We start from the raw sequence: 57,671 nt of genomic DNA on the forward strand, positions 1-57,671 counted from the left end.
CGCGCCCCTCACACCCCCGCTCCGCACCCGCTGAGCAGGGCGTTCCGCGCGGGTAACAGCGGGGTTCCCCGGGAGTAACAGCGGCGGCGGACGCTGGACGCCGTCCGGTCCCGCGCCCTGGCGATCCGTCGCCACGCCGCCCGCTCCCTCGTGTTGGAGGCCCCGACATGGCCGCAGCCGCCGCCCCGCGCCCCTCTGCCGCAGCACCCCCCGATTCCGGCCCGGGGCACAGACCCGTCCTCGTCCTCATCGGGCACGGCATGGTCGGCCAGCGCTTCCTGGAGGAGCTGGCCGAGCGGGGCGTCACCGCACGGACCCGGGTCGTGGTGCTCGCCGAGGAGCCCCGCCCGGCGTACGACCGCGTCCAGCTGACCTCGTACTTCGCCGACCGCGGCGCCGGGGAACTCGCCCTGGGCGACCCGGAGTTCCTCGACCGGAACGGCATCGAACTGCGCCTGGGCGACCCGGTGACGGCGATCGACCGGCAGGCCCGCACCGTCACCGCCCGCTCCGGCCACACCGTCCGCTACGACACGTTGGTGCTGGCCACCGGCTCGTACCCGTTCGTGCCGCCGGTTCCCGGGCGGGACGCCACGGGCTGCTTCGTCTACCGCACCCTCGACGATCTCCTCGCCATCGAGGAGTACGCGGGCCGCTCCCGTACCGGCGCGGTGATCGGCGGCGGACTGCTGGGCCTGGAGGCGGCCGGGGCGCTGAAGGGCCTCGGACTGCGCACCCACATCGTGGAGTTCGCGCCCCGGCTGATGGCCCTCCAGGTCGACGAGGGCGGCGGGCGGGCACTGCGCCGTACGGTCGAGGAGCAGGGGCTGCGGGTGCACACCGGGGTCGCCGGCCGGGAGATCGTCACCGACGCGTCCGGTGCGGTCACCGCGCTTCAGCTGTCGGACGGCGCCCGGATCCCGGCGGGCCTCGTGGTGTTCTCGGCGGGCGTACGGCCGCGCGATCAGCTGGCGCGCGCGTGCGGGCTGCCGGTCGGGGAGCGCGGCGGGATCGTCGTGGACACCCGGTGCCGCACCGCCGATCCGGCGGTCTACGCGATCGGCGAGTGCGCGCAGACCGCCGACGGCCGGGTGTACGGCCTGGTGGCGCCCGGGTACGAGATGGCCCGCACCGCCGCGGCGGCGATCGCCGGACCGGACGCGCCCGCGTTCACCGGGGCGGATGTGTCCACCAAGCTGAAGCTGCTCGGGGTGGACGTGGCGTCGTTCGGCGACGCCCACGGCGACACGGACGGCAGCCTCGACATCGTCTACGCGGACGCCCGCGCCGGGATCTACAAGAAGCTGGTGGTGGGCGCGGACGGGACGCTGCTCGGCGGGGTACTGGTCGGCGACGCCGAGGCGTACGGCATGCTGCGGCCGCTCACCGGGTCGGTGCCGCCGGTGGCACCCGAGGAACTGGTGGTGCCCACCGGGGCGGGTGCCGCACCGCTCGGCCCGGGGACGCTGCCCGACGACGCGGTGCTGTGCAGCTGCCACAACGTCACCACCGGCGCCGTCCGCGCGGCCGTCACCACGCACTCCTGCGCCTCCGTGCCCGAGGTGAAGGCGTGCACCAAGGCCGGTACCGGCTGCGGAAGTTGCGTGCGGACACTCACCGCCGTCGTCAACGACACGCTGGCCGCGTCCGGCGCCGTCGTCGACCCCGGACTGTGCGACTGCTTCCCGCACACCCGCGCGCAGCTGTACGAGATCGTCCGGACACTGCGGCTGACCTCGTACGACGCGCTGCTGCGGTCGCACGGGCGGGAGGCGGCCCGGGGCGGCGAGGGGTGCGAGGTCTGCAAACCGGTGGTCGCCTCGATCCTGGCGTCGCTGGCGCCCTCGGTGGGCGCCGGCGGGTACGTCCTCGACGGCGAGCAGGCGGCGCTCCAGGACACCAACGACCACCATCTGGCCAACCTCCAGCGCAACGGCTCGTACTCGGTCGTGCCGCGGATCCCCGGTGGTGAGATCACCCCGGAGAAGCTGATCGTCATCGGGGAGGTGGCCCGCGAGTTCGGGCTCTACACGAAGATCACCGGCGGGCAGCGGATCGATCTGCTGGGCGCCCGCGTCGAGCAGCTGCCGCGGATCTGGGCGCGGCTGGTGGCCGCCGGTTTCGAGTCCGGGCACGCGTACGGCAAGGCGCTGCGGACGGTGAAGTCCTGCGTGGGACGGACCTGGTGCCGCTACGGCGTGCAGGACTCCGCGCGGATGGCGATCGCACTGGAGCTGCGCTACCGGGGGCTGCGCGCACCGCACAAGCTGAAGGCGGCGGTCTCCGGGTGCGCCCGCGAGTGCGCGGAGGCGCGCGGCAAGGACTTCGGCGTCATCGCCACCGCGAGCGGCTGGAACCTCTACGTGGGCGGCAACGGCGGCGCCACGCCCCGCCACGCCGACCTGCTGGCGCAGGACCTCTCCGACGCCGAACTGGTGCGGCTGACCGACCGGTTCCTGATGTTCTACATCCGCACCGCCGACCGCCTGGAGCGCACCGCGGCGTGGCTGGAGCGGATCGAGGGCGGGCTCGACCACGTACGGGATGTGGTGGTGCACGACTCCCTGGGGCTCTGCGCGGAGCTGGAGGCCCTGATGGCGACGCATGTCGCCCACTACGAGGACGAGTGGGCGCTCACCCTCGCCGACCCGGAGCGGCTGACCCGCTTCGCCTCCTTCGTCAACGCGCCGGGCGTACCGGACCCGTCCGTCCGCTTCGTGCCCGAACGCGACCAGATCAAGCCGGACCTCACCCTGCTGGCCGGCCCAGAACTGCCCGTACGCACACCGGAAGGGACCTTCGCGCGATGACCTCCACGATGACCTCCACGGAGACGGAAGCCGCCACGGGAGCCGGCGGAGGAGCTGTTACGGACGCGTCCCCCGGGGCGGCCACGGGGCGCGCCCCCGGCGTGCGGGCCGTTCCGGGCGCCGCCCCCGGCGCGACGGCGCCCGTCGTCGAGGTGCGCGGGCCCGGCGGCTGGTTCCCGGTCTGCCCGCTCACCGCGCTCACCCCCGGGCGCGGGGCCGCCGCACTGCTGCCCGACGGCGCTCAGGCGGCGCTCTTCCGCGACCGGACGGGAGCGGTCCACGCGATCGGCAACCGCGACCCGTTCACCGGCGCGCAGGTCCTCTCCCGCGGCCTGACCGGCTCCGCCGCAGGCCGCCCGTACGTCGCCTCCCCGCTGCTCAAACAGCGCTTCGACCTCTCCACGGGGGTCTGCCTGGACGATCCGGGGACGACCGTGCCGGTGTACCCGGTACGGGTCCGGGAGGCGTAGCGGGACGGGGCGCCGGGGCGGCGGTCAGGGCGCCGTCCCGGGGCGACCGGCCACCGGCCACCGGACAAGGGGCCGCCGGGGCCGGCGTACGTCCTCCGAGCTGCCCCGGGGCGGGCGCCCGGGGAGGAGCAGAGCCCGGGGAGAGGCTTCCCCGGGGGTGCCCGCCGCCCGAGAGGAGTCTCCGCCCGGGGCCGCCGCCGGCAGAGAGGCGAGCACCCGAGGGCAGAGCCCCCGCAGAAGGCCGGCCCAAGGGGAAACCCGGCCCGGGAAGAGGGGCAAACTCCCAGGCCAGGGACCCGGAAAGCAGAGAGGAAACAGGCGCCTCCCGCCCCGTCGCCGCACGCGGGCGCCTCCGCTCCCCCGCTCGCGCCCAGCCCCGTGCGCCCCCGGCGTACGCTGATGCGCGTCCCCGACGGATCCCGACGGAGGAGTCGCCGTGCCCCGGTGGAGCCCCAGCCACATCCCGGACCAGACCGGCCGCTGCGCCGTCGTCACCGGCGCCAACAGCGGTATCGGCTACGCCACCGCGCGCGAGCTGGCCCGGCGCGGCGCCCGGGTCGTGCTGGCCTGCCGCAACACGGCGCGCGGTGAGGCGGCCCTCGCCGAGCTGCGGCGCGAAGTGCCCGCCGCCGAGGCGGAGTTCCGCCGCCTGGACCTGGCCGACCTCGCCTCCGTCCGCGCCTTCGCCGACGGGCTGGACAGCTTCGACGCCGTCCGCCTCGACCTGCTCATCAACAACGCGGGCGTGATGGCGCTCCCCCGGGGCACCACCGCCGACGGTTTCGAGCGGCAGATCGGCGTCAACCACCTGGGGCACTTCGCCCTCACCGGACTGCTGCTGCCCCGGCTGCTCGCCACCCCGGGCGCCCGCGTCGTCACCCTCTCCAGCTTCCTCCACGCCCTCGGCGGCGGCATCGACCCCGACGACCTCAACAGCGCCCGCTCCTACCGGCGTTGGCGCGCCTACGCCCGCTCCAAGAGCGCCAACCTCCTCTTCGTCCACGAGCTGGCGCGGCGGCTGGCGGCGGCCGGCTCCGGTGTCGTCGCGGCCGCCGCGCACCCCGGGTACGCCGCCACCAACCTGATGACCACGGCGCCCCGCATGGAGGGCCGCCGGTCCGCGGAGCGCCTGATGGAGCTGGGCAACCGGCTCTTCGGCCAGAGCCCCGAGGGCGGCGCGCTGCCCGTGCTGTGCGCCGCGACCGCGCCGCACCTGAAGCCGGACACCTTCGTCGGCCCCCGCGCCCTGCTCCGCGGCGCCCCGGCCCCCTCCCCCCGCGCACCCTGGGCCCGCGACGACGAGGCCGCCGCCCGCCTCTGGACCGTGTCGGAGGAACTCACCGGCGTGCACTACGACTTCACGGAGCGCGGCCCCCGGAAACCGGCCTGAGCCGGGCCCGCGCACCGCCCCGGGGCGGCCGTCCGGAGCGCCCCGGATGCCGACCGGCGCGCGGGTGCCCGGCGCACGCCCCCGGGGTAGAGTGACGGCGCATTCCCGGTGGACGAGACGAGGAGGTGGGACCCATCACCGCTGTATCCGGTGGGTGCTCTCACCCCGACACCGCGCGGTTCACCAGGCAGAGGTGACCGGAGAGCGCCCTTTTCGGCACCCCGAAAGGCCCTCATGTCCGACGCCGTACCCGCGTCTCCCGTCACCCCGCCGCCGCCCTTCCCCGGTCTCGTCGCCCGTCTGCGCGCCGCCGGCTGTGTCTTCGCCGAGGACGAGGCGGAACTGCTCCTCGCCACCGCCCGTACACCCGCCGAACTCGCCGCCATGGCGGACCGCCGCACGGCCGGTCTGCCGCTCGAACACGTCCTGGGCTGGGCCGGGTTCTGCGGCCTGCGGATGCGCGTCGGGCCGGGCGTCTTCGTCCCCCGGCGGCGCAGCGAATTCCTCGTCCACCGGGCCGCCCGGCTCACCCGGCCCGGTGCGGTCGTCGTCGACCTGTGCTGCGGCTCCGGGGCGCTGGGCGCGGCGCTGGCCGCCTGCGCCGGGCCGGTCGAACTGCACGCCGCCGACATCGACCCGGTGGCGGTGGACTGCGCCCGTACCAACACCGCCCCGGTGGGCGGCCGCGTCCACCGGGGCGACCTCTTCGCCGCGCTCCCCGAGGAGTTGCGCGGCCGGATCGGCGTCCTGCTGGCCAACGTCCCGTACGTACCGACCGAGGAGGTCGGGCTGCTGCCGCCGGAGGCGCGGGAGCACGAACCACGGGTGGCGCTGGACGGCGGCGCCGACGGCCTGGACGTGCTGCGCCGGGTCGCCGCGGAAGCCGGGCGCTGGCTCGCGCCCGGCGGCAGCCTGCTGAGCGAGACCGGCGAACGCCAGGCACCGGCGGCCCTCCGCGCCCTGACCGCCAACGGTCTGCGCGCCCGCAGCGAACACTGCCCGGAACGCTCCGCGACGGTCGTCATCGGCACCCGTCCGGCGAACGGCGCCTGACGCGCGCCCTGGGAGGACCGGCGCCCCCCGGGAAACCCTGAACACGGGCGCGCCCCGGGGAGCGCCGGCCCCTGCCCTTCCCAGGGGCCGTACCCTCCGCCCCGGGGCGCGGTGGGGCGCGCGGCTCACCCCCCCGCGCCCCGCCGCGCACCCCCGGCACGCCCCGCCCCGACCGCCACCCCGCCGCTCACCGTGCGGATTCGTCCAGTTGCCATGCGGTGGTCACACGCGTACGGCACAGTGGTCGGGCACCACGCGGTGATCGCCGATCACCGTCGGCAGGCAACGGGCAGCGGACACAGGGGGCGAGGCCATGACGGGCACCGGCACAGGCATCGGCAGGAGAGGGGTGCTGGCCGCCGCCGGCGGGCTCGCGCTCACCGGCGCACTGGCCGCCTGCGGCTCCAACACCGGCCGGGGCGGCGGTGGTTCGGGCCCGGGGATCAGCCAGTGGTACCACCAGTACGGCGAGCCCGGCGTCGAGCGGGCCGTCCGCCGCTACGCCGCGTCGTACAAGAAGGCGCAGGTCACCGTTGAATGGCGGCCCGGCGACTACGACCGGCAGACCGCCGCGGCGCTGCTGACCGACTCCGGCCCCGACGTCTTCGAGGCCAACGGCCCGACGCTGGATCAGATCCGCGGTGGCCAGATCGTCGACCTGACCGCCGAGATCGAGCCGGTCAAGGACGACTTCAACCAGGCGGTGCTGGCCCCCAAGATCTGGCAGGACCGCGTCTGGGGCATCCCGCAGACCATCGACACCCAGCTGCTCTACTACCGCAAGAGCCTGCTGAAGGACGCCGGCCTCGAACCGCCGCGCACCCTCGACGCGCTGGTCGACGCCGCGCGGAAGCTGACGACGAAGAAGACCAAGGGGCTCTTCCTCGGCAACGACGGCGGCGCGGGCGTCCTCGGCGGCACCCCGCTCTTCGCCGCCGGGCTGAGCCTGGTCACCGACGACGGCAAGGTCGGCTTCGACGACCCGGTGGCCGCCCGCACCCTCGGCAAGATCCGCAGCCTGTACGCCGACAAGTCCCTGCTGCTCGGCGCCCCCACGGACTGGTCCGACCCGGCCGCGTTCCTCCAGGAGCTGACCGCGATGCAGTGGTCCGGCCTGTGGGCGCTGCCGCAGGTCCAGCAGACCTTCGGCGACGACTTCGGTGTCCTGCCCTTCCCGGCGGACGGCCCGCACGGCGCACCGGCCGTCCCGGTGGGTGCCTACGCCTCGTCGGTCAGCGCGCGCAGCCCCCGTAAGGCGGAGGCCAAGGCATTCGCGTCCTGGCTGTGGATCGAACGCACCGATCTCCAGCAGGACTTCGCCCTGTCCTACGGCTTCCACATCCCGGCCCGTACGTCGCTGGCGAAGAAGGCGGCGCGGCTGCGGACCGGCGCCGCCGCCGACGCGGTGCGGTACGCCACCGACCACGGCCACGCCGAACCGCTGCGCTGGACGACGGCGTCGCGCACCGCCTACCAGGACGCGCTGAGCCGCATCATCAAGGACGGCGCCGCCCCGGAGAACGAACTGCGGACCGTCGTCCGCCAGGTCGGCGCCGAACTGGCCCGGGTCAGGAAGCGGTGACAGCGCGGACGGCGGAGGCGCCCCCGGGCGGGCAGGGGGCGCGCGGCACCGCGGAGCGCCGAGCGCGCACGCCCGGTGTGACGTTCTTCGGCCCGCAGCGCCGCTCCCTGTGGTTCTGGATCTTCGTCGGTCCGTTCGCGCTGGGCCTGGCGCTCTTCACGTACGTCCCGCTGGCGTGGAGCGTCTACCTCAGCTTCTTCGACGCGCACAACACCGTCACCCCGACCGACTTCGTGGGGCTCGGCAACTACGCGTCGATGCTGACGGACGGCGCGTTCCTCTCCAGCCTGGGCACCTTCGCGCTGTTCACCCTCTTCATCGTCCCGGCGACGTACGCGCTGTCGCTGGCGCTCGCCGTGATGGTCAACCGGCTCCGCGTCGCCCAGGCGTTCTTCCGGTCGGTCTTCTTCCTGCCGACGGCGTGCAGTTATGTGGTGGCGGCGCTGATCTGGAAGCTGTCGCTCTTCAACGGGGTCCGCTTCGGCCTCGCCAACACCGTGCTGGGCTGGTTCGGCGCGGACCAGACGGCGTGGCTGTCGACGACCGATCCGCCCTGGTACTGGCTGGTCATCGTGACCGTCCGGCTCTGGCTCCAGGCCGGCTTCTACATGATCCTCTTCCTCGCCGGGCTCCAGCGGATCTCCCCGCAGCTCTACGAGGCGGCGGCGGTGGACGGCGCGCGCCCCGGCTGGCAGACGTTCCGTCACATCACCTTCCCGCAGCTGCGCGCCACGTCCGTGGCGGTGGTGCTGCTGCTGGTGATCAACGCGTTCCAGGCGTTCGACGAGTTCTACAACCTGCTCAGCGACGCCCGCGGCTACCCGCCGTACGCGAGGCCGCCGCTGGTCTACCTCTACTACACGGCACTCGGCCGGGAGCAGAACCTCGGGCTGGGCAGCGCGGGCGCGGTGATCCTCGCACTGATCATCGCGGTGGCGACGGTCCTCCAGGCCCGCTGGCTCGGCCTCGGCCGCAAGGAGGACTGACCGCCGATGCACCACTCCTGGATCCGGGTGGGCCGCGCGCTGCGGGTGGCGCTGCTGTGCGCCCTGGCGCTGCTCTTCCTCATCCCCTTCTACCTGCTGGTCCGCAACGGCCTGGCCACCGAGGCGGACATCACCGCCCCGGACTGGACGTTCTTCCCGCGCCACCTCCAGTGGTCCCACCTCACCGAGGTCTTCGACGACCCGAACCTCCCGCTGGGCCGCGCGCTGCTGAACTCCACCCTGATCGCCGTCTCCACCACGCTCGGCACCGTCCTGCTGGCCTCCCTCGCCGGGTACGGGCTGGCCCGCATCCCGTACCGCGGCGCCGACGCCGTCTTCTACGCGATCCTGGGCACGCTGATGGTTCCGGCGGCCGTCACCTTCGTCCCGAGCTTCGTACTGGTCTCGTCGCTGGGCTGGATCTCCACGTTGCGCGGTCTGGTGATCCCCACGCTGTTCAGCGCGTTCGCCTGTTTCATCTTCCGGCAGTACTTCCTCGGCTTCCCCCGGGAGCTGGAGGACGCGGCGCGGGTCGACGGCCTCGGCTACTGGCGGACGTACTGGCGCATCGTCGTCCCCAACTCCCGCCCGGTGTTCGCCGCCGTCTCCACCATCGTCTTCATCGGCGCCTGGAACGCCTTCCTGTGGCCGCTGGTCATCGGCCAGGACCAGGAGGCGTGGACGGTCCAGGTGGCGCTGTCGACCTTCACCACCGCCCAGAGCATCAACCTCCACGAACTCTTCGTCGCCGCCGGGGTTTCCATCGCCCCGCTGATCGTCGTCTTCCTGCTCCTCCAGCGGTACATCGTCGCCGGGGTGGAACGCTCGGGCATCGACGACTGAGGGACCCGCCCGGGGCGGACGCGTGCCGCGGCACCTCGCCCCGAAGCTGATGCGTGCCCGGCGCCTCACCCCGGGCTGGCGCGTGCCCGGCGCCTCACCCCGGGCTGGCGCGTGCCCGGCGCCTCACCCCGGGCTGGCGCGTGCCCGGTGCCTGATGCGTATCCGCCGCTCCACCAGGGCGGATACGCATCAGCCGTCCCGGAGGGTGCCACGCGCGGACGGCCGGCCGCCGTTGCCGGACGCGCCGCCCGGAACCGCCCGCACCGGCCCCGCACCCGGGCGGCGCACCGGATAGAGGTCCGTCCCACAGCGCCGGGCCGGGTCTCCCGCGCATCCGCTCCGCCCCGGGAAGGATGCGGTACGGTGCCTGGCATGTGCACGCAGCCGTTCGCCCGTGAGCCGCGCCCCCGCGGTGTCCACGGCGGCTGCGCCCCCCGTGGCCTGAGCTTCCTGCGCCGCCGCGGCCGGGTGGGCTCGCCCCCCGGCACTCTCTGTACGGCCTGAGCCCGGCCCCTACGCCGACCGGCCACCGCTCCGCGCCGGCGACGCCCGCCCCGCCGCCCCTCCGACGGCTCCGGCCCGCGCCGCCCGCGTCCCCCGGCGCACCGCGCGCACCCGTACCCCCTCGCCGTAACCGCTCCCGCTCCCCCAGGAGGTCCCGTTGACGGTCATCGCCGATCCCGCCCGCACCACCCCCGCACTGCGCCCGCACCGCATCCCCGCCGACGGGCTGTACGAGGGCGAACGGGTCCTGCGCCGCACCCCCGACGGCTGGCAGGACCGGCCCTACGAACTCTTCGGCGTCCGTCCGCTGGCCCGCACCATCGGCGCCGAGATCCACGGGCTCGACCTGTCCCGCCCGCTGACGCCCGCACTCCGTGACGAGCTGAACCGGGCACTGCTCGAATGGAAGGTGCTGTTCTTCCGCGACCAGCATCTGACCAGCGCCGACCAGCGCGCCTTCGCCGCCCACTGGGGCGATCTGGAGACCAATCCGCTGCTGGCGAGGGGCGCCGGTGAGGACGTGGTCCGCTTCGACAAGGCGGCCGGGACCACCCCGACGTTCGAGAACGTCTGGCACACCGATGTGACCTTCCGTGCCCGCCCCGCCATGGGCGCGGTGCTGCAACTGCGCGAAGTGCCCCCGGCGGGCGGCGACACGATGTGGGCCGACATGGCCGCCGCGTACGACAACCTCCCCGCGCAGATCAAGGAACGTATCGAGGGCGCCCGCGCCGTCCACGACTACCTCCCTGGCTTCGCCCGCTTCTACTCCCCCGAGCAACTCGCCCCGTTCCAGGAGACGTTCCCGCCGGTGGAGCACCCGGTGGTGCGCCGCCACCCCGAGACCGGCCGCCGGATGCTCTTCGTCAACACCTCCTTCACCACCCGCATCACCGGTTTCACCGAGGAGGAGAGCGACCGCGTCCTGCGGCTGCTCTTCCAGCAGGCCCATGTGCCGGAGTTCCAGGTGCGGTTCCGGTGGCGCCCCGGCGACATCGCCTTCTGGGACAACCGCGCCACCCAGCACTACGCCGTCGCCGACTACGCCCCGCACCGCCGCGTCGCCGAACGCGTCGCCATCGCGGGCGACCGGCCGTACTGAGCCGGACGGCGCCCCGCGCGAGGGGGGTGCCGCCCCGGGGCGGCGGAGATCACGTCCTCCTGCGAAACCGGTCGCCCTCCGGACGCGTGGGTTACCTTGACCGTCCTCATCAGCAGCGCACCGAACGAGGAGCACCCATGACTGACCCCGGCACGCCGGTCGGCGGTTCCGCCCTGCCTCCGCCGCCGCCCCCGCCTCCGCCGCAGGCGCGGACCACGGGCGGACCGGTGCCGCACAGCGCGGACGAGGCGCTGGAGATCGGGCGGTCCCACTTCCCGCCGGTCGGTTCGCCCGGCGGCCCCTCCGGGCTGTTCGTCCACGAATTCGACGAGGGCTACCTCATCCACGCGGGCTGGCCGCTCCCGGACGATCCGAGCGCCCCGCCGCCGAGCCCCGGCGGCACCCACGTCGTCATCGCCAAGGACGACGGCGAGCTGACCTTCCTGCCGAACTTCCCGCCGGCGGACGCCGTCAGGCTCTACCGCCGGCTCCGCGGCAACCAGCCCGGCTGACCTCGCGCGCACCGGGCGTGACGGCGGTACGCACCGTCCGCCGTCGCGCCCGTGCCCGGCCGCCGGAACAGCGCGTGGCTCTTCTCACCTGTTCCGTTGTCAGTGCCCCTCGCTACACTCCGGCTTGAAAGTGTCATGGGAGAACCATGACGGAGTCGGGGGACATCGTGGCCGGATCGAACAGCTTTCAAGTAAATACCGAGGGCCTGAAGGCCCAGGGTGAGAACTTCAGCCAGCTCGGCGAGGACTTCTCCGCGTCGGTCACGCGGCTGATGGACGGTCTGAGCGCGCTGGGCGCCGGGCCGCCCGCCACCGCGAAGCCGGGCGGCGGCGCCGAGCCGGAGAAGTCGTTCGGGCAGCAGTTCGTCGGCGGTCTGACGACGCTCGACAGCATGTCCGGCGCCCCGCCGTGGGGCGATGACGACATCGGCGAGAAGTTCGGCGTCGTCTACGAAGGCGTCCGGGACGGCATGTACGAGTCGATGGGCCATCTCTCCGCGCAGTTCCAGAAGATCGGAAAGGCGCTGGCGGAGATGTCCAAGAACCATGCCGAGAACGAAGACTTCAACGAGACGCTCATCAAGCAGCAGGTCACCAACAAACAGGGCTGGCAGGACCCGACGGCCTCCTCCAGCGCCATAAAGCCTGCCTGACCTCACCCTTTCCGCCTTCCGCCCGCGTCCGGCCGCCGTATCCGCCGCCGGGGCCCGGCCTCCCGGTCCCCGACCGGCCCGGTGCCGCACCGCGGGCACCCACCGAACGGCAGGCCGCCGCCCGCCTTCCGCCCACCCGCCACGCGGCGTCATCTCACGGGGGAGCTTCATCTTGTCTGTCATGCTGCCGGATCCGCTGGAGTGGATCCTGGACATGCTCGGCTTCAACTGGCCGCACGCGGATGAGGACAAGCTCATGGAGTGCGCCCAGGTGTGGCGCACCTTCGCGTCGGAGGTCCAGGGCCACGCGTCCCAGGGCGCCTCCTACGCCGGGAACGTCCTGTCGGAGAACTCCGGCGACGGCATCGAGGGCTTCCGCAAGGAGTGGGAGAAGTTCTCCGGCGGCTCCGGATACCTCGACGACGCCGCCCAGGCGGCCGAGGTGATCGCCTTCACGCTGGAAGCCGCGGCCATGCTGGTCATCGGCATGAAGGTGGCCGTCATCGTCCAGTTGGCGATCCTGGCGGCGGAGATCATCGCGGCGCAGGCGGCGGCGCCGTTCACGCTCGGCCTGTCGGAGATCGGCGGCGCGGCGGCCACGCTGGCCACCCGCGAGGTGGTCCGCCGCATCCTCAAGGAGGTCGCCAAACAGCTCCTCGACGCCATCCTGGAGGCGGCGAAGGAGCCGGTCATCTCGGCACTGGAGGCGATGGCCTCCGACCTCATCGCCCAGACCGTCAACCAGAACTTCGGCGCGCAGGACGGCTACAACCTCAGCCGCACCGCCAAGGAGGGGTACGCGGCGGGCAAGGACGCCCTGGAGAACACCGGCGAGACGCTCGGCGAGAGCCTCCGCGACGGCGCCGCCGGCCGGGCCGGTCACCGTGCCCGCGGCGGCCTGGACTCCGCCGCCGGCCACGGCGACGGCTCCGACGGCGGCGCCGGTGAGCACGGCGGCGACGGACCGGGCGACCGCAGGGGCGACGGCCCCGGTTCCCGCACCGGTGGCGACGACGGCCCCGGCTCCCGTACCGACGGCGGTGACGGCCCCGGGGCCGACGGACCCGACGGAGGCGACCGCGGCTCCACCGGCGACGGCCCGGGCGACCGCGGCGCGCCGGGCGACGGGCCCGCCACGCACTCCCCGCGCGCGTCGGACAACGTCGGCGGCGACCGGAGCACCCCGGGCGACACGGGCCCCGACCCCGCCTCGCCCGACTCCCCCGCCACGGACCCGGCGCACAACCTCCCGCCCGCCCAGCCGCTGCCGCCCCCGGACCAGCGCTCCCCGTTCGACGACGGCTACCAGGGCGGCAACGACAGCCCGTACGGCTCGACCGGCCCGGACCCGGTCAGCACCCAGCCCGCGCACGACACCACCCCGGGGCCCGACCCGGACACCATCAGCACGCAACCGGCGCACGACAACGCCGTACGCCCCGACACCGGCCCGGAGCCCATCAGCACCCAGCCCGCCCACGACACCACCCCGGACGCCGGGCGCCCCGCCCCGGACCCGATCAGCACGCAGCCCGCCCACGACAACGCGGTACGCCCCGACACCGGCCCCGAGCCGATCAGCACCCAGCCCGCGCACGACACCACCCCGGAGGCGGTGCGGCCCGAGCCGTCGCCCGCGCCGCCCTCGCCCGGCCCCGAGCATCTGGGCGGCAACCCGCCCGTGGCGGACGGCGGTCCGTCCGGGAGCCCGGACTCCTCCGGCGACTCCGGCAACGGCGCGGGGTCCGGTGGCCGTCCGTCCGTGCCGCACATGAGCGCGCCGCCCCAGGGCGCGCCGGTCCAGCACACCGCGTCGGCGCCCCCGGTGCAGCAGCGCGACCCGGCCCCGGGCAACCCGATGCCGACCGTGCACGACCCGGACGACACCACCGTCACCACCCAGTCCGCCGGTTCGGCGACCCTGCCGCCGCCCACCCGGCAGGCGCCCGACACCGCCGGGCCCGCCCCGTCGGCGTCCCCGCAGCAGTCGCCGCAGTCCGCGGCCCCGCAGTCCGGCGGCCCGGTCATGATGGGCGCCATGCCGCCCCAGGGCGGCGTCCCGTCCCAGGGCGGGCCGAGCACCGCCCCGCCCCGTACCACCCCGTCCTCCGGCGCCTCCCCGAACACCCCCAACCGTCCCGGCGACCGCCGCGCCGACGGCTCCCAGGCGATCCAGGACGCCTCCCAGCGGCCGACCGCCGACCGCCCCGCCTACAACCCCCGTCTCGACGGGCCCCGCCGGGAGGAGACGTCCCGGCCGTACAACCCCCGCCTCGACGGCCCGCGGCCGGACGCCGCCACGCCCCCCGGTGACCGGCGCAGGCCCGACGGTTCCCAGGTGGTCCAGGACACCACCCGGCAGCCGTCCCCGCAGGCCCCGCCGCACAACCCGCGGCTGGACGGGCCCGCCCGCGACGGCGAGTCCCGGCCCCGTACCGACGGCGCCCGCCCCGACACCCCGCGCCGGGACGACGGCCCCCGCACCCCGGAAGCCGCGCCCCGCACGACCGACTCACCCACGCGCCCGGACGGCGGGCGTCCCGGCACCACCCCCGAAGGCGGCCGCCCGGCCTCCCCCGCGCCGGAGGGCAACCGTCCCTCCGCCGACCGCCCCGGCACCGCCCCCCGGCCGGACGCGCCCGCGCCCGACTCCCCGGCCGCGGCCACCCGGCCCGGCCGACCGGACCGCCCCCGGGACGGCGCCCCGGACACGCCTCCGACGGCCCCCGGGCTCCACTCCGCCGGCGGCCCGGCCCCGCACGGCAACGTCCCCCACCCGCAACAGCCCCACCAGCAGGGGCCGTACGCCCCGCAGCACCAGCCGCCGCAGCACGCCCAGCAGCCGCACCACCAGCCCCCGCAGCAACCGCACCACCAGGGCCCCGACCAGGGCCACGGGCAGCCCCCGCACCAGCCTCCGCACCAGCAGCCGGTGCCGCAGCCCCCGAACCTGCGCAGCCACACCGACGTACGCATCGGCCTCAACACCCAGCCGAACGGCCTGTACGCGCCGTATCCGCACGACCAGCAGGCGCTGGAGGCGAGCTTCCCGCGCAACCCGGACGGCTCGCCGCGGCCGTTCAACGACCCGTTCCAGCCCTGGGCGCAGCTCCAGAACGACGGCGGTGTCAACGTCCTCGGCCGCTCCAACAACTGCGCCGACTGCACCCGTTCGTTCATGGAGTCCTGGTACGGCAATCCGCAGGTCTCCGCGGTCCGCACCTACGACCCGGACGGCCACGGCGGCATCGACCGCGCCTCCGGTGAACGCGACGGCACCGCCAACATCCAGCAGTGGGCCGGCACGACGTTCCGTAACTCCGGCCAGAACGCCAAGGACGGCTACGCCCGGATCGCCGACGAACTGCGGCAGGCCGGTCACGGCGCCGCCTCCGCGGTGCTGGTGACCTGGCCCAAGGCGCCCGACGGCAGCGGCGGTGGCGCGCACGTCTTCAACGCGGTCAACCACAACGGCCGGGTCATCTGGGTCGACAGCCAGACCGGTGAAATCAGCCAGCAGCCCATCAACACCGGCGCCGACGGCGTCTGGCACCTCACCCTCGACGCCAACCGCCGCCCCTTCGACCCCGCCGCGGCCCAGCAGAACCCCCAGCCCCAGCAACACCAGACCCCCGGCCCCCAGCAACAGCCCGGCCCGTACGCCCAACAGCAGCCGGGCCCGTACGCCCAACAGCCCCAGCCCGGCCCGCAGCAGCCGGGCCCGTACGCCCAGCAGCCCGGTCCCTACACGCAACAGCCGCAGCCCGGCCCCCAGCAGCAACCGGGTCCCTACGCGCAGCCCACCCCGCAGCAGCAGGCCCCCGGTCCGTACAACCCGCAGCCGCAGCCCGGCCCGCAGCAGCCGAACCCGTACGCCCAGCAGCCCGGCCCGTACGCGCAACAGCCGGGTCCGTACGCCCAGCAGCAGCCCGGCCCCTACACGCAACAGCCGCAGCACCAGCAGGCCCAGCCGGGCCCCTACCAGCAACAGCCTGGTCCCTACGCCCAGCCGCAACCGGGCCCGTACGCCCAACAGCCCCAGCCCGGCCCGAACCAGCCGTCGCCGTACGCCCAGCCGCAACAGCCCGGCCCGAACCAGCCGAACCCGCAGCAGCCCGGCCCGTACGCCCAGCAACCGGGCCCGTACCAGCAGCCCGGCCCGTACTCACCGTCGCCGCAGCAGCCCGGACCGTACGCCCAGCAGCAGCCGGGGCCGTACGCCCAGCAGCCGCAGCCCGGTCCCCAGCAGCAGGCCCAGCCGAACCCGTACCAGCAACAGCAGCCGGGCCCTTACGCCCAGCAGCCCCAGCCGGGCCCGCAGCAGCAACCCGGTCCCTACGCGCAGCAGCCTCAGCCGAACCCGCAGCAGCCGTCGCCGTACGCGCAGCCGCAGCAGCCCGGCCCGTACCAGCAGCAGCCGGCCCCGCAGGTCCAGCCGCAGAATCCGTACGTCCAGCAGCCGCAGCAGGCACCGGTCCCGCAGCAGCCGTCGCCGCAGACTCCCCCGCAGCAACAGCAACCTCAGAACGCCACCGCCCCGCAGCAGAAGCCCCAGCAGGCTCCGCAGCAGACGCCCCAGCAGCAGACGCAGCAGGGACCGCAGCAACACCCTGCCCCGCCGCAGGTACCTCACCAGCAGCCCCCGGCGGACGAGGCATCGCCGCAGCAGGGGCCGTCCCCGCAGTCCGACTCCCCCACCGAGCAGCAGCCGCAGCACGGAGCAGAGAAGCCGGAGCACCAGACCGAGCCGGAGGCCCAGCAGCCCGAGCACCAGCCGGACCAGCCGGCGCCGCAGCAGCCCGAGACGACGCAGCCGCAGACCGGACTGCCGGACCACGACGCCGAGCAGGCCCAGCAGCAGGCCGAGGAGTCGTCACCCGAGTCCGACCACCCGGCGGAACAGAACGAACCGGCGGACCAGAAATCCGGTCAGCCGGACCAGCAGGACGACCACCAGCCCGAACAGCCGCAGGACAAGGCCGAGCCGGCCCCTGAGCCCGACTCCGAATCCAGCCCCCGCCCCGGGCCCGAGGCACAGCCGAAGCCGGAGAGCGTCCCCGAGTCCGAGGCGAAGCCGGACACCGACGCCCAGCCCGAGCACGGGCCGGACCCGGACTCCGACAGCCCGCCCCAGGACGACGCGGAACAGAACACGGAGGACCAGCCGGCCCCCGAGACGGAGCAGGCGCCCGAGGCGACCGACCCGGAAAACGCGGAGAACCCCGAGAACGCGGAGACCACGGAAGACACCGAGCCCACGGAAGACACCGAGAACCCGGACAGTCTCGAAGCGATCCGCAACGACCTCGACCACCACCCCGGAGGTCTGCTGCCGCCCGACCCGAGCGACCAGCAGCGGCTGGAAGCGGCCATACCGCGCAACGAGGACGGCACGCCCCAGCGATTCGCCGACCCCTTCGGGCCCTGGGGGCAGTTGCAGAACGACGGCGGCCACACGGTTCCCGGCCGCAGCAACAACTGCGCCGACTGCTCCCGTTCGTTCCTGGAGAGTTGGTACGGCAACCCGCAGGTCTCCGCCGCCCGGACGCCCGACACCGACGCCAACGGCAAGCCGGACCGGTGGTCCCCCGAGAGCAACGCCAACGAGAACCAGATCCGCTGGAGCGGCGCCACCCACTCCTACGCCGGCCCCGGCGGCAACTCCGACACGGCGAAGCGGATCGCCGACGAACTCCGGCAGGCAGGACACGGCTCGGCCGCGATCGTGCAGGTCAGCTGGCCCAACAACGGCGGCGGCCACGCCTTCAACGCGGTCAACCACCACGGCAAGATCATCTGGATCGACACCCAGTCCGGCCAGGTCAGCCACGAACCGCTGCACATCCCCCAGGCCGAAAACGTCTGGCACATCCCCCTGGGCCCCGACCGCCAGCCCCTCCACGCCGACCACGCCGTCAACAAGCCGGCAGCCGACGCGGACAAAAAGGCCACGGACCAGAAGAGTTCAGACGAGAAGGACGCCAGCCAGGAGGCGGCGGACCAGAAAGCCACGGACGAGCAGACCGCCGACCAGAAGACCACTGACCAGAAGACCACTGAAGAGCAGACCGCCGACCAGAAAGCCACTGACCAGAAGACCGCGGACGGCAAAACCACCGCGGAACAGGCCACCGAACAGGCAACCGAACAGGCCCCTGACCAGGCGAACGAGCAGAGCCCCGTCAAGGCGCCCGAGCAGGAATCGGCCCCTCACACGGCCGATGAGGCGGAGACGAGCGCCGACGCCAAGACCGACGACCAGCCGGCCCAGACCACCGAGACGGCAACGGGTAACGAGAACCCCCACGCCACCGAGGCGCCCCTCGCCGGTGTGCCGGACGCGCGCGACAAGGCGCCGGACGGCCGTGGCACACATGTCTCGCAGTACCTCGCCGACGCACTGCGCCGCGATCAGAACCCGCTGCCGTACGGCAAGCCGCCCCTCGCCACCCCGGACGGCCATCCGTCCCCCGAGAACACCCACGGGCAGACCCCGGACAGCCACCAGGAGCCCCTCAAGAACACGCAGCCGACGGACGACAACCGGCCCGCACCCGAGGCGGAATCGGCTCAGGAACACGCACAGGACGACCACACCTCGGCCGACGACCATCCGGCGCCCGAGGAACCGGGCAGCACCCCCGATCCGGACGACGACCGGTCGTCCCTGGAAGAGCGCCGCAACCAGGCCGAAGCTCTGCTCGGCCCCACCGCGGACCGCGTCGTCGATCTGGATTCATGGCTCCAGTTCCACTCCAAGAAGGCCAACGCGGAGTTCGAGCAGACCCTCAATGAAATGCGCGAGGCACGAAGGCTGCTGGAGGAAAACCCGGACCATGTGCTCCACACAGCGCTGGAGTTGAACGCCCCCACCACGGAATCGAATGAGGCCATGGCCGAATTCGACCTCGGACTCGCAGAGCCTGACGGCCCCATCACACGCCGCGTAGAAGTAACGACGGTGGAAAATGAGATCACCAAGCCGGGCGACATCAGGAACGCGGTAGCGCATGGATTTGTTAAAATCAATAAGCGCGAGGCGCAGGGTGTCCCGCTTCCACGGCCGCGAGATGTCAGCATCTACCTCAAGGTGAAGGCCGAGGTGCGATCGAAAAAGGGGTTGACGACCGAGAGGCTTCCCGACGGAAGTGTCACGCTCCGCAGGCCGGACGGGACTCTCATCGGCGAGAGGAATCTTTTCGACGATATCCTCGCCAATCTGGAGAAGACGCCCGGCGCCGAAAAGCTGGACCGTATCATCTGCTCCGATCCGGATATCGGCGTACTGGCGGAATACATGCACGACGGGGTCAAGTGGGAGCGTATCCGATGACACAGGCAAGAATTATCGACTTCCCGGGCTCCGCCATCCGGCTGGAATGCGATGTCGAGGAGATGGGCGAAGACCATCTCAGTGTGGCCAAACTGGCGATCTCCGGGCTCTTCCAGTTCTCACAGCAGCTGTGCATCCCGCTGGCCATGGAGGTGGAAACCTCTTACTGGGACAACGAATTCGATCTCCCCCTCACGGCACCGTCCCGCTCGAAGGAGTTCGGGATGCTGCGGTGCGACAACCTCCCGGACCGGGTAACGGTGGACCCGGTGGGACGCAACGCAGCGGTCACCACCGTCCAGGAAATCAACGAACCCGTAGCGCTCGATTTCGTGAAGAGCCTCCTCACCAGAGACCCGTCCGACGCCGCCGACCTCGGCATCGGATGGCAGGAGATCAATTTCGGCACCATGATGGCCCGCCTGCCCGACGGCTTCCTCCCGGAGGGCGAACGCTCCGTCGAGCTGGAAGTGGCGCGGGGGCATGTGGAACATCCCGTCGAAACCCTTGACGGTGCTCCCTGGATTTACGGCCCGATCGGGGCGTCCGTCGTCCACGCACCGTTCGAATACCGGATCCACAGAGATCAGGGTGAAGTCGCGCTGGACATCACCACCTACTGGTCCCTCTGGGCTCCCGGCGGCCCGGGGCGCCCCGACGTGGACCGGGCCATCGAGGGTTTGCTCGCGGAAGGGTGGCGGAATTCCTGATCCCCGCCGACTCTCCGCCCTCCTGATTTTCCCCGTACCCGACGAATCCAGCGTCTGCCCCGACGCGCCCGTACACAGAGAAATCAGAGGCTCCTGACCGCCAGGTCCCCTACCTGAGCACCCAGGAGCGGGGCGGCGAAGAAGGAATCTCAAAAGACACGTCCTGTCCCGACGAGCTGACGAGCCCCCGGACATCACCGGGCCACCCCACACCACCACCCCGAAAAGGAGCCGACCCGCGATGCCCCAGCACGCCGACACCCCGCCGACCAGCCCCGAGGAAGCGCTCGCGCTCGTCCGTGACCGCTACGCGGAGCCGACGCTGCCCGATGGCACGCCGGTGCCGCTGGCCGTCGAGGAATTCGACATCGGCTACCTCGTCCACCCCGTTTTCCCGCCGGTCTCCCGGACCGACGCCGCAGGCGTCCCGCTGCCCGCCCCGCCCGGCGGAGCCAAGATCGTGGTCTCCAAGGCCACCGGCGAATCCGTCACCGTGCCCAACCTCCCCAACGAGAGCGCCATCGCGCTCTACCGGCAGCAGAACGCATAGGCCGGTACGGCAGCCGAACTCCGCAGGGAATTCTGAGAAGGGCCACGCGAGCGGCCTCGGAATTCCGGGGTTTCCCGGCCACTTCCCCCTGGAACGGGACGCGGAGGCACAGCCGGACGAGAGCCTCCGGTGGGCACCGTCGGCGTCCGGTGGCATTTCCCTTTCCGGAGGATTTCCGCGTACCGCTCGTCGTGGAGTTGTACGTTCCTCCCTTATCGAAACGGTGAGTTCGGCCTCACGCCAGCCTCCCGGCAGGCCGAAACGCGTCGCCGCCCCCGCCCCCGTACCGCCCCAACCGCAACACCGCTCACCCCCGTAACGCCGCCGGCGCTCCGCCGCACCGGCCATCCCCCCGGTTCCCGGTCACACCGTCCCTTTTCACGAAGGCGCCCCGGGTGTTCATCCCTCTCCCACCTGCCCGCCTCGTAGGAGCGCCGCGCCCAGCGGGGTCAGGGTGTGGAGGACCGCGTTGCCGCGGCGGAGGGTGAGGAGGAGGCCGGCGTCGCGGAGGACGGTCGCGTGTTGGCTGGCGGAGGCGAGGGAGACGTCCGCGCGGCGGGCCAGTTCGGTGGTGGTGCAGCCGGCACCGACGCCGCGGAGTATCGCCGACCGGGTGTGGCCGACGAGGCGCCCCAGGGAGCGGCCGGGCGGCGGTGCCGGCGCGGCGCGCGGCACGGGGTGGTCGACGGGGTAGACCAGCACCGGCGTGAGGTCCGGGTTGTGGAAGGTGACCGGCGTGCGGCGGCAGAAGTAGGACGGCATGAGGAGGAGACCGCGTCCGCCCAGGTGGAGGTCGCGGTCGACGGGGTACTCGACCTCCAGGACGGGGGCGCGCCAGCGCAGCGTCGACGGGAGGGTGGCGAGCAGCCGGTCGGCGCCGCCGTCGAGCAGAGCCCGGCCCCGGGCGGCACGGTCGGCCTCTATCCGGGCCTGGAGCCGCGGCCAGTACGGGGCGACGGCCGCCGCGTGGTACCGCTGGAGCGCCCCGGCGAGGTGGCCGAGCTGCCGGGTGTCGCCGTCGCCCATGGCCCGTATCCAGGGCGGCAGCGACCGGGGGCGGGCGAGCCCGGCGAGTTCGGTGTGGACGCGGGCGGGCGGGGTCTCGCGCAGCGCGGCGAGCGCCTCGCCGACACCGAGTTGCCCCTCGGGCGGGGTGAGGAAATCCGGGAAATAGCCGCGGGTGGGCACGAGCGGCGCCAGCAACCGCGTTTCGCCATTCAACTTTCCCCGGGTTTCCATCCGCCATTTCCCGAAGGCGGTTGTGTCCCGCCGGTCGCGGAGTCGGTGAAAACTTAAAATTGTTTCCCACAGCGCATCGGGGCGCGCGGCAATCCGCACGCGGGCCAGATCGGGTCCACTGAAATGGACGCGCAACACCGAACCCCCACCCCTTGGTTACATCTCCGACACCCCGACCCGCCTGAGTATGCACGCAGATACGTGCGGTCACCATGCCCTTTTGGCCAGAGTTGAAAAGGGTCGCGCACAGGGGTGGACACCGGGAATGCTGTACTCAATTCACCGCAGATGCGCGCGGCCCGGATTGCTCGATCCCGTGGGGGGTGACGGGCATGGAACCAGCCGCGCCGCATTCGCGTTGAAAGCCGCCCCCACGCCGACATGGGAGGCGGCGGCTCCCGAGGGGGGAGTTCGGAAAAAGCGAGGGCGGCACCTCCGCACGGGTGCCGCCCTCGTCCGTATGTCCTGTGCCGCTGCCGCACCGGCCCGGCCGCCGCCGCTGCCGCGCACCCGCCCGCACCACGGAAAAGCCGAGGGCGGCGCCTCCGCACAAGGCGCCGCCCTCGTCGGTCCGGAGCCCCGGCGGCGGTGAGGGTGGTGGTGCCGGCCGGCGGTTCCGGTGGGAGTACGGGTGCCGGGCGTGTGAGGGCACGCCCGGCACCCGTGGTTCAGCGGCTGTCGCTGCCCTGGGACTCGGCGGCCGCGCGGCCGGCCTCCAGGCGGGCGACCGGGATACGGAACGGCGAGCAGGAGACGTAGTCGAGTCCGGCCTCGTGGAAGAAGTGCACGGACTCCGGGTCGCCGCCGTGCTCACCGCAGACGCCGAGCTTCAGGTCCGGGCGGGTGGCCCGGCCGGCCGCGGCGGCGTTGCGGACGAGCGAGCCGACGCCGTCCTTGTCGATCGTCTCGAAGGGGCTGACGCCGAAGATGCCCTTCTCCAGGTACGCGGTGAAGAAGCTGGCCTCGACGTCGTCGCGGGAGAAGCCCCAGACCGTCTGCGTGAGGTCGTTCGTGCCGAAGGAGAAGAAGTCGGCGGACTCGGCGATCTGACCGGCCGTGAGGGCGGCGCGGGGCAGTTCGATCATGGTGCCGAGGGTGAGCTTGAGGCTGACGCCGTGGGCCTTCTCGACCTCGGCGATGACCTGCTCGGCCTCGTCACGGACGATCTCCAGCTCCTGGACGGTGCCGACCAGCGGAATCATGATCTCCGCACGCGGGTCGCCCTTGGCCTCCTTGCGCTCGGCCGCGGCCTCCGCGATGGCGCGGACCTGCATGGCGAACAGACCGGGGATGACCAGGCCGAGGCGGACACCGCGCAGACCCAGCATCGGGTTCTGCTCGTGGAGCTTGTGGACGGCCTGGAGGAGGCGCAGGTCGTTCTCGTTGGCGTCCTTGCGGGCCTCGGCGAGCGCGACGCGGACCGACAGCTCGGTGATGTCGGGCAGGAACTCGTGCAGCGGCGGGTCCAGCAGCCGGACGGTGACCGGCAGTCCGTCCATCGACTCGAACAGCTCGATGAAGTCGGCCTTCTGGAGCGGCAGCAACTGCTCCAGGGCGGCGTCCCGGTCGGCGTCGGTGTCGGCGAGGATCAGCCGCTCGACCATCTCGCGGCGCTCACCGAGGAACATGTGCTCGGTGCGGCACAGGCCGATGCCCTGGGCGCCGAACCGGCGGGCGCGCGCGGCGTCCTCGGCGTTGTCGGCGTTGGCGCGGACCCGCAGCCGGCGGACCCGGTCCGCGTACGCCATGATCCGGTGGACGGCCTTGACCAGCTCGTCGGCGTCGTCGGCGCCGGCGTGCATCCGGCCCTCGAAGTACTCGACGACCGGGGACGGGACGACGGGCACCTCACCGACGTAGACCTTGCCGGTGGAGCCGTCGATGGAGACGGTGTCGCCCTCCTCGACGACCACGCCGTCCTGCGTCGTCATCCGGCGGCGCTTGGTGTCGACCTCCAGCTCCTCGGCGCCGCAGACACAGGTCTTGCCCATGCCGCGGGCGACGACGGCGGCGTGCGAGGTCTTGCCGCCGCGGGAGGTGAGGATGCCCTCGGCGGCGATCATGCCGTTGAGGTCGTCGGGGTTGGTCTCGCGGCGGATGAGGATGACCTTCTCACCCGAGCGGGACCACTTGACCGCGGTGTACGAGTCGAAGACGGCCTTGCCGACGGCGGCGCCCGGCGAGGCGGCGATGCCACGGCCGATGGTGTCCGCCTTGGCGCCCAGGTCGAAGCGGGGGAACATCAGCTGCGCCAGCTGCGCGCCGTTGACCCGCTGGAGGGCCTCGGCCTCGTCGATGAGTCCCTGGTCGACGAGTTGGGTGGCGATGCGGAAGGCGGCGCCGGCGGTGCGCTTGCCCACGCGGGTCTGGAGCATCCACAGCTTGCCGCGCTCGATGGTGAACTCGATGTCGCACAGGTCCTTGTAGTGCGTTTCGAGCGTCTCCATGATCTGCATCAGCTCGTCGTAGGACGCCTTGTCGATCTGCTCCAGGTCCGCGAGCGGGACCGTGTTGCGGATACCGGCGACGACGTCCTCGCCCTGCGCGTTCTGGAGGTAGTCACCGTAGACGCCCTGGTGGCCGCTGGCCGGGTCGCGGGTGAAGGCGACGCCGGTGCCGGAGTCCGGGCCGAGGTTGCCGAAGACCATGGAGCAGACGTTGACGGCGGTGCCGAGGTCGCCGGGGATGCGCTCCTGGCGGCGGTAGAGCTTGGCGCGGTCGGTGTTCCACGAGTCGAAGACCGCGCGGACGGCGAGGTCCATCTGCTCGCGCGGGTCCTGCGGGAAGTCCCGGCCGGTCTCCTTGGCGACGATGCCCTTGAACTGCTCGACCAGCGTCTTGAGGTCACCCGCGTCGAGGTCGACGTCGACGGTGACGCCCTTGGCCTTCTTCGCGTCCTCCAGCGCCTCCTCGAAGAGGTCGCCGTCGACGTCCAGCACGGTCTTGCCGAACATCTGGATGAGGCGGCGGTAGGAGTCCCACGCGAACCGCTCGGAGCCCGCCTGCTGCGCCAGCCCGCCGACCGAGGCGTCGGAGAGACCGATGTTGAGGACGGTGTCCATCATGCCGGGCATGGAGAACTTCGCACCCGAACGCACCGATACCAGCAGGGGGTTGTCGGCCTGGCCGAGCTTCTTGCCCATCTGCTTCTCAAGGGCGTCGAGGTGCTGCGAGACCTCGGCACGGAGTGCCGCGGGCTCCTCCCCGCTCTCCAGGTAGACCTTGCAGGCTTCGGTGGTGATGGTGAAGCCGGGCGGGACCGGGAGACCGAGGTTCGTCATCTCGGCGAGGTTGGCGCCCTTGCCGCCGAGCAGGTCCTTGAGGTCCCTGTTGCCCTCGGTGAAGTCGTACACGAACTTCGCGGACGCAGGCTTGGTTACGTGGGGATTCTGTGTTTCCGACACGGGACTGGACTCCTCGCGGATGGCTGCCCTGACGGCGAGGAACATACCCAGATCGAAGGCATCTGGGTACGTCCACTTGGTCGACATGCGTACGTAACCGCTCGTCCGCCACCGGATCGAAAGAGATATCTCCTTGACGGGTGAATACACCACTTGAATGGATGAGTGCGGTGCGTTGCGGAATTGACCACTCTCATCACCCTCCGCTGTTGTCACGTACGAGAGATGAACATCAACTACGTGGCACCCAGTGCCAGCATTGGAGAGGTGGACCCCCGTACGATCTGCTCATCTGAGCGGAAGAGCTATCAGGGGTGGCGAGGATCACGCGCTCGGACGGGCCGCGGTCCCATCATTCGAGCACGCGCCGACCCGATTCCGGACCGGCGCGCGGCGGCCAGGGCGCCCGGTCGGCCGAGCCTTCCGGGACACGGCGGCCCCGGGCGGGAAAGCTCGGCGGGCAAGCAGCCCCCGCCCAAGGAGTCAGCGATGGCCCGCCCCCACGACAGTCACGGCGCCGGATCCGAAGGAGCCGGAACCGCCCCCGGCGTCGGCAACGCCGCCTACGGCCGCAAGCCGTTCTCCCGTTCCCGCAGCCACTTCGCCGACCGCATCACCGCCGACGGACGGTATGGCTGGCCGGTCGAGGCCGGGCGCTACCGGCTGATCGTCAGCCGCGCCTGCCCCTGGGCGAGCCGGGCGGTGATCTCCCGGCGGCTGCTGGGCCTGGAGGACGCGCTCTCCATGGGCATCGCCGACCCCGTCCAGGACGACCGGAGCTGGCGCTTCACCCTCGACCCGGACGGCCGCGACCCGGTCCTCGGCATCCGCTTCCTGAGCGAGGCGTACGACAGGCGCGAGACGGGATATCCGGGCGGGGTGAGCGTCCCCGCGGTCGTGGACGTACCGAGCGGGCAGCTGGTCACCAACGACTTCCAGCAGCTCACCCTCGACCTGGCCACCGAATGGCGGGCGCTGCACCGGCCCGGCGCGCCCGACCTCTACCCCGAGGCGCTGCGCGAGGAGATCGACGAGGTGATGGAGGGCGTCTACCGGGACGTCAACAACGGGGTCTACCGCGCCGGGTTCGCGACCGGGCAGGAGGAGTACGACGCGGCGTACGCGGCGGTGTTCCGGCGGCTGGAGCTGCTGTCGGAGCGGCTGGCCGGGCAGCGCTACCTCGTCGGGGACACGATCACCGAGGCGGACATCCGGCTCTTCACCACGCTGGTGCGGTTCGACCCCGTCTACCACGGCCACTTCAAGTGCAACCGCTACAAGCTGGCCGAGGACCCGGTGCTGTGGGCGTACGCGAAGGACCTCTTCCAGACGCCCGGATTCGGCGACACCGTCGACTTCCACCACATCAAGCAGCACTACTACCGGGTGCACACCGGCCTGAACCCGACCGGGATCGTGCCCGACGGGCCGGAGCTGCACGGCTGGCTGACCCCGCACCACCGCGAGGAACTGGGCGGCCGGCCGTTCGGCGACGGCACGCCGCCGGGCCCCGTACCGGCCGGGGAAGTGGTGCCGCCGGGCGGGCGGGCGTGAGCGCGCGGACGCCCGGCGGGGCGGGGCCGGACGGCCGGGTGCGGGCACCGGGCCGGGCGGGACCGGCCCGGCGGCCGGAACCGGCGGGTCGGGCGGGGCCGACGGGCCCGGTGGCCGGCCCGCCGTCACCGCCACCGCCGCCGTCCGCCGGATCAGCAGGTCCGGCCCGTCCGCTCCGTCCGGCCCGTTCGTCCGGATCAGCCGCCCGAGGTGTCCAGTTCCGCGCCGGCGTCGACGCCGGTGCAGTCGTTGGGGTCGTCGAGCCAGCCGTCGGGGAGGACGACGCGGTCGCGGCCGGAGGTGCGGCCGCGCGGGCCGTCGGCGCCGGCGGGCCAGGGCTGGTCGGCGTCGATCTTGCCGAGCAGGTCCTCCAGCTCCGCGAGGGAGGAGCTGACGGCGAGGCCGCGGCGCATCTCGGAGCCGACCGCGAAGCCCTTGGTGTACCAGGCGACGTGCTTACGGAAGTCGATCACGCCGCGCCGCTCGTCGCCGATCCACTCGCCGAGCAGCGCCGCGTGCCGCACCATCACCGCCGCGACCTGCCCGAACGTCGGCTCGGTGTAGGCACCGGTGCCCTCGAAGGCGGCGACCAGATCGCCGAAGAGCCACGGGCGGCCCAGGCAGCCGCGGCCGACGACGACGCCGTCGCAGCCGGTCTCCCGGACCATCCGCAGCGCGTCGTCGGCGCACCAGATGTCGCCGTTGCCGAGCACCGGGATCTCCGGGACGTGCTCCTTGAGCCGGGCGATGGCGTCCCAGTCGGCGGTGCCGCTGTAGTGCTGGGCGGCGGTCCGGCCGTGCAGCGCGATGGCGGTGATGCCCTCCTCGGCGGCGATCCGGCCCGCGTCGAGGTAGGTGAGGTGCCCGTCGTCGATGCCCTTGCGCATCTTCATCGTCACCGGCAGGCTCCCCGCGTTCGCCACCGCGTCGCGCAGGATCGCGCGCAGCAGCGGCCGCTTGTAGGGGAGCGCGGAGCCGCCGCCCTTACGGGTCACCTTGGGGACCGGGCAGCCGAAGTTCAGGTCGATGTGGTCGGCGAGATCCTCTTCCGCGATCATGCGGACGGCCTTGCCGACGGTGTCCGGGTCGACGCCGTACAGCTGGATCGAGCGCGGCTTCTCGGCCGCGTCGAAGTGGATGAGCTGCATGGTCTTCTCGTTCCGCTCGACCAGCGCCCGCGTCGTGATCATCTCGCTGACGAACAGCCCCTTGCCGCCGGAGAACTCCCGGCACAGCGTCCGGAACGGGGCGTTGGTGATCCCGGCCATGGGCGCGAGCACCACGGGCGGGGACGCCGTGTGCGGTCCGATCTGGAGCGAGGTCATGAGGCGGGTTCCTTCGGCGGTCGGTGGCGGTGCGGCGCCGGGACGACCCGGCGGTGCGACCTCCCATTGTCCCGCATCCGGCGGACACCTCCCGTACGGGTGGCCGGGGCGGTACGGGAGCGGGCGGCCCCGCCGGACGTATCCCCTACGGGCGGTCGGGGGCGGGCCGGAGCGGCGGCGGGGCGGGCGCCCCGGGTGCGGGCCGCGGCGGACCGCACCGGTCGGGGGCGGCGCCGGAGGAGCGGAGCGGCGCGCGGGCGGGCCGGAACGCGCCGTCCGGCCGGGCCGTCCCCCGCATATCGTTGTAGCGTTCAACCATGTCTGAGCTGAGCCACCGGCGGCGGCTGCTCGTCCTGGCGATCTGCTGCATGAGCCTGCTGATCGTCAGTCTCGACAACACCGTCCTCAACGTCGCACTCCCCTCCCTCCAGCACGAACTGCACGCCTCCGTCTCCGGTCTGCAGTGGACCATCGACGCCTACACGCTGGTGCTGGCCTCGCTCCTGATGCTGTCCGGTTCGACCGCGGACCGGCTCGGGCGGCGGCGGGTCTTCACCGTCGGCCTCGCCGTCTTCTCCCTCGGCTCGCTGCTGTGCAGCCTCGCGCCGAGCCTGACCTGGCTGGTCGTCTTCCGGATGGTGCAGGCGGTCGGCGGGTCGATGCTCAACCCCGTCGCGATGTCGATCATCACCAACACCTTCACCGAGCCGCGCGAGCGGGCGCGGGCCATCGGGGTGTGGGGCGGCGTCGTCGGCATCAGCATGGCCGCCGGGCCGGTGATCGGCGGCTTGCTGGTGGAGTCCGTCGGCTGGCGCTCGATCTTCTGGATCAACGTCCCGATCGGCGCCCTGGCCCTCTTCCTCACCCTGCGGTACGTCCCCGAGTCCCGCGCACCGCGCCCGCGCCGGCCGGACCCGGTCGGCCAGCTGCTGGTCATCGCGCTGCTGGGCGCCCTGACGTACGCGATCATCGAGGCGCCGGGGACGGGCTGGCTCTCCGCGGAGATCCTGACGTTCGCCGCCGTCGCGCTGGCGGCGCTCGCCGCGCTGATCGGCTACGAGCGGCGGCGCGTGGAACCGCTCATCGACCTGAGGTTCTTCCACAGCGCACCGTTCAGCGGCGCCACCGTCACCGCGGTCTGCGCCTTCGCGTCACTGGCCGGGTTCCTCTTCCTCAACACGCTCTACCTGCAGAACATCCGCGGCCACTCCGCGCTGGTGGCCGGGTTGTACATGCTGCCGATGGCCGGGATGACGCTGGTGTGCGCGCCGCTGTCCGGACGGCTGGTCGGCAGCCGCGGGCCACGGCTGCCGCTGCTGCTCGCCGGCTGCGCGATGGCCGCCAGCGGGCTGATGTTCGCCGCGTTCGACGCCGAGTCGACCACCACCTTGCTGTTCACCGGATACGTGCTGTTCGGCATCGGCTTCGGCCTGGTCAACGCCCCGATCACCAACACCGCGGTCTCCGGCATGCCGCGCACCCAGGCGGGCGTCGCGGCGGCGGTGGCGTCCACCAGCCGCCAGGTCGGCTCGTCCCTGGGCGTCGCGGTGATCGGCGCGGTGCTGGCCGGCGGCGTCCAGGCGGCGTCCCCGGGCGGCGCGCCGGCCACCGCCGACTTCATCGCGGCGGCCCGCCCCGCCTGGTGGATCATCACCGGGTGCGGCGCCGCCGTCCTGCTCCTCGGCGCCCTGACCACCGGCGCCTGGGCCCGCACCACGGCCCGCCGCACCGCCGCGCTCTTCGACGACGGCACGGCACCGGACATGACCCGCTCGGCCGCGGGACGGTGAGACGGCCCTCCCCCGCACCCCGACACGCCGCCGGCCCCCTCCGTAGCGATTACGGAGGGGGCCGGCGGCGTACGCGGGCGAGGCGCCCGCCCCGGGTCAGCAGCCGAGCAGCCGCGCGCCCAGGTATGCCTGGATCTGGTCCAGGGAGACGCGCTCCTGCTTCATGGTGTCGCGCTCGCGGACGGTGACGGCGTTGTCGTCGAGGGTGTCGAAGTCGACGGTGACGCAGAACGGGGTGCCGATCTCGTCCTGGCGGCGGTAGCGGCGGCCGATGGCGCCGGCGTCGTCGAACTCGATGTTCCAGTTCTTGCGCAGGTCGGTGGCGAGGCCCTTGGCCTTCGGCGAGAGCTGCGGGTTGCGGGAGAGCGGCAGGACCGCGACCTTGACCGGCGCCAGGCGCGGGTCGAGGCGCATGACCGTGCGCTTCTCCATCTTGCCCTTGGCGTTCGGCGCCTCGTCCTCGATGTACGCGTCGAGCATGAAGGCGAGCATCGCGCGGTTCACGCCCGCCGCCGGCTCGATGACGTAGGGGGTCCAGCGCTCGCCGGCCTCCTGGTCGAAGTAGGAGAGGTCCTGGCCGGACGCCTTGGCGTGCGCGGAGAGGTCGAAGTCGGTGCGATTGGCGACGCCCTCCAGCTCCGAGAACTCGGTGCCGCCGAAGTTGAAGCGGTACTCGATGTCAGCGGTGCGCTTGGAGTAGTGGGAGAGCTTCTCCTTGGGGTGGTCGTACCACCGGATGTTCTCCTCGCGGATGCCGAGGTCGCGGTACCAGTTCCAGCGCTCGGCCATCCAGTACTCGTGCCACTGCTCGTCCTCGCCCGGCTTGACGAAGAACTCCATCTCCATCTGCTCGAACTCGCGGGTGCGGAAGATGAAGTTGCCCGGCGTGATCTCGTTGCGGAAGGACTTGCCCATCTGCGCGATGCCGAACGGGGGCTTCTTCCGGGAGGTCTGCTGGACCTGCGCGAAGTTGGTGAAGATGCCCTGCGCGGTCTCGGGGCGCAGGTAGGCGACCGAGGCGGTGTCCTGCGAGGGGCCGAGGTGGGTGGAGAGCAGACCGGAGAACTGCTTGGGCTCGGTGAAACCGCCCTTGTTGCCGCAGTGCGGGCAGTTCAGGTCGGCGAGGCCGTTGGCGGGGAGGCGGCCGTGCTTCGCCTCGTACGCCTCCTCCAGGTGGTCGGCGCGGAAGCGCTTGTGGCAGGAGGTGCACTCGGTGAGCGGGTCGGTGAAGGTGGCGACGTGGCCGGACGCCTGCCAGACCTCGGGGGCCAGGATCACCGACGAGTCGATACCGACGACGTCCTCGCGCGAGGTGACCATCGCGCGCCACCACTGGCGCTTGAGGTTCTCCTTCAGCTCGACGCCCAGCGGACCGTAGTCCCAGGCGGCGCGCGAACCGCCGTAGATCTCACTGCAGGGGTAGACGAAGCCACGGCGCTTGCTCAGGCTGACGATGCTGTCGATCTTGTCGGCGGCCACGGTGCTCTCTTCATTACGACGGCGAACGATGGACGGCGGCGGCGCTGCGCGCCGGTGCGGGTGAATGATTCAGGTTACCGGCGGCCGTACCCCCCGGACCAATTCGCCGGGGCGCCTCTCCGCTTCCTCCCGGTACCACCCGTCCCACGGCCCCGTTCGAACATGTTGTTGACAATCGTTTCCACTTTTGTTGAAAATGACTGTCATGAACGTACGCCGTCGCATATCCACCGCAGCCCTCGCCGGAGCCTGCGGACTCGCCCTGCTCACTCTCTCCGCCTGCTCCTCCGGCGCCACCGGCGGCGGCAGCGGCGGGAAGCTGCGGGTGACGGCGTCCTTCTACCCGATGGAGTTCCTCGCCCGGCAGATCGGCGGCGACCACGTCGAGGTGTCCAACCTCACCAAGCCCGGCGTCGAACCCCACGACCTGGAGCTGTCCCCCAAGCAGACCGGTCAGCTCGGCGAGTCCGACGCGATCGTCTACCTCAAGGGACTCCAGCCCGCCGTGGACGAGGCGGTCGCCCAGTCCGGCGTCGAGAACATCGCCGACGCCGCGGCCATGACCTCCCTGGAGGAGCACGGCAACGAGGTCGACGGCCACCACCACGGCCACGCCGCCTCCGGCTCCGACGCCGACCCGCACATCTGGCTCGACCCGGTGAAGTACGCCGAGGTCGCCAAGGGCGTGAACGCGACGCTGGCCAAGGCCGACCCCGGCCACAAGGCCGACTTCCAGAAGAACACCGACGCCCTCGTCAAGAAGCTGGACGGGCTGAACGCCGACTTCACCGAGGGCCTGAAGAACCGCGCCTCGGACACCTTCCTCACCACCCACGCGGCCTTCGGCTACCTCGCCGAGCGCTACGGACTGACCGAGGAGGCCATCAACGGCCTCGACCCCGAGTCCGAGCCGAGCGCCCACCGCATCAAGGCCCTCCACACCGTGGCCGAGAAGCACCACGTCTCGACGGTCTTCTTCGAAACGCTCGCCAACCCGGCCACCGCCAAGGCGCTCGCCGGCGACCTGCACCTGAAGACCGACGTCCTCGACCCCCTGGAGGGGATCACCGACGCCTCCCGCGGCAAGGACTACTTCGGCGTCATGCGCGCCAACCTCGCCGCCCTCCAGAAGGCGCTCGGCACCAAGTGACCAGCCACCCCGGGCCCGCCACGACGGAGGTCAGCATGGAAGAAGCGGCATCCCCGCGAGACGACCGGCCGGTCATCGCGCTGCGCGGCGCCACCGCGTCGCTCGGCGCCCGCCCCGTCCTGCGCGGCGTCGATCTGACCGTCCACGCCGGAGAGGTCGTCGCGCTGCTCGGCGCCAACGGCTCCGGCAAGTCCACGGCCGTCCGCTCCGTCATCGGCCAGGTCCCGCTGACCGGCGGCGACCTCACCCTCTTCGGTACGCCGCTGCGCCGCTTCAAGGAGTGGCACCGCGTCGGCTACGTACCGCAGCGCACCACGGCGGCGGGCGGGGTGCCCGCCACCGTCCGGGAGATCGTCACCTCCGGGCGGCTGGCCCGCAGCCGCTTCGGGCTGCCGCGCCGGGCCGACCGCGAGGCCGTCCACCGCGCGCTGGAGCTGGTCGGGATGGCCGACCGCGCCAAGGACTCCGCCGCCGCGCTCTCCGGCGGCCAGCACCAGCGGGTGCTGATCGCCCGCGCGCTGGCCGTCGAACCGGAACTGCTGATCATGGACGAGCCGATGGCCGGGGTGGACCTCGCCAGCCAGGAGGTGCTGGCGGACGCGCTGCGCGAACAGGTCGCCCGCGGCACCACCGTCCTGCTCGTCCTGCACGAACTGGGCCCGCTGGAGCCGCTGATCGACCGGGCGGTGGTGCTCCGCGACGGCTGCGTGGTCCACGACGGGCCGCCGCCGGAGGCCGTCGGCCAGCACGCCCTGCCCGGTCACGACCACGTCCACCCGCACGCCGACGACACGGCGCCCGCGGCGCTGGGGACGGGACTGCTGAGCTGACATGGAAATCCTGAACTACGCCTTCATGCAGCGGGCCCTGATCGCCGCCCTCATCGTCGGCGTCACCGCACCCGCCATCGGCATCTACCTCGTCCAGCGCCGCCAGTCCCTGATGGGCGACGGCATCGGCCACGTCGCCCTCACCGGCGTCGGCCTCGGCTTCCTGATCAACAGCGGCTCCGCGTGGGCCGGCCCGGTCTGGATCGCCACCTTCGTCGCCATCGCCGGCTCCGTCGCCATGGAGCTGATCCGCTGGTACGGCAGGACCCGCGGCGATCTGGCGCTGGCCATGCTGTTCTACGGCGGTATGGCGGGCGGTGTGATGCTGATGAACCTCTCCGACGCCGGCTCCAACGCCAACCTCAGCACGTACCTCTTCGGCTCGATCACCACCGTCTCCGCGCAGGACATGACGGCGATCTGCGTACTGGCCGCGCTGGTCCTGGCGATCACCGTGGGGCTGCGGCGGCAACTCTTCGCGGTCTGCCAGGACGAGGAGTTCGCCCGCGTCACCGGTCTGCCGGTGCGGCTGCTGAACCTGCTGATCGCGGTCACCGCCGCGGTCACCGTCACCGTCGCGATGCGCGTCGTCGGCCTGCTGCTGGTCTCCGCGCTGATGGTGATCCCGGTCGCCGCCGCCCAGCAGATCAGCCGCAGTTTCGCGGTCACCTTCGCGCTGGCCGTGGCGATCGGCGTCGGCGTCACCCTGACCGGCACCGCGACCTCGTACTACGTCGACGTGCCGTCCGGCGCGACGATCGTGCTCTTCGCCATCGCCGTCTTCGTCCTCTTCACGCTGCTCGCCGCGCCGCTCGCCAGGAAACGGGCGCGGGCCGCCGCCGGGGGCGCCGACGGGTGCACCCTGGAAGTACCCGGGGGCCGCGCTCCGGCGGACGACGTGCGGGTCTGAGCGCGGACCGGCCCGCGACGCCGCGAGGGAGGTAAGTGGTCCCCCGGCGATCCGGTCATCACCTGGCACAATGGCCACACGCCCGTCCAGGGGGACGACCACGACCTAGGAGGCAACGGTGGCGACGAGCGCGGGATCCCCGGTACGCGGCCGGTCGACGCGACAGCGGACCGCGGTGTCGGCCGCTCTCGACGAGGTCGACGAGTTCCGCAGCGCCCAGGAACTGCACGACATGCTCAAGCACCGGGGCGACTCGGTGGGCCTGACCACCGTCTACCGCACGCTCCAGTCGCTGGCGGACGCCGGTGAGGTCGACGTCCTGCGGACCAGCGACGGCGAGGCCGTCTACCGCCGGTGCAGCACCGACGACCACCACCATCACCTCGTCTGCCGCACCTGCGGCAAGGCGGTCGAGGTGGAGGGCCCGGCGGTGGAGAAGTGGGCCGACCAGATCGCCGCGGAGCACGGCTTCCGCGATGTCGCCCACACCATCGAGATCTTCGGTACCTGCGGCGACTGCGCGGCGGACGAGCAGAAGTAGCGGAGCCCCGTACGCGGAAAGGGCCGCCTCCCCGAGCGGGAGGCGGCCCTTTCGTGTGCCCGGCGCCGGATCAGGTCGCCGACTCGCCCTCGGCGATCGGTGCCGCGCCGAACCGGCGGTCGCGCTTGGCGTACTCCAGGCAGGCTTCCCAGAGGTTCCGGCGGTCGAAATCAGGCCAGAGAATGTCCTGAAACACCATCTCGGCGTAGGCGCTCTGCCAGATCAGATAGTTCGAGGTGCGCTGTTCGCCCGACGGGCGAACGAAGAGATCAACGTCCGGCATGTCCGGGTAATACATGTACTTGGCGACCGTCTTCTCGCTGACCTTGGACGGGTCGAGTTTGCCCGCCTTCACGTCCGCGGCGATGGCCGCGGCGGCATCCGCGATCTCCGCCCGCCCACCGTAATTCACGCAGAAATACAGCGTCATCGCGTCGTTGTCCTTGGTCTGCTCCTGGGCGATCTGGAGTTCCTGGACAACGGACTTCCACAGCTTCGGCATACGCCCGACCCAGCGGATACGGATACCCAGCGCATCCATTTCGTCGCGCCGCCGCCGGATGACATCGCGGTTGAAGTTCATCAGGAAGCGGACCTCGTCCGGGGAACGCTTCCAGTTCTCGGTGGAGAAAGCGTAGAGGGAGAGGTTCTTCACGCCCATTTCGATACAGCCCTTGAGGACATCGAGCACGACGCCCTCGCCGACCTTGTGCCCTTCGGTACGGGGCAGCCCGCGCTCCTTGGCCCACCGGCCGTTTCCGTCCATGACGATGGCCACGTGCTCGGGGACCAGCTCCCCCGGGATCTTCGGGGGACGCGCACCGGAAGGGTGCGGCTCGGGCGTCTCGTATTCGCGTCGATTACGGCCCAGAATTCCGCGTCGTGCCATGCGGCCCACGTCTCCCATTGTCTTGAATACCGAGGTCGATCCATTTCGCCGGGCGGCTTCGCGCCGCCGCCCGGACCCTACCGCCGGGCTATTTCTCCACGTACCGGAGCGAACGCAGTCCGCGCTCCAGATGCCAGTGCAGATACGCCGCGACGAGTGAGCTGCCCTCCCGGACGTGCCGGGGTTCGCTCGCGTCCGCGGTCTCCCAGTCGCCGGTCAGCAGCGCGCTGAGGAGCCCGATGGCCTCCGAGGAGGGTACGACGCTTCCCGGGACCCGGCAGTCGCCGCACACCACCCCGCCCGAGGCGACCGAGAAGAACCGGTTCGGGCCGGGCAGCCCGCATCTCGCACAGCCGTCGAAGCTGGGCGCGTAGCCGTTGACCGCCAGGGAGCGCAGCAGGAAGGCGTCGAGCACCAGGTGCGGTTCGTGCTCGCCGCGGGCGAGCGTGCGCAGTCCGCCGACGAGGAGGAGGTACTGCTGCACCGCCGGTTCGCCCTCGTGGTCGGTGAAGCGCTCCGCGGTCTCCAGCATCGCGGTGCCCGCGGTGTAGCGGGCGTAGTCGGTGACGATCCCGCCGCCGTACGCCGCCAGCGACTCGCTCTGCGTGCACAGCGGCAGCCCGCGCCCGACCAGTTCGCTGCCGCGGGCGAAGAACTGCACGTCGACGTGGGAGAACGGCTCCAGCCGGGCGCCGAATTTCGACTTGGTGCGCCGCACGCCGCGTGCGACGGCCCGCACCCGGCCGTGGCCACGGGTGAGCAGCGTGATGATCCGGTCCGCCTCCCCGAGCTTCTGGGTGCGCAGCACGATGCCGTCGTCGCGGAACAGACTCATGGCGCCATTGTCCCGCACCGCGCGGGGCGCCCGGGGCCCGCCCGGTGCGGGCGGCGGACGGGGCGCGGGGCCCGGCGGGGGCACGGGCGACACGGCGGGGCGACGGACCGGCGGGCCGGAATCGGGGGCCGCGCGGAGGGGCGGGGCGGCCCGGCGGCCGGGTGGCCGGGTGGCCGGGTGGCCGGGTGGCCGGCCCCGGCGGGAAAACGCGCACCGGCGACGCGGGCGGGGACGGCGGAAATGCCGGTAACGGCGGAAATCGCGGAAGGCTCGGGAAACTCGGAAGGCCGGGGATATTCCTGGCGGTGAAGTGGCCGGAGAAGCGCGCATCGGCGGACGAAGAGGGCCGCCGGGCGGCGGGGTGGAGCCATTTCGGCCCGGACCCCGCCGGGAAGGGCGTCAGGCCAATTCGCCTCTGCTGCGGGCGTTCACGTACGCGGTCGTCGCCCGGAGACGTTCGGTGACGGTGGCCGGCCGGACCGTCGTACAGGCACATTCCCAGTCCCGGCCGCCGCCGATCGGCCGGAGCCGGAGGATTTCGCCGTCGACCGCCACGACCTTGCCGACCCGGGCCGTACGGATATCGAGGGCGAAGGCGCCGACCGGCGGGCGGCCCACGGTGTTCATCGCTCCCCCAGCGCGTCCGTCAGCCGTCGGGCGACATCCATCGTGCAGCGGCCCAATTCCACCAGCGGGAGCATGGCGTAATTGGCGCAGGAAACGGGGTCGGGGCCAAGGGACGGCAGGACGATTCCCGCGCGCGCGAGGGTATTTCGCAATTCTTTGGTGACGGATTCAACTTCTTCGATCCGGTCCATCGGAGACCCACACCTTCTGTCGGAGCTTTCGCCGTTGGGGGGTAAAGAGTGACCCCTCGGCCCGGAGTGCGCAACGAGGGGCGCACCGCAAAGCCCGGCCCGGGTAACCCGGGCCGGGTTATGGCCAATGCTTCACATGGAGGTGAACCCCGGACCGCAGGGGCCCATTCACGGGCGCCGGTCGACCGCTCCGGCGAAAGGCCGCCCCCGGCGCAAGGGGCGTCCGTTCGCGCACGCATTCCTTTTCCAGCAGCCCGCCTCAGGGCCCGGCGAGCGGGAACGCACCGCACCGTAAGCCCCCTTTCGGCGCGGTGCCCCTTATTCCGCGGAGACCGGAAATCCGGCCGTCCTTTCGAGAAAAGCTCAGAGGGTGAGCGAAAATCCGTCAGCCCCGGCGGAGTTCACGGCGGGGCACGGAGCCGGACGCCGCCGGTGCGCCGCCGTCCGGGTGATCCTGAACGGGGCGCCGGGGCGCGGGAGCGCACGGAACGGGCGCGCGGAAATGCCCGCCGCGCCGGTCCGCGCGCCCGTTCCCGTCCGCGCGCCGCCGCCCTGCCGCGCGCACCCGTAGATCACCGAGCCCCTCCCGTCAACTCCCCTTTTCCTCCGGGAGGTTGGGTGACGATCTCCCTCCGCGTCTCCCTGGTGAAGGGCGCGGTGGCCACCTACGCTCTCTTCTCGTCGCCGCGGCCCTCGCCGCGGGCATCCCTGACCTGGCCGCAAACGGCGTCGGAGGAAGGCACGCAATGCACCGCCGCCCGCTCGAACACCCCGCCGCGGCGCACCCGCATCCGCTCCGGCGGCACCCGCGGCGACCGCCGGAGGCGGCACGGCGGCCCTCCGCGTGCCACCGCCGCCCGGGAGCGCCCCCGCCCGCTCCCCCCTCGGCCCACGGGTCCGCAGCACACCTTCCGCGCCCCTTCGACCACACCGGGAACGACCCGTCCGCCATCCCGACGCGCCGGTAACATCCCGTCAGGCTCGGTACCCCACCACACAGTTGACGCTTGCGCGGCGTCACTGCCGACCGGACGGAAACCGTGTCCACCGGCCCGTTCCCCCAACGAGGATCCCCGATGACATCCATACCGGAGGCGCTGTTGTGGTGCCTCAGCGCAGGAACGGCCGCCGCCGTGGTGCTGGCCGGGTGCCTGCTCCGCGCGCAGCGGCAACGCAAGATCCTCACCGGGCGCCTGACCGCCACCGAGGAACAGCACGCGGCGACGGTACGCGGCAACACCGAACTCACCGCCCGGCTGCGGGCCACCGAGGCGGAGATCCGCCATCTGGCCGGTGCGCGCATCCCGGACCTGACCACGTCGCTGGCCCATCCGCACATCCCCGTACGCGGGCTCCTCGACGCGCGGTTCGCGGACTCCGAGACCGACCACGCGCTCACCGCCGTCCTGGACCAGATCTCCGAGGCGGTCACCAAGGAGCGGCTGCGGGTCGACGCCGCCGCCCAGGCCACGCTGCGCGGCGCGACCACCACCATCCAGGCGCTGCTCTACCGCCTGCAGACCGCCCTCCAGGAGATGCAGCACCGCCACGACGACCCGGCCGTCGCCCAGGACCTGCTCCACGCGGACTTCCTCAACGAGCAGGCGCTGCGGCGCATCCAGGCCACCGGCGTCGTCTGCGGCGCCTGGCCCGGTCTGACCCGGGAGGACTCCTACCTCGCCGAACTCGTCGTCGGCGCCACCTCCCGGCTGCGCGGCTACGAGCGGGTGCAGGTCAGCAACCAGCTGCGGGACCCGGTCGCGGTCGTCGCCCGCGCCGTCGAGCCGGTGGCGATCACCGTCACCGAACTCCTCGCCAACGCGCTGCACCACTCGCACCGGGAACTGCCGGTCACCGTCACGCTCCAGCAGGGCAACCGCGGCGCCTCCGTGATCATCGACGACTACGGCGTCGGGATGCACCCCGACGAGATCGAGCACGCCATGGCGCTGATGTCCGGCGACCGCGACGTCCTGCTCACCCAGCTCGGCGACCCGCCACGGGCCGGTTTCGCCGCCGCCGGCCAGTTGGTGCGCCAGTACGGCTTCGGGGTGCACGTCGAGTCCTCGCCGTACGGCGGGGTGCGCGCGGTGATCTACATCCCGGGTGATCCGCTCCTGACCGTCCTCGACGAGAGCCGGCAGCCGATGTCCGTCATGGCCCCCGTACCGCACCGCCCGGCCACCGCGGCGGGCGCCGTCCCCGCGACGGGCAGCGGCACCAGCCCCGCGCCGGTCGCCGCCCCGCACGCCCCCGCTCCGGCCGCCGCGTCGTACGCACCGGGCGCGCCGGCCGGGCACCCCGAGCCCGGGGCCGCCCCGGGCTCCGAGGACGAACTGCCGCGCCGCCGGCGCCGCCGGGCCGTCGCCGAGCCCGAGCCGAACCTGCCGCGTAGCGAACCGGTCGCCGACCGTACGCCCGAAGAAACCGCCTCCCGCTGGGCCGCGCTCCAGCAGGGCACCGAGTCCGGGCGGGCGGCCGCCGCCCGGCCGGAGCTCCCTCGCTCCCCCGAAGGGAATCCCCACGCATGAACACGCCCACCCGCCGCCGCGTCACCGAGGACAAGTCCTGGGTGCTGGCCCCGCTCCTGGAACTGCCGCACGTCATCCACGCCGCCGTCATCTCGGGGGACGGTTTCATCGAGGGCTCCTCGCCCGGTCTGACCCGGGAGGCGGCCGAGGGCGTCGCCGCGATGATGTCCGCGCTCCAGGGCGCCGGACGCGCGGTGACCGCCGCCTTCGCCGAGCGGGACGCCACCTTGCGGCAGACCGTCGTCGAATCCGAGCAGGGCTGGGTCTTCGCCATCCCCGCCGGCGAGAACACCTGCCTGGCGGTCTTCGCCGGGCCCGAGGTCAACATGGGCATCGTCGCCCACCACATGCAGGTGCAGGTGGCGACGCTGGGCGCCAAGGTCATGAACAGCCCGGCCCGGGACCTCGGCAGCCCCGCATGACCCCGCGGCAGAACGGCAGGCGCCTCGTACCGGCCTATCTGGCCACCGGCGGACGGGCCCGGCCCAGCCGCAACACGCTGGACCGGCTGACCCTCCTGCACGGCGTGGACGCGCCGCCCACCAGCGAGTTACGGCCGGAGGAGCGCCGGATCCTGGAGCTGCTGCGGCCCGGGGCGCTGTCGCTGGCCGAGGTCGCCGCCCATCTGCGGCTGCCCGTCTCCGTGGTGAAGGTCCTGGTGGCCGACCTCGTCGACGCCGGACGGCTGCACGCCCGTGTCCCCATACCCGAAGCCGAGCAATTCGACCGGCAGATCCTGGAGAGGGTTCTCGATGGACTCCGCTCTCTCAAGTCCTAGTGGCGCGCCCGCCACCGGCGGCGGCTCGATGTACCTGTCCGGCAGCGACCAGACACTCGTCAAACTGCTGGTCGCCGGGCCGTTCGGGGTCGGCAAGACAACGCTGATCCGCGCGCTGTCGGAGACACGGCCGCTGCACACCGAAGAGGTGATGACGCAGTCAGGCGCGTTCGTCGACGACCTCGCCGGGGTGCGGGAGAAGACCACCACCACCGTCGCCATCGACTTCGGGCGGCTCACCCTCCCCGGCGACCTCGTGCTGTACCTCTTCGGCACCCCGGGGCAGAAGCGGTTCCGTCCGCTGTGGCAGGACATCGCCCGCGGCGCGCTGGGCGCCCTCGTCCTCGCCGACACCCGCCGGCTGGCGGACTCCTTCGAGGTGATGGACATCATCGAGGAGGCCGGACTGCGCTACGCCGTGGCCGTCAACACCTTCCCGGACGCGCCGCACTACGACGTCGAAAAGCTCCGCGACGCCCTCGACCTGCACCCCGAGACACCGCTGGTGCTCTGCGACGCACGCGACCGCGACCAGTCCGTCGACGCGCTGATCGCCCTCGTCGGACATGTGCTGGCCCATACGCCCCAGGAGAACCAGAACCCGTGACTTCCCCGTACGAACCGGGCGCCGCCCCGCCGCCCGGCTGCCCCGCGCACGCGCACGGCGGGGCGTCCGCCGGACCGCCGGAGAGCCGCCCGCCCGGCCCCGCCGCGCCCGGCGGCGCCCCCGCCCCGCACCCGACCGGCGAGCAGAGCGGGCTGGTCAGGATGTACGACCCGGAGTTCGCGGCCGATCCGCACCGCTACTACGCCCATCTGCGGCAGTACGGCGCGCTGGCGCCCGTCGAGATCGGCGCCGGCGTGACCGCGATGCTGGTCACCGACTACCGCGCCGCCCTCGACCTGCTCAACGACGAGACCACCTGGTCGAAGGACTCCCGCAGCTGGCAGCGGACCGTGCCGCCGGACTCCGCGGTGCTGCCGATGCTCGGCTGGCGGCCCAACGCCCTCTTCTCCGACGGCGACACCCACCGGCGCTACCGCCAGGTGATCACCGACAGCTTCCGGCTCGTCGAACCGCACGAACTGCGCGCCCGCGTCCGGCACGCCGCCGACAGCCTCATCCGGAAATTCGGCGCCCGCGGCGATGCGGACCTCATGCCGGAGTACGCCCAGCGGCTGCCGCTGCTGATGTTCAACAACCTCTTCGGCATGCCCGAGGAGTACGGCGACCAGCTGATCGCCGCCGTGGGCGGGCTGATGGACGGTGCGACGCCCGAGGAGGCGACCAGCGCCGACGCGGCGTTCACCGCGTACATCATGGAGCTGGTCGGCCGGAAGAAGGCCGAGCGGGGCGCCGACCTCACCTCATGGTTCCTCGACCATCTCCACGGGCTGGCGGACGACGAGGTCATCGCGCAGATCGTCGTCACCCTGGCGGCGGGCAACGAACCGCTCTCCAACCTCATCGGCAACGCGCTCTCCCGGATGCTCTCCGACGACCGCTACTACAGCACCCTCTCCGGCGGCGCCCTCACCGCCAAGGACGCCATCGACGAGGTGCTGTGGAACGACCCGCCGGTGGCCAACTACTCCGCCCACTACCCGCGCCGCGACGTGTTCTTCCACGGCACCTGGGTGCGCGCGGGACAGCTGGTACTCGTCTCGTACGCCGCCGCCAACACGCAGTTCGGCCGGGTCTCGCTCGACGACCGGTCGGGCAGCGGCGCCCATCTGGCATGGGCGGCGGGGCCGCACATGTGCCCGGTGCAGCGGCACGCGCTGGTGATCGCCACCACCGCGATCGAGCGTCTCACCGCCTGGCTCTCCGACATCGAACTCGCCGTTCCGGCCGAGACGTTGACGTGGCGGCCCGGCGGGTTCCAACGGGCCCTCGCGGCCCTTCCGGCCCGCTTCACCCCCATCACTCCCGACCAGGCAGGAGCCACCCCATGGGACAGCAGCCCGTCGCCATCGACCCGACCGGAGCCGACATCCACGGCGAGGCGGCCCGCCTCCGCGCGCTAGGCCCCGCCACCCGGGTCCAGCTGCCCGACGGCCCCGAGGCATGGGCGATCACCGGCCACGCCCTGCTCAAGGAGCTGCTGACCGACCCCCGCGTCTCCAAGAACGCCCGCGCGCACTGGCCCGCCTGGCAGCGCGGCGAGTACCACGAGACCTGGCTCCAGACCTGGGTCGGGGTGAACAACATGTTCACCGCGTACGGCGACGACCACCGGCGGCTGCGGAAGCTGATCGCCCCGGCGTTCACCGCCCGCCGCACCGAGGCGATGCTGCCGTCCGTCGAACGCATCACCACCGCGCTCCTCGACGAGCTGGCGGCGGTGCCCGCCGGCGTCACCACCGATCTGCGCGAGGGGCTCGCCCACCCGCTGCCCATGCAGGTCATCTGCGAACTCTTCGGCATCCCGGACGGCGACACCCGCGCGGAGCTGGCCCGGCTCTCCGAGATCATCATGACCACCGTCGACCCGGACGAGGCCGGCATCACGCTGGTGGCCATCCACGAACTCCTCGGCAACCTCGTCGCGTCGAAGCGGAAAGAGCCCGCCGAGGACCTCACCAGCCTGCTGGTCTCCGCCCGCGACGACGACGGGCAGAAGATGAGCGAGGCGGAGCTGATCGACACCCTCCTGCTCGTCCTCGTCGCCGGTCACGAGACCACCGTCAACCTCATCGGCAACGCGGTGCACGCCCTGCTCACCCACCCCGACCAGCTCCAGCTGATCCGGGACGGGAAGGCGAGCTGGAACGACGTCATCGAGGAGACCCTGCGCCGGTCGCCGAGCGTCGCCAACCTGCCGCTCCGCTTCGCCGTCGAGGACATCGCGCTGCCGGACGGCCAGATCATCCGCCAGGGCGAGCCGATCCTCGCGGCCATCGCCGCCACCGGCCGCGACGCGGAGCGCCACGGCCCCACCGCGGACGCCTTCGACATCCGGCGCGCCGACCCCGAACACCTCACTTTCGGCCACGGCGTCCACCACTGCCTCGGCGCCCCGCTGGCCCGGATGGAGGCCAGGATCGCCCTCCCGGCGCTCTTCGGCCGCTTCCCCGACCTGGACTTCGCCGTCCCCGTCGAGAAGCTCCAGCCCTCGGGCGGCTTCATCGTCGGTGGCTTCCGCGAACTGCCGGTCCGCCTGACCCGCGGCTGACCGCACGCGAACGGCCGCCGGCCCCGCCGCCCCACGAGGGGTGACGGGGCCGGCGGCCGTCCGGACGAGGGACGCGGCCGGGCCGGTCAGGACGGGGTGCGGGCCGCCGCCAGCAGGCGCTCGGTGTCCGCGCCCGCCAGCGTCAGGGCGGTGCCGACGGTCGCCAGGACCTCCCGCTCGGCGGGGGTGTACGCGCCGTCGGCGAGGGCGATCCGGGCCGCCTGGAGCAGCAGCGCCTCCCGGCCGGCCGGGGCGAGGTGCGGGGCGAGCGGGCCGAGGGCCGCGTGCAGCTCGATGGCGAGCGCCGTACCGCACGGGTCGAGGCCGCGGGCCGCGCCGTCGTCGCCGGTCACCGTCCCGCACGCGGGGGACAGCGCGCCGGTGTCCGCGGCGAGCGCGGCGAGGAGGGTCAGCAGCTGATCCTCGCAGCAGTCGGGGAACCCGGCGTCGCGGACGGTGGCGACGGCGGTCTCCCGCACCGCCCGCGAGGTGGTGCCGCCGGCCGCCAGCAGCGCCAGCGTGACGGTGTGCACCGCGTCCCGCAGCATCGCGGAGAGCCGCACGGTGGTCGGGTGGTCCAGGGCGTCCGGCGCGAAGCGGCCCCGGCAGGCGGAGCATTCGACGACCGGTCCGGCCTGACCACGGGAGAACAGCGGGAGGCCGAGGACGGTGAGGCGGCGGTGGCCGGTGCGGCGCCGGTAGTTGCGGTCGCCGCCGCAGTCGGGGCAGAAGAACTCGCCGTCGGCGACGGTCCGCCAGGACGTGCGTACGCCCACCACACCCAGCTTGACCATCGCGTCAGACCTCCGTATCTCCCCCGTAGCCATGAGGGCACCGAACGTCTGCTTCTCGGCCCCTTCGCCGCACCGACGTGATGTTAGCCACATCCGCGATCCGGCGTCAGCACCCCGGACGGACAACGGCCGAATGACGGAGGGCGCCCCCGCCGGGACGAAGCGGCGGGCGGCCGGTTGACGCCGGCCCGGCCCCGTACGCGCGGTGCCCCGCTCGCCGCGTACACGGGGTACGGGCGGACGGGGCACCGGACGGGCGCGGTGGCGGCTCAGCGGGAGGCGCGGTTGACGGCCGAGGCGACGGCCTTGATCGAGGCGCGGACGATGTTCGCGTCGATGCCGACGCCCCACAGGACCTTGTCGCCGATGGCGCACTCGACGTAGGCGGCGGCCTGGGCCGCGGCGCCCTCGCTCATGGTGTGCTCGACGTAGTCCAGGACCCGTACGTCCGCGTCGATCGCGTGCAGCGAGTCGATGAACGCGGCCAGCGGACCGTTGCCGGTGCCGGTCAGGACGGTGTCGGTGCCGTCGACGACCGCCTCGACGGTCAGCGCGTCGGTGCCCTCGCTGGTCGTCGAGGTCTGCGCGGAGCGCAGCGCGATCCGGCCCCAGGCGTTCTCCGGGGTGGGCAGGTACTCGTCCTGGAAGGTCTCCCAGATCGCCGCCGGGGTGACCTCGCCGCCCTCGGCGTCGGTCTTGCCCTGGATGGTGCGGGAGAACTCGATCTGCATCCGGCGCGGCAGGTCCAGCTTGTGGTCGTTCTTCAGGACGTACGCGATGCCGCCCTTGCCGGACTGCGAGTTGACGCGGATGACCGCCTCGTAGGAACGGCCGACGTCCTTCGGGTCGATGGGCAGGTACGGGACCGCCCACTCGATGTCGTCGACGGTCTTGCCGCGGGCCGCCGCGTCGGCCTCCATGGCGTCGAAGCCCTTCTTGATGGCGTCCTGGTGGGAGCCGGAGAAGGCGGTGTAGACGAGATCGCCCGCGTAGGGGTGGCGCGGGTGGATCTCCATCTGGTTGCAGTACTCGGACGTCCGGCGGATCTCGTCGATCTGCGAGAAGTCGATCTGCGGGTCGACGCCCTGGCTGAAGAGGTTCATGCCCAGGGTGACCAGGTCGACGTTGCCGGTCCGCTCGCCCTGGCCGAACAGGCAGCCCTCGACGCGGTCGGCGCCGGCCATCACGGCCAGTTCGGCGGCGGCGACGGCGGTGCCGCGGTCGTTGTGCGGGTGGGTCGACAGACAGATGAACTCGCGGCGGGTCAGGTGCCGCGACATCCACTCGAAGCGGTCCGCGTGGGTCGAGGGGGTGGAGCGCTCGACCGTGGCCGGCAGGTTCAGGATGATCTCGCGGCCCGCCTCCGGCTGCCAGACGTCACAGACCGCCTCGCAGACCTCCAGCGCGAAGTCCAGCTCGGTATCGGTGAAGATCTCCGGGCTGTACTGGTAGCCGAAGACCGTCTCGTCGCCCAGGATCTTCTCGGCGTACTCCATGACCAGCCGGGTGCCGTCCACCGCGATCTGCTTGATGTCGTCCTTGGAGCCGCGGAAGACGACCCGGCGGAAGGTGGGGGCGGTGGCGTTGTAGAGGTGGACGGTGGCGCGGCGGGCGCCGCGCAGCGACTCGACGGTCTTCTCGATCAGGTCCTCGCGCGCCTGCGTCAGGACGGAGATCGTCACGTCCTCGGGGATCGCGCCCTCTTCGATGATGGAGCGGACGAAGTTGAAGTCGGTCTCGCCGGAGGAGGGGAAGCCGACCTCGATCTCCTTGTAGCCCATCTTCACCAGCAGATCGAACATCTCCCGCTTACGGGCGGGGGACATCGGGTCGATCAGCGCCTGGTTGCCGTCGCGCAGGTCGGTCGAGAGCCAGCGGGGCGCCTTGGTGATGCGCTTTTCCGGCCACGTGCGGTCGGGGATGTCCACCGCTTCGTACCGGCCGTACTTGTGGACCGGCATACCGGAGGGCCGCTGCGTCTGCGTGGCGTTGGTGACCGGGGTGGGACGGCCGACGGCGTTCTCGGCGGGGGTCGGGGTCGACATGGTGCTTGGGGCTCCTCGTGCAGTCCGCGGATGTCCCCGGCCCGGGATGCGTCCGGGGCTCGGGGAAAGGCCGACGGGGCGATCGCTCGCAGCACCGAACTCCGCGGGGAGGGGGTCGGCCTACGACTACAGGCCCTCGCCGCGGCAGCTAAGGAGAAGCAGCCCGAAACGCATGATGCCCTGCACCTTAACCGAGGCGATCGAGTCCTGCGGCCCCGTATCAGTATGCGGGACCGCATGGACAACACGGCCGGAATGCGATCAGGCACACGTTTTTGCACCACACGTTTTCGGGAAAATCCAGGAGCGGGCAGTGACACCGGCGTCACGCAATGCGACATTTGCGGGTATGGACGTCACCTCGCAGCCGGACACCCCGGCCACTCCCGTTTTCTGCACGATCGTGCCGCCCCACCTCCTCGACAAGCTGGCACAATCCGACGCTCCTGATCACCACGAGCCGGCCCGCCGCACCCTGGAGTACGACGCGGCCCTGCGCACCCGGCGCCGCGAGTGCACCCTGCGCGCCGCCGCGGCCCGTACGGAGGGCTCCGACAAGCCCAACCGCACCATCTACGACGCCCGGCACACCGAGGACCTCCCCGGCACCAAGGTGCACGCCGAGACCGACAGCGCCTCCAAGGACGCCTCGGTCAACCGCGCGCACGCCGGACTCGGCGCCACCTTCGAGCTGTACCTCAAGGTCTACGGCCGCCACTCCATCGACGACGCCGGTCTCCCGCTCAACGCCACCGTCCACTACGGCGAGAAGTACGACAACGCCTTCTGGGACGGCGAGCGGATGGTCTTCGGCGACGGTGACGGCAAGCTCTTCAAGGACTTCACCATCCCCGTCGACGTCATCGGCCACGAACTCACGCACGGCGTGACGCAGTACACCGCGGGCCTGGACTACAACGGCCAGTCCGGCGCGCTCAACGAATCCGTCTCGGACGTCTTCGGCTCGCTGATCAAGCAGTACGCCCTCAAGCAGAGCGCCGAGCAGGCCGACTGGCTGATCGGCGCCGACCTCCTCGCCCCCGGCGTCAACGGCGAAGCGCTGCGCTCCATGAAGGCGCCGGGCACCGCGTACGACGATCCGAATCTCGGCAAGGACCCGCAGCCGGCGACGATGGCGGACTACGTCGAGACGCAGGACGACAACGGCGGGGTGCACATCAACTCCGGCATCCCCAACCACGCCTTCTACCTCTTCGCCACGGCGGTGGGCGGCAACGCCTGGGAGAAGGCCGGACAGGTCTGGTACGACGTGCTGACCGGCGGGAAGCTGAAGAAGGACGCCCAGTTCGCGGACTTCGCCAAGCTGACCATCGAGGCGGCGAAGACCCGCTTCGGGGCCTCGGGCACCGAGCACGAGGCGGTCGTCAAGGCGTGGTCGACGACCGGCGTCGTCACCGCCGAATAGCGCAGCGCCGGGACGTCTGCGGCGTCCCGGGCGGGTAGGAGCCACTCATGCACATTCACATCAAGCGCACCGGTGGCTTCGCCGGCATCGAGCGCCGCGCCGAGGTCGACACCTCGGCGCGGTCCGACGCCGACGCCTGGCACACCCTCGCCGAACGGTCCCTCGCCCAGGGGCACACCGAGCCCCCGGTCGGGGCGCCGGACGGCTTCTGTTACCAGATCACCGTGGACGGCAAGACCGTCTACTGCTCCGATCCGCGCCTGACCGATGAGCAGCGCACGCTGATCACACGGGTGCTGAAGGAGGGTGACTGAGGTACGGCGCAAGGGAGTTGACGGGCGGAGGGCGGTGGCGGCCGGTGGGCCGCACCGCCCTCCGCCCGCGTTTCCGGGGCCGTTCACGGCCTTTCCGGGGCCGACGGGTACGCGGCTCTTGACTCCGTTACCGGCGGTATCCATGCTCCGGCCATGACAACGGTGCCGGACGTTCCCACCCCGCTCCCCCGTTTTCCCGCCTCGTTCCTCTGGGGCGTCTCCGCCTCTGCGCAGCAGACCGAGGGCGCCACCGACGAGGACGGGCGCGGCCGGTCGTCCTGGGACGCGTTCGCCGAGCGGCCCGGCCGGATCAAGGACGGCTCCTCACCCCGGGTGGCGACCGACCACTACCACCGCTACCGCGAGGACGTCGCGCTGCTGCGGGAGCTGGGCGCCGGGGCGTTCCGTTTCTCGGTGGCCTGGCCGCGGGTGGTGCCCGACGGCGACGGCGCCGTCAACGCCCGGGGCCTGGACTTCTACGACCGGCTCGTCGACGCGCTGCTGGCGGCGGGCGTCACGCCGGTGCCGACGCTCTTCCACTGGGACACCCCGCTGGCGCTGGAGGAGCGCGGCGGCTGGCTGCGCCGGGAGACCGCCGGGCACTTCGCCGCGTACGCGGACGCCGTCGCCGCCCGGCTCGGCGACCGCGTCACACGCTGGATCACCCTCAACGAACCGGCCGAACTGACCCTCCTCGGCTACGGCATCGGGGAGCACGCGCCCGGCCGCCGGCTGCTCTTCGACGCGCTGCCCGCCGCCCACCACCAGCTCCTGGGCCACGGGCTGGCCGTCCAGGCGCTGCGCGCCCGCGGCGCCGGGAACATCGGCATCGCCAACTCCCACGGCCCCACCTGGCCGGCTTCCCCGTCCGCCGCGGACACCGGCGCCGCCGACCTCTACGACCTGCTGCTGGGCCGGCTGTTCGCCGATCCGCTGCTGCTGGGCCGCTACCCGGACGACGATCTGGCGGCGCTGCTGCCGGGGCCGGTCGCCGAGGACTTGACGATCATCGGCGAGCCGCTGGACTGGTACGGCATCAACTACTACCAGCCGACGCGGGTGGGCGCCCCGCTGCCCGGCGGCGCCCCCGCGGACTTCGGCGGCATCGCCCTGCCGCCCGAACTCCCCTTCGCGCCCCGGGAGATCGAGGGGTACCCGCGTACCGGATTCGGCTGGCCGGTGGTGCCCGGCGCCCTCACCGAACTGCTGCTGGCCTTCCGCGACCGCTACGGCGACCGGCTGCCCCCGGTGGTCATCACCGAGAACGGCTGCGCGTACGACGGCATCGACGACCGGGAGCGGATCGCCTTCCTAGACGGGCATCTGCGGGCGCTGCACGCGGCGATGGCGGCGGGTGTGGACGTCCGCGGGTACTTCGTGTGGTCGCTGACCGACAACTTCGAGTGGGCCGAGGGGTACCGGCAGCGGTTCGGTCTGGTGCACATCGACTACGCGACGCAGCTCCGTACCCCGAAGGCGTCCTTCCGGTGGCTGCGGGACGCCTGGCGGGCGCAGCGGGGATGACCGGCCCGGCGCCGGGCGGCGGGCGGTCAGATGACCCGGCGCCGGACGCCGGACCGGCCCGGCTCAGCCCAGCGTCTCCATCACGGTGGTGACATAGGCGTCCAGCCGCTGCGCCACGGCGTGCTCGGTCAGTTCCGGCCGTCCCGCCTCCCGCCAGGGCCGTGTCACCAGCGCCACCTCCTCGGAACTGGCCAGCCCGTCCCGTACCTGCCAGTACAGCCGCTCGCTCCGGCTCGCGGCCAGCACCCCGCCGGCCTGCTCGTACGCCTCGGTGAACCGCAGGCCCCACTCCGGGCCGTGCAGCAGCGCGAGGACGGTGGAACAGTGCGCCACATCGAGATCGGCCGGTCCCCAGGAGGCCGCGGCCCAGTCCACGACGCCGGTGATCCGGGCGTGGGCCGGCCGGGCGGGCGGTACGTCGAACAGCACGTTGCCGGGCTGGAAGTCCCGGTGCAGGAACCGTCCTTCGTAGGGCGGCGCGGGCTTGCGGATCACCTCGATCGCCGCGTCCCACACCGCCTTGTCGGCGCCTTCCGGGACCACCACGGTGTCGGCGGTCGTCAGCGCCACGTACGTCCGGGGCCGCTCGGCGGGCCGCACCGCGTGGATCTCCGCGAGTTGCCGCGCCAGCAGCGGGACACGCGCCTCCACCCCCTCGTCGTCGAGGACGGTCCGGCCCGCGAGGTGCGTCATGAGGAGCGACGGGTACTCGCAGTACGCGGCGGTCGGGTCGACCGCGACCAGCTCCGGAGCCGGCACATCCGTCCCGGTGAGCAGGGACAGGGCGCCGGACTCCCGGCTCAGCCAGTCCTCGGCGTGCGTCACCCCGACGAAGGTCCGCAGCACCAGGTCACGGGTGGCGCCGTCCCGCGTGGCGACGGTCAGCCGCCGCATCTCGGCGGTGATGCCGCCGTGCAGCGCCGCGATGCCGGCGATCCGCTCACCGGGCTCCAGCTGCCGTCGCACCCAGTCCAGCGTCAACGGGCGGACGACCGCCGCCCCGGTGTGATTGCTCATGGGGTCACCTCATCATCCGGGCGGCGGTACGCGCGAAGCCATGCGGGGCGCGGGGCGGATGCGGGCGGTGCGGCGGCCGATCGGCCGCCACGGGCCGGGGCGTTGTCAGTGGTGGGTGAGACGCTGCGGGTATGAGTGAAACCGTGCAGGGACCCGCGAGTTACTTCCCGTCGATCGAGAAGAGGTACGGCCGTCCGGTCGGCTTCTGGCAGGACCTCATCCGCGCCTCGCCGCTGACCCGCCACATGGAGCTGGTCGCCTGGCTCAAGTCCGAGCACGGGCTGGGCCACGGTCACGCCAACGCCCTCGTCGCGCACACCCTCGCGGGGCGAAGAGCCGGGTAGCCGCCGGCCCGGCCTCGCGCGGGGGTCCGGGGCGGCGGCGGGGCGTACGGGACTTCAGAATCCCAGCTTGCGCAGCTGCTTGGGGTCGCGCTGCCAGTCCTTGGCGACCTTGACGTGCAGATCGAGGAAGACGGGCGTGCCGAGCAGCGCCTCGATGTGCTTGCGCGACTTGGTGCCGACCTCCTTCAGCCGCTTGCCCTTGGGCCCGATGATGATGCCCTTCTGGCTGGGCCGCTCGATGTAGACGTTGGCGTGGATGTCCAGCAGCGGCTTCTCCGCGGGCCGGTCCTGGCGCGGCAGCATCTCCTCGACGACCACGGCGATGGAGTGCGGCAGCTCGTCGCGTACGCCCTCCAGGGCCGCCTCGCGGATCAGCTCGGCGACCATGACCTGCTCGGGCTCGTCGGTGAGATCGCCCTCGGGGTAGAGCGGCGGGCTCTGGGGCAGCAGCGGCACCAGCAGATCGGCGAGCAGGCCCACCTGCGCCTCGCCGACCGCCGAGACCGGCACGATCTCCGCCCACTCGATGCCCAGCTCCTTGCCGAGCCGGTCCACGGCGAGCAGCTGCGCGGCCAGCGTCTTGGAGTCGACCAGGTCCGTCTTGGTGACGATGGCGATCTTGGGGGTCTTCTTGATCCCGGCCAGTTCGGAGGCGATGTAGCGGTCACCGGGGCCGAGCTTCTGATCGGCCGGGAGGCAGAAGCCGATGACGTCGACCTCGGCCCAGGTGGTGCGGACCACGTCGTTGAGCCGCTCGCCGAGCAGGGTGCGCGGCTTGTGCAGCCCCGGGGTGTCGACGAGCACCAGCTGCGCCTCGGGGCGGTGGACGATGCCGCGGACGGTGTGCCGGGTGGTCTGCGGACGGTTGGAGGTGATCGCCACCTTCGTGCCGACCAGAGCGTTCGTCAGGGTGGACTTGCCCGCGTTGGGGCGGCCGACGAAGCAGGCGAAGCCCGCGCGATGCGGGGCGGAGGAGTCTGTACGAGCGCTCATGGCGCCCATTGTCCCCGATCCCCGCAGCCCCACCGACCACCGGCCGCCCCGTACGGGGCGCCGGGCACCCGGGCGGCGGCGGGCCGGGCGGGGCGGCCAGGTGCCCGGCCGGAGGCGGCCGGTGCCGGGCGTCGCCGGGGCGGAGGCGCGGTGAGGGCCGGGGCGTGCGCGGCGGCGGACCCAGCGGGCGGCAGGCGTCCGGCCCGCCCGAGGGCCGGGCGGGCGGCCCGCCGCCGCGCGCGCCCCGGCTCGCCTCGTCCCGCTCAGGCGCTCGCGTCGCCCGCGGTGGTGGTCGTGCGCAGCGTGCCGTCGGGGCCGGCCACGAGGACGGGGGTGGCCGGGCCGCCCAGGTCCGCGACGGCCGCGCGGTCCTCGTCGGTGGCCTGTTCCGCGTCGGTGACCACGGCGGCGGCCTCCAGGGAGCGGGCGCCGCTGGCGACGGCCATCGCCACGGCGGTGCGCAGCGCGCTGAGCTTCAGCGAGTCCAGGGCCACCGTTCCGGCGACGTAGGTGCGGCCGGTCTCGTCACGTACGGCGGCGCCCTCGGGGACGCCGTTGCGGGCCCGCGCCGAACGCGCGAGCGTGATGATCTTGCGGTCTTCGGGGTCCAGCGGTGCGGCTTCGCTCATACGGGCGAGCATATGCGGGAGCCGGTCCGGGAGGCCCCGCGGGGCGGACGGGGTTCCGGGCCGCCCGCGCCCGGCCGGGGCGCGCCGTCGAACCGTACGGCCGCCACCCGCTCCCGGGTACGGGCGTCCAGCGCCACCAGCGAGGTCACGTCGGAGAGCGAGGCGGGCAGCGCGCCGGGGGCGGCGGGGCGGTCCAGGCTGCGCAGCAGGCGGTTCAGGCCACGGCAGTGGCGGGCGAAGACGCGGCGGCGCACCCGCCGGGCGCGGGCGCGCTGCCCGGAGAGCGCGGTGGCGACCCCCACGTCCAGGAGGACGACGTGCAGCGTCCGGCCATGGCGGGCGGCGCCGCGCGCCAGCAGGCGGCGCAGCCAGGGCCTGCTCCCGCAGTCGTGGACCAGCACCGGGCCGTCCCCGCGCAGCGCCGCCCCCACCTCGCGCAGCAGCCGCCAGCGCGCCCAGGGCCGGTACACCGGGTACGGGAGCCAGTGCGGCATGACCGCCTCACAGGCGAGGTGCACGGCGCGCGGGTCGATCACCCGCGCCCCGGCCGCCGCGCGCGGCCCGCCGCCGTACGCCGCACCGCACCGTTCCGACCAGCGGTGCAGCAGGGTGCTCTTACCGCTGCCGGGCAGACCGGCGACCACGACGACGGCCCCGGCCGGATACCGGAGAACCCCGGGCACCGCCGCCACCGCCCGCAGATCCACCAGCCCGCACGGCCGCATCTCCCCGAGGGCGGGCGGCCGGTCGGCCCCCGACGCCGTCCCGCTGAGCGGCTCGCCGGACGCGTCCCCGGGCACCGCGCCGGATGTGTCCCGCGGCGCTGCCTCCGGCACGCCTCCGGCCACTCCCCGAGAGGCCGTCCCCAGAACCTCCCCGGCCGCTCCCCGAGGCGCCGCCCCGGGTATGTCCTCACCGGCCGCCCCGGGCACGGCCCGGGGGGCGCCGGCCGACGCGCGGCCTGTTGCCTCGCCGGACGCGCCGGACGGTGCTTCCCCGTCCGTCACCCCGGACGCGGTCCCCGCCTCTTCCCGGGGTACCTCGCCGGACGGGCCGCTTCCCGGCCCTCCGGCCCGTTCCCGAGGCGTGTCCCCGGGCGCGTCCTCCGGCACACCGCCCGGTGTCTTCCCCGAGCGGTCCCCCGGTGGTGTGCCGGGGCCGTCCGGTGGCGTCCCCGCGGGAGCCGCCGGGCGGGCCGGTCCCCCGTCCGTCCGCTGTTCGCCCGTACCGCTGGTGATGTCTGTTCCCCCTTGCCGTGCACTGATTCCGGGCAAGCTTCGCACGGGCGCCGGAAGGGGCGGGAGGGGGCGATGCCGGACGCCGTCGGGGCCGGTACCGGCACTCGGGCCGAGCGGCCACCCGACCGGCGGCGGCAGGCCCCGCACCGGACGTACGGTGCGCCGCGGACGAGCGGACGGGCGGGCGGCTGCCCCGCACCGGACCGCAACGGCTCGCCCCGGCGCCCGCACCGGCCCGCGACGGCAAGGCCGCAGCGGCCGGCTCGCCCCGGCGCCGTGCCCCCGGGTGAAGCCACCCCGGCTCCCGGTCCCGCTCAGTCCCCCGTATCGCCGCGCCCGGTGGCACCGGCGGAGCTGCCCGTGGTGGCGTCGGCCGCGCCGCGGACCGGTTCGCACAGGACCGTGATGATCTTGTTGCGGCGGCCGGCGGGGGACTCGGCGGTCAGGCGCAGGCCGGTGAGGTCCGGGGCGGCGGCGTCGTCGGAAAGGTCGACGACGGCGGTGGCGCCGGCGATGGGGACGCGGCCCAGCAGCTTGGCGAGCAGGCCGCCGACGGTTTCGACGTCCTCGTCGTCCAGCTCCGCCAGGCCGTACAGCTCGCCGAGGTCGCCGATGTCGAGGCGGGCGGTGACGCGGTAGCGGCCGTCGCCCAGCTCCTCGACGGGCGGCAGCTCCCGGTCGTACTCGTCGGTGATCTCGCCGACGATCTCCTCCAGGATGTCCTCGATGGTGACGATGCCGGCCGTGCCGCCGTACTCGTCGATGACCACGGCGACGTGGTTGCGGTCGCGCTGCATCTCCCGCAGCAGGTCACCGGCGTTCTTCGTATCGGGCACGAAGACGGCGGGGCGCATCGCGGAGGAGACCAGTTCGGTCTCGGCGTCGCGGCTGACGTGGACCTTGCGGGCCAGGTCCTTGAGGTAGACGACGCCGACGATGTCGTCCTCGTTCTCGCCGGTCACCGGGATGCGGGAGAAGCCGGAGCGGAGCGCGAGGGTCAGCGCCTGGCGGATGGTCTTGTACCGCTCGACGCAGACCAGGTCCGTGCGCGGCACCATCACCTCCCGCACCAGGGTGTCGCCGAGCTGGAAGACGGAGTGCACCATGCGGCGCTCCTCGTCCTCGATCAGCGACTCCTTCTCCGCGAGGTCGACCAGCGCCCGCAGCTCCGCCTCGGAGGCGAACGGGCCCTTACGGAAGCCCTTGCCGGGCGTGAGCGCGTTGCCCAGCCAGATCAGCAGCTGCGGAACGGGGCCCATGATCCGCGCCAGCGGCAGCAGGACGTACGCGGCGGCGGTCGCGGTGTTGAGCGGATGCTGGCGGCCGATGGTGCGCGGTGAGACGCCGACCGCGACGTACGAGACGAGGACCATCACGGCGATGGCGACGGTCAGCGCCTGCCAGGTCTCCTCGAAGGAGCGCAGGCAGGCGTAGGTGACGAGCACGCCCGCGGCCATCTCGCAGCCGACGCGGACCAGCAGGGCGACGTTGAGGTAGCGGGTCGGGTCGGCGGCGACGGCGGCGAGCCGTTCGCTGCCGCGGCGGCCCGAGCGGACCGCCTCCTCGGCGCGGAAGCTGGTCGTCCGGGCGAGGCCCGCCTCGGCGCAGGCGGCGAGCCAGGCGATCACGACGAGCAGCACCGCGACCGCGATGAGTTGGGTGGTCATGTGCCGGGTCCGGTCAGGTCACGGTGGGGGCCGGGGACGGGCCGGTCAGGCCCCGCTCGGCGCGCCAGCCGTCGATGATCGCCGCCTGGAGGCCGAACATCTCGGCCTTCTCGTCGGGCTCCTCGTGGTCGTAGCCGAGGAGGTGCAGCACGCCGTGGACGGTCAGGAGCTGCAGCTCCTCGTCCATGGAGTGGCCGGTGGGGGCGTCCTCGCCCTGCTTCTTGGCGACCTCGGGGCAGAGCACGATGTCGCCGAGGAGACCCTGCGGGGGCTCGTCCTCGTCCTTGGCCGGGGGGCGCAGCTCGTCCATCGGGAAGGACATCACGTCGGTCGGGCCGGGGAGGTCCATCCACTGGAGGTGCAGCTGCTCCATCGCGTCGGCGTCGACGACGATCACGGACAGCTCGGAGAGCGGGTGGATGCGCATCCGGGCGACGGCGTAGCGGGCGACGTCGAGGATCGCCTGCTCGTCGATGTCCGTGCCGGACTCGTTGTTGACGTCGATCGACATGGGGGGTGTGACTTCTCGCTTCTGGTGGGTGCCGGGCCGGCCGCGCGAAGGCGGCCGGCCGGCGGGACGGACCTAGCCGCCGTTGCGGCTGTCGTACTTCTCGTAGGCGTCGACGATACGGCCCACGAGCTTGTGGCGGACGACGTCCTGGCTGGTGAGGCGGGAGAAATGGACGTCGTCGACGCCCTGGAGGATCTCCTGGACCTGGCGCAGCCCGCTCTTCGTGCCGCCCGGCAGGTCGACCTGGGTGACGTCACCGGTGATGACGATCTTCGAGTCGAAGCCGAGGCGGGTGAGGAACATCTTCATCTGTTCGGGGCTGGTGTTCTGCGCCTCGTCCAGGATGATGAACGCGTCGTTGAGGGTGCGGCCGCGCATGTAGGCCAGCGGGGCGACCTCGATCGTCCCGGCGGCCATCAGGCGCGGGATGGAGTCGGGGTCGAGCATGTCGTGGAGCGCGTCGTAGAGCGGGCGCAGATACGGGTCGATCTTCTCGTAGAGGGTGCCGGGCAGGAAGCCGAGGCGTTCGCCGGCCTCGACGGCGGGGCGGGTCAGGATGATGCGGTTGACCTGCTTGGCCTGGAGTGCCTGGACCGCCTTGGCCATGGCGAGGTAGGTCTTGCCGGTGCCCGCGGGGCCGATGCCGAAGACGACGGTGTGCTGGTCGATGGCGTCGACGTAGCGCTTCTGGTTGAGCGTCTTGGGGCGGATGGTGCGGCCGCGGTTGGAGAGGATGTTCTGGGTCAGGACCTCGGCCGGGGTCTCGCCGCTGCCGTCGCCGTCGGCGCGCAGCATCGCGATGGAGCGCTCCACCGCGTCCTCGGTCATCGGCTGGCCGGTGCGGAGCACCAGCATCATCTCGTCGAAGAGGCGCTGTACGAGGGCGACTTCCCCGGCGTCGCCGACGGCGGTGACGTCGTTGCCGCGGACGTGGATGTCGGTCTCGGGGAAGGCGTTCTCGATCACGCGGAGCAGCGCGTCCCCGGATCCCAGGACCGTCACCATGGGGTGCTTGGCCGGGACGGTGAACTGGGCGCTCGCCTGCTGGTGCCTGGATGTCTGCGTCATGGGTCGGCGCTGTGGCCTGCTCAACCCCTGTCCTTTGCCGATCGCTGATGAGCGGTGCGTGTGACTCAGCTCCTACGGTCTCCAGAGTACGACGGGGCACCGACAACACCGAAAGGCTTTACGAAGACCGAAGCGGCGGGCGGGAGCGGCCCGGCCCGCCACCGTGTGCCACCGCCCCGCTACGCCGGGCGGCGGAAGCCGATCGTGGGGACGGCGCGGGCCGGCGGCGTGCAGCGGCCCGGCGCGGGCAGCACCGTGTCGAGGAAGGCGTAGCGGGCGCGGAGCGCGGCGGTGTCCGGGGTGCGGCCGGCCCGGATCCGCTGCCACCAGGTGACGATCTCCGACCAGCCGGGT

General features: G+C 72.7%; 47 protein-coding genes (1 of these 47 cut by a window edge). 29 read left to right on the forward strand and 18 right to left on the reverse strand.

Annotation, left to right across the window (positions count from 1 at the left end; genetic code table 11):
• The first annotated feature begins 167 nt into the window (after nt 1–167).
• The 13 genes from nirB (at nt 168) to ACZ4M8_RS03090 (ending at nt 20,498) form a co-directional block, all read left to right on the forward strand.
• A complete protein-coding gene (gene nirB, locus ACZ4M8_RS03030; protein WP_467602877.1) occupies nt 168–2,810 on the forward strand; it encodes a nitrite reductase large subunit NirB in 2,643 nt (880 codons plus the stop codon).
• Between the two features lie 8 nt (nt 2,811–2,818).
• Entirely contained in the window at nt 2,819–3,280 is a 462-nt protein-coding gene (nirD, locus tag ACZ4M8_RS03035; RefSeq protein WP_467603451.1) for a nitrite reductase small subunit NirD, read from the forward strand.
• Between the two features lie 436 nt (nt 3,281–3,716).
• On the forward strand, nt 3,717–4,670 hold the full coding sequence (locus ACZ4M8_RS03040; RefSeq protein WP_467602879.1) for an oxidoreductase: 954 nt from the start codon (nt 3,717–3,719) through the stop codon (nt 4,668–4,670).
• Nucleotides 4,671–4,904: 234 nt separating this feature from the next.
• Entirely contained in the window at nt 4,905–5,723 is an 819-nt protein-coding gene (locus tag ACZ4M8_RS03045) for a putative protein N(5)-glutamine methyltransferase (RefSeq protein WP_467602880.1), read from the forward strand.
• A 313-nt stretch (nt 5,724–6,036) separates the two neighbouring features.
• Nucleotides 6,037–7,305, forward strand: coding sequence for an ABC transporter substrate-binding protein (locus ACZ4M8_RS03050; protein WP_467602882.1), 1,269 nt, complete (start codon nt 6,037–6,039; stop codon nt 7,303–7,305).
• 77 nt (nt 7,306–7,382) lie between these two features.
• A complete protein-coding gene (locus ACZ4M8_RS03055) occupies nt 7,383–8,291 on the forward strand; it encodes a carbohydrate ABC transporter permease (RefSeq protein WP_467603453.1) in 909 nt (302 codons plus the stop codon).
• A gap of 6 nt (nt 8,292–8,297) precedes the next feature.
• A complete protein-coding gene (locus ACZ4M8_RS03060; RefSeq protein ID WP_467602883.1) occupies nt 8,298–9,134 on the forward strand; it encodes a carbohydrate ABC transporter permease in 837 nt (278 codons plus the stop codon).
• A 661-nt stretch (nt 9,135–9,795) separates the two neighbouring features.
• Nucleotides 9,796–10,740, forward strand: coding sequence for a TauD/TfdA dioxygenase family protein (locus ACZ4M8_RS03065; RefSeq protein WP_467602885.1), 945 nt, complete (start codon nt 9,796–9,798; stop codon nt 10,738–10,740).
• Nucleotides 10,741–10,877: 137 nt separating this feature from the next.
• On the forward strand, nt 10,878–11,252 hold the full coding sequence (locus ACZ4M8_RS03070) for a hypothetical protein (protein WP_467602886.1): 375 nt from the start codon (nt 10,878–10,880) through the stop codon (nt 11,250–11,252).
• A gap of 146 nt (nt 11,253–11,398) precedes the next feature.
• Nucleotides 11,399–11,905: a hypothetical protein gene (locus ACZ4M8_RS03075; RefSeq protein ID WP_467602888.1), complete on the forward strand. Its 507-nt coding sequence runs from the start codon at nt 11,399–11,401 to the stop codon at nt 11,903–11,905.
• Between the two features lie 181 nt (nt 11,906–12,086).
• A complete protein-coding gene (locus ACZ4M8_RS03080) occupies nt 12,087–19,238 on the forward strand; it encodes a toxin glutamine deamidase domain-containing protein (protein WP_467603454.1) in 7,152 nt (2,383 codons plus the stop codon).
• Nucleotides 19,235–19,948, forward strand: a complete 714-nt coding sequence (locus ACZ4M8_RS03085) for a hypothetical protein (RefSeq protein ID WP_467602889.1) — start codon at nt 19,235–19,237, stop codon at nt 19,946–19,948. The genes ACZ4M8_RS03080 and ACZ4M8_RS03085 overlap by 4 nt, the downstream gene beginning before the upstream one ends.
• Nucleotides 19,949–20,189: 241 nt before the next feature.
• Entirely contained in the window at nt 20,190–20,498 is a 309-nt protein-coding gene (locus ACZ4M8_RS03090; protein WP_467602891.1) for a hypothetical protein, read from the forward strand.
• A 399-nt stretch (nt 20,499–20,897) separates the two neighbouring features.
• Here ACZ4M8_RS03090 and ACZ4M8_RS03095 read toward each other — a convergent pair whose 3' ends face one another.
• The gene (locus ACZ4M8_RS03095) at nt 20,898–21,719 is read right to left on the reverse strand and encodes an ArsR/SmtB family transcription factor (RefSeq protein WP_467602892.1); all 822 of its coding nucleotides are present in this window, start codon (nt 21,717–21,719) and stop codon (nt 20,898–20,900) included.
• Nucleotides 21,720–22,405: 686 nt separating this feature from the next.
• A complete protein-coding gene (gene ppdK / locus ACZ4M8_RS03100; RefSeq protein ID WP_467603455.1) occupies nt 22,406–25,186 on the reverse strand; it encodes a pyruvate, phosphate dikinase in 2,781 nt (926 codons plus the stop codon).
• A 444-nt stretch (nt 25,187–25,630) separates the two neighbouring features.
• Here ppdK and ACZ4M8_RS03105 point away from each other — a divergent pair, with 444 nt between their 5' ends.
• The gene (locus tag ACZ4M8_RS03105) at nt 25,631–26,695 is read left to right on the forward strand and encodes a glutathione S-transferase family protein (RefSeq protein WP_467602894.1); all 1,065 of its coding nucleotides are present in this window, start codon (nt 25,631–25,633) and stop codon (nt 26,693–26,695) included.
• Nucleotides 26,696–26,892: 197 nt separating this feature from the next.
• On the opposite strand, the gene dusB is transcribed toward ACZ4M8_RS03105, so the two are convergent.
• Nucleotides 26,893–28,020, reverse strand: a complete 1,128-nt coding sequence (gene dusB / locus ACZ4M8_RS03110; protein ID WP_467602895.1) for a tRNA dihydrouridine synthase DusB — start codon at nt 28,018–28,020, stop codon at nt 26,893–26,895.
• Nucleotides 28,021–28,337: 317 nt separating this feature from the next.
• Between dusB and ACZ4M8_RS03115 the strand changes: the two genes are divergently transcribed.
• A complete protein-coding gene (locus ACZ4M8_RS03115) occupies nt 28,338–29,810 on the forward strand; it encodes an MFS transporter (protein ID WP_467602896.1) in 1,473 nt (490 codons plus the stop codon).
• A gap of 96 nt (nt 29,811–29,906) precedes the next feature.
• Here ACZ4M8_RS03115 and ACZ4M8_RS03120 read toward each other — a convergent pair whose 3' ends face one another.
• Nucleotides 29,907–31,289: a glycine--tRNA ligase gene (locus tag ACZ4M8_RS03120; RefSeq protein WP_467602898.1), complete on the reverse strand. Its 1,383-nt coding sequence runs from the start codon at nt 31,287–31,289 to the stop codon at nt 29,907–29,909.
• A gap of 205 nt (nt 31,290–31,494) precedes the next feature.
• On the opposite strand from ACZ4M8_RS03120, the gene ACZ4M8_RS03125 reads away from it, so the two are divergent.
• The 4 genes from ACZ4M8_RS03125 (at nt 31,495) to ACZ4M8_RS03140 (ending at nt 34,720) form a co-directional block, all read left to right on the forward strand.
• On the forward strand, nt 31,495–32,439 hold the full coding sequence (locus ACZ4M8_RS03125) for a metal ABC transporter substrate-binding protein (RefSeq protein ID WP_467602900.1): 945 nt from the start codon (nt 31,495–31,497) through the stop codon (nt 32,437–32,439).
• Between the two features lie 35 nt (nt 32,440–32,474).
• The gene (locus ACZ4M8_RS03130) at nt 32,475–33,269 is read left to right on the forward strand and encodes a metal ABC transporter ATP-binding protein (protein WP_467603457.1); all 795 of its coding nucleotides are present in this window, start codon (nt 32,475–32,477) and stop codon (nt 33,267–33,269) included.
• A 1-nt stretch (nt 33,270) separates the two neighbouring features.
• Entirely contained in the window at nt 33,271–34,179 is a 909-nt protein-coding gene (locus ACZ4M8_RS03135) for a metal ABC transporter permease (RefSeq protein ID WP_467602901.1), read from the forward strand.
• A 118-nt stretch (nt 34,180–34,297) separates the two neighbouring features.
• Nucleotides 34,298–34,720 carry a Fur family transcriptional regulator gene (locus ACZ4M8_RS03140; protein WP_450958511.1) on the forward strand — a complete coding sequence of 141 codons (423 nt, stop codon included), beginning with the start codon at nt 34,298–34,300 and terminating at the stop codon, nt 34,718–34,720.
• A gap of 70 nt (nt 34,721–34,790) precedes the next feature.
• Here ACZ4M8_RS03140 and ACZ4M8_RS03145 read toward each other — a convergent pair whose 3' ends face one another.
• The 4 genes from ACZ4M8_RS03145 to ACZ4M8_RS03160 form a co-directional block, all read right to left on the reverse strand.
• Nucleotides 34,791–35,609 (reverse strand): isoprenyl transferase, encoded by an 819-nt coding sequence (locus ACZ4M8_RS03145; protein WP_345085093.1) that lies wholly within the window; start codon nt 35,607–35,609, stop codon nt 34,791–34,793.
• An 88-nt stretch (nt 35,610–35,697) separates the two neighbouring features.
• Nucleotides 35,698–36,444: a DNA repair protein RecO gene (recO, locus tag ACZ4M8_RS03150; RefSeq protein WP_467602903.1), complete on the reverse strand. Its 747-nt coding sequence runs from the start codon at nt 36,442–36,444 to the stop codon at nt 35,698–35,700.
• 399 nt (nt 36,445–36,843) lie between these two features.
• The gene (locus ACZ4M8_RS03155; RefSeq protein ID WP_467602904.1) at nt 36,844–37,071 is read right to left on the reverse strand and encodes a hypothetical protein; all 228 of its coding nucleotides are present in this window, start codon (nt 37,069–37,071) and stop codon (nt 36,844–36,846) included.
• Nucleotides 37,068–37,262, reverse strand: a complete 195-nt coding sequence (locus ACZ4M8_RS03160; protein ID WP_078654204.1) for a hypothetical protein — start codon at nt 37,260–37,262, stop codon at nt 37,068–37,070. The genes ACZ4M8_RS03155 and ACZ4M8_RS03160 overlap by 4 nt, the downstream gene beginning before the upstream one ends.
• Nucleotides 37,263–38,338: 1,076 nt before the next feature.
• Between ACZ4M8_RS03160 and ACZ4M8_RS03165 the strand changes: the two genes are divergently transcribed.
• Genes ACZ4M8_RS03165 through ACZ4M8_RS03190 form a run of 6 tightly spaced genes read left to right on the forward strand, consistent with a single transcriptional unit; the run spans nt 38,339 to nt 43,747 of the window.
• On the forward strand, nt 38,339–39,793 hold the full coding sequence (locus tag ACZ4M8_RS03165) for an ATP-binding protein (protein ID WP_467602905.1): 1,455 nt from the start codon (nt 38,339–38,341) through the stop codon (nt 39,791–39,793).
• Nucleotides 39,790–40,215: a roadblock/LC7 domain-containing protein gene (locus ACZ4M8_RS03170; protein WP_467602907.1), complete on the forward strand. Its 426-nt coding sequence runs from the start codon at nt 39,790–39,792 to the stop codon at nt 40,213–40,215. Before ACZ4M8_RS03165 ends, ACZ4M8_RS03170 begins: the two co-directional genes overlap by 4 nt.
• Complete coding sequence (locus ACZ4M8_RS03175; RefSeq protein ID WP_399091255.1) at nt 40,212–40,571, forward strand: DUF742 domain-containing protein; 360 nt, start codon at nt 40,212–40,214, stop codon at nt 40,569–40,571. Before ACZ4M8_RS03170 ends, ACZ4M8_RS03175 begins: the two co-directional genes overlap by 4 nt.
• A 28-nt stretch (nt 40,572–40,599) precedes the next feature.
• Complete coding sequence (locus tag ACZ4M8_RS03180; RefSeq protein WP_399097134.1) at nt 40,600–41,178, forward strand: GTP-binding protein; 579 nt, start codon at nt 40,600–40,602, stop codon at nt 41,176–41,178.
• The gene (locus tag ACZ4M8_RS03185; protein WP_467602908.1) at nt 41,175–42,599 is read left to right on the forward strand and encodes a cytochrome P450 family protein; all 1,425 of its coding nucleotides are present in this window, start codon (nt 41,175–41,177) and stop codon (nt 42,597–42,599) included. The genes ACZ4M8_RS03180 and ACZ4M8_RS03185 overlap by 4 nt, the downstream gene beginning before the upstream one ends.
• Complete coding sequence (locus ACZ4M8_RS03190; RefSeq protein ID WP_467602910.1) at nt 42,524–43,747, forward strand: cytochrome P450 family protein; 1,224 nt, start codon at nt 42,524–42,526, stop codon at nt 43,745–43,747. Before ACZ4M8_RS03185 ends, ACZ4M8_RS03190 begins: the two co-directional genes overlap by 76 nt.
• 86 nt (nt 43,748–43,833) lie before the next feature.
• Here the strand turns inward: ACZ4M8_RS03190 and ACZ4M8_RS03195 are convergent, their stop codons facing one another.
• Nucleotides 43,834–44,541: a tellurite resistance TerB family protein gene (locus ACZ4M8_RS03195; protein WP_467602911.1), complete on the reverse strand. Its 708-nt coding sequence runs from the start codon at nt 44,539–44,541 to the stop codon at nt 43,834–43,836.
• A 269-nt stretch (nt 44,542–44,810) separates the two neighbouring features.
• Entirely contained in the window at nt 44,811–46,586 is a 1,776-nt protein-coding gene (gene leuA, locus ACZ4M8_RS03200) for a 2-isopropylmalate synthase (protein ID WP_467602913.1), read from the reverse strand.
• 349 nt (nt 46,587–46,935) lie between these two features.
• Here leuA and ACZ4M8_RS03205 point away from each other — a divergent pair, with 349 nt between their 5' ends.
• The 3 genes from ACZ4M8_RS03205 (at nt 46,936) to ACZ4M8_RS03215 (ending at nt 49,850) form a co-directional block, all read left to right on the forward strand.
• Nucleotides 46,936–48,012, forward strand: a complete 1,077-nt coding sequence (locus ACZ4M8_RS03205; protein ID WP_467602914.1) for a M4 family metallopeptidase — start codon at nt 46,936–46,938, stop codon at nt 48,010–48,012.
• Nucleotides 48,013–48,059: 47 nt separating this feature from the next.
• Nucleotides 48,060–48,326 carry a protealysin inhibitor emfourin gene (locus tag ACZ4M8_RS03210; RefSeq protein WP_467602916.1) on the forward strand — a complete coding sequence of 89 codons (267 nt, stop codon included), beginning with the start codon at nt 48,060–48,062 and terminating at the stop codon, nt 48,324–48,326.
• 153 nt (nt 48,327–48,479) lie between these two features.
• Nucleotides 48,480–49,850: a GH1 family beta-glucosidase gene (locus tag ACZ4M8_RS03215; RefSeq protein WP_467602917.1), complete on the forward strand. Its 1,371-nt coding sequence runs from the start codon at nt 48,480–48,482 to the stop codon at nt 49,848–49,850.
• 63 nt (nt 49,851–49,913) lie between these two features.
• Here ACZ4M8_RS03215 and ACZ4M8_RS03220 read toward each other — a convergent pair whose 3' ends face one another.
• Nucleotides 49,914–50,867: a phosphotransferase family protein gene (locus ACZ4M8_RS03220; protein ID WP_467602918.1), complete on the reverse strand. Its 954-nt coding sequence runs from the start codon at nt 50,865–50,867 to the stop codon at nt 49,914–49,916.
• A 131-nt stretch (nt 50,868–50,998) separates the two neighbouring features.
• Here ACZ4M8_RS03220 and ACZ4M8_RS03225 point away from each other — a divergent pair, with 131 nt between their 5' ends.
• Nucleotides 50,999–51,211, forward strand: coding sequence for a DUF4287 domain-containing protein (locus ACZ4M8_RS03225; RefSeq protein WP_467602920.1), 213 nt, complete (start codon nt 50,999–51,001; stop codon nt 51,209–51,211).
• Between the two features lie 54 nt (nt 51,212–51,265).
• On the opposite strand, the gene era is transcribed toward ACZ4M8_RS03225, so the two are convergent.
• From era to ACZ4M8_RS03260, 7 genes are all read right to left on the reverse strand, one after another.
• The gene (gene era, locus ACZ4M8_RS03230) at nt 51,266–52,204 is read right to left on the reverse strand and encodes a GTPase Era (protein WP_467602921.1); all 939 of its coding nucleotides are present in this window, start codon (nt 52,202–52,204) and stop codon (nt 51,266–51,268) included.
• 263 nt (nt 52,205–52,467) lie between these two features.
• Nucleotides 52,468–52,833 carry a cytidine deaminase gene (locus ACZ4M8_RS03235; protein WP_467602923.1) on the reverse strand — a complete coding sequence of 122 codons (366 nt, stop codon included), beginning with the start codon at nt 52,831–52,833 and terminating at the stop codon, nt 52,468–52,470.
• Nucleotides 52,830–53,669, reverse strand: a complete 840-nt coding sequence (locus ACZ4M8_RS03240; RefSeq protein WP_467602924.1) for an AAA family ATPase — start codon at nt 53,667–53,669, stop codon at nt 52,830–52,832. The genes ACZ4M8_RS03235 and ACZ4M8_RS03240 overlap by 4 nt, the downstream gene beginning before the upstream one ends.
• 716 nt (nt 53,670–54,385) lie before the next feature.
• Nucleotides 54,386–55,738 (reverse strand): hemolysin family protein, encoded by a 1,353-nt coding sequence (locus tag ACZ4M8_RS03245; protein ID WP_467602926.1) that lies wholly within the window; start codon nt 55,736–55,738, stop codon nt 54,386–54,388.
• Nucleotides 55,739–55,751: 13 nt separating this feature from the next.
• Complete coding sequence (gene ybeY, locus ACZ4M8_RS03250) at nt 55,752–56,249, reverse strand: rRNA maturation RNase YbeY (RefSeq protein WP_399091213.1); 498 nt, start codon at nt 56,247–56,249, stop codon at nt 55,752–55,754.
• Between the two features lie 72 nt (nt 56,250–56,321).
• Complete coding sequence (locus ACZ4M8_RS03255; RefSeq protein WP_467602927.1) at nt 56,322–57,317, reverse strand: PhoH family protein; 996 nt, start codon at nt 57,315–57,317, stop codon at nt 56,322–56,324.
• A gap of 179 nt (nt 57,318–57,496) precedes the next feature.
• Nucleotides 57,497–57,671: the 3' portion of a carbohydrate kinase family protein gene (locus ACZ4M8_RS03260; protein ID WP_467602928.1), read on the reverse strand. 971 nt of this gene lie beyond the right edge of the window; 175 of the gene's 1,146 nt are visible here — the last part of the coding sequence; its start codon lies off the right edge, out of view; the stop codon is at nt 57,497–57,499.

This window comes from Streptomyces sp. NPDC027185 (assembly GCF_055567035.1).

Excerpts from the sequence above, each read along its gene's own strand:
- ACZ4M8_RS03245 (WP_467602926.1), bottom strand. The coding sequence starts at position 55,738 with ATGACCACCCAACTCATCGCGGTCGCGGTGCTGCTCGTCGTGATCGCC.
- ACZ4M8_RS03210 (WP_467602916.1), top strand. The coding sequence starts at position 48,060 with ATGCACATTCACATCAAGCGCACCGGTGGCTTCGCCGGCATCGAGCGC.
- ACZ4M8_RS03085 (WP_467602889.1), top strand. The coding sequence starts at position 19,235 with ATGACACAGGCAAGAATTATCGACTTCCCGGGCTCCGCCATCCGGCTG.
- ACZ4M8_RS03130 (WP_467603457.1), top strand. The coding sequence starts at position 32,475 with ATGGAAGAAGCGGCATCCCCGCGAGACGACCGGCCGGTCATCGCGCTG.
- ACZ4M8_RS03075 (WP_467602888.1), top strand. The coding sequence starts at position 11,399 with ATGACGGAGTCGGGGGACATCGTGGCCGGATCGAACAGCTTTCAAGTA.
- leuA (WP_467602913.1), bottom strand. The coding sequence starts at position 46,586 with ATGTCGACCCCGACCCCCGCCGAGAACGCCGTCGGCCGTCCCACCCCG.
- ACZ4M8_RS03190 (WP_467602910.1), top strand. The coding sequence starts at position 42,524 with ATGGGACAGCAGCCCGTCGCCATCGACCCGACCGGAGCCGACATCCAC.
- ACZ4M8_RS03235 (WP_467602923.1), bottom strand. The coding sequence starts at position 52,833 with ATGAGCGAAGCCGCACCGCTGGACCCCGAAGACCGCAAGATCATCACG.
- ACZ4M8_RS03050 (WP_467602882.1), top strand. The coding sequence starts at position 6,037 with ATGACGGGCACCGGCACAGGCATCGGCAGGAGAGGGGTGCTGGCCGCC.
- ACZ4M8_RS03255 (WP_467602927.1), bottom strand. The coding sequence starts at position 57,317 with ATGACGCAGACATCCAGGCACCAGCAGGCGAGCGCCCAGTTCACCGTC.
- ACZ4M8_RS03215 (WP_467602917.1), top strand. The coding sequence starts at position 48,480 with ATGACAACGGTGCCGGACGTTCCCACCCCGCTCCCCCGTTTTCCCGCC.
- ACZ4M8_RS03180 (WP_399097134.1), top strand. The coding sequence starts at position 40,600 with ATGTACCTGTCCGGCAGCGACCAGACACTCGTCAAACTGCTGGTCGCC.
- ACZ4M8_RS03170 (WP_467602907.1), top strand. The coding sequence starts at position 39,790 with ATGAACACGCCCACCCGCCGCCGCGTCACCGAGGACAAGTCCTGGGTG.
- nirD (WP_467603451.1), top strand. The coding sequence starts at position 2,819 with ATGACCTCCACGGAGACGGAAGCCGCCACGGGAGCCGGCGGAGGAGCT.
- nirB (WP_467602877.1), top strand. The coding sequence starts at position 168 with ATGGCCGCAGCCGCCGCCCCGCGCCCCTCTGCCGCAGCACCCCCCGAT.
- ACZ4M8_RS03175 (WP_399091255.1), top strand. The coding sequence starts at position 40,212 with ATGACCCCGCGGCAGAACGGCAGGCGCCTCGTACCGGCCTATCTGGCC.
- ACZ4M8_RS03205 (WP_467602914.1), top strand. The coding sequence starts at position 46,936 with ATGGACGTCACCTCGCAGCCGGACACCCCGGCCACTCCCGTTTTCTGC.
- ACZ4M8_RS03045 (WP_467602880.1), top strand. The coding sequence starts at position 4,905 with ATGTCCGACGCCGTACCCGCGTCTCCCGTCACCCCGCCGCCGCCCTTC.
- recO (WP_467602903.1), bottom strand. The coding sequence starts at position 36,444 with ATGAGTCTGTTCCGCGACGACGGCATCGTGCTGCGCACCCAGAAGCTC.
- ACZ4M8_RS03060 (WP_467602883.1), top strand. The coding sequence starts at position 8,298 with ATGCACCACTCCTGGATCCGGGTGGGCCGCGCGCTGCGGGTGGCGCTG.
- ACZ4M8_RS03165 (WP_467602905.1), top strand. The coding sequence starts at position 38,339 with ATGACATCCATACCGGAGGCGCTGTTGTGGTGCCTCAGCGCAGGAACG.
- era (WP_467602921.1), bottom strand. The coding sequence starts at position 52,204 with ATGAGCGCTCGTACAGACTCCTCCGCCCCGCATCGCGCGGGCTTCGCC.
- ppdK (WP_467603455.1), bottom strand. The coding sequence starts at position 25,186 with ATGTTCCTCGCCGTCAGGGCAGCCATCCGCGAGGAGTCCAGTCCCGTG.
- ACZ4M8_RS03080 (WP_467603454.1), top strand. The coding sequence starts at position 12,087 with ATGCTGCCGGATCCGCTGGAGTGGATCCTGGACATGCTCGGCTTCAAC.
- ACZ4M8_RS03090 (WP_467602891.1), top strand. The coding sequence starts at position 20,190 with ATGCCCCAGCACGCCGACACCCCGCCGACCAGCCCCGAGGAAGCGCTC.
- ACZ4M8_RS03135 (WP_467602901.1), top strand. The coding sequence starts at position 33,271 with ATGGAAATCCTGAACTACGCCTTCATGCAGCGGGCCCTGATCGCCGCC.
- ACZ4M8_RS03125 (WP_467602900.1), top strand. The coding sequence starts at position 31,495 with ATGAACGTACGCCGTCGCATATCCACCGCAGCCCTCGCCGGAGCCTGC.
- ACZ4M8_RS03145 (WP_345085093.1), bottom strand. The coding sequence starts at position 35,609 with ATGGCACGACGCGGAATTCTGGGCCGTAATCGACGCGAATACGAGACG.
- ybeY (WP_399091213.1), bottom strand. The coding sequence starts at position 56,249 with ATGTCGATCGACGTCAACAACGAGTCCGGCACGGACATCGACGAGCAG.
- ACZ4M8_RS03220 (WP_467602918.1), bottom strand. The coding sequence starts at position 50,867 with ATGAGCAATCACACCGGGGCGGCGGTCGTCCGCCCGTTGACGCTGGAC.
- ACZ4M8_RS03115 (WP_467602896.1), top strand. The coding sequence starts at position 28,338 with ATGTCTGAGCTGAGCCACCGGCGGCGGCTGCTCGTCCTGGCGATCTGC.
- ACZ4M8_RS03225 (WP_467602920.1), top strand. The coding sequence starts at position 50,999 with ATGAGTGAAACCGTGCAGGGACCCGCGAGTTACTTCCCGTCGATCGAG.
- ACZ4M8_RS03160 (WP_078654204.1), bottom strand. The coding sequence starts at position 37,262 with ATGGACCGGATCGAAGAAGTTGAATCCGTCACCAAAGAATTGCGAAAT.
- ACZ4M8_RS03155 (WP_467602904.1), bottom strand. The coding sequence starts at position 37,071 with ATGAACACCGTGGGCCGCCCGCCGGTCGGCGCCTTCGCCCTCGATATC.
- dusB (WP_467602895.1), bottom strand. The coding sequence starts at position 28,020 with ATGACCTCGCTCCAGATCGGACCGCACACGGCGTCCCCGCCCGTGGTG.
- ACZ4M8_RS03105 (WP_467602894.1), top strand. The coding sequence starts at position 25,631 with ATGGCCCGCCCCCACGACAGTCACGGCGCCGGATCCGAAGGAGCCGGA.
- ACZ4M8_RS03070 (WP_467602886.1), top strand. The coding sequence starts at position 10,878 with ATGACTGACCCCGGCACGCCGGTCGGCGGTTCCGCCCTGCCTCCGCCG.
- ACZ4M8_RS03195 (WP_467602911.1), bottom strand. The coding sequence starts at position 44,541 with ATGGTCAAGCTGGGTGTGGTGGGCGTACGCACGTCCTGGCGGACCGTC.